We start from the raw sequence: 56,678 nt of genomic DNA, 5'->3' as shown, positions 1-56,678 counted from the left end.
GCGTGGTGCTGATCCTGTGTCACAGACATCATCTCCCCGGTGCTCGTGGTGTGGGTTGCGTTCCGCTGGCCGGTGCTGCTGGCGGCGCGCCGTTCAGGACTCCGGGCCGCCGGTGGGACGGCCCCTGGTCGGCGGGTGCCCCGGCCGGCGTTGACCCGGCGGTGTTCGTCAGCGGCCGAGCCAGCCGCCGTCGACCGGGATGGCGGCTCCGTGGACGTAGTCGGATGCGGCGCTGGCCAGGAAGACGCAGGCGCCGGCCAGGTCGTCGGGGCGCCCCCAGCGACCGGCGGGGATGCGCGCGACGATCGCGGCGTTGCGGTCCTGGTCCTCTCGCAGGGCCTGGGTGTTGTCCGTGGCGATGTAGCCGGGGACGATGGCGTTGACGTTGACGCCGTGGCTAGCCCATTCGTTGGCCAGCGCCCGGGTGAGGCCGATCAGCCCGGACTTGGCCGCGGTGTAGCCGGGCACGTTGACGCCGCCCTGGAAGCTGAGCAGGGAGGCGGTGAAGATGATCTTCCCTCGGCCGCGGGCCAGCATGCCGTTCCCGACCTGTCGGGTCAGGACGAACTGGGCGGACAGGTTCACCGCGAGGACTTCGTCCCACAGTTCGTCGTCGTGTTGCGCCGCCGGCGCGCGTCTGATGGTGCCGGCGTTGTTGACCAGGATGTCGACCGGCCGGTCGCCGTGCTCCAGCCGGCCGGCCAGGGCGGTGACGGCGGCACGGTCGGCGAAGTCGACCTGGTGTGCGGTGAAGGTGCGGCCGTGGCCGCGGACGCGCTTCTCGACCTCGCTGCCGGTGGGTTCGAGGTGGGCGCTGACCGCGACGATGTCGGCGCCGGCGGCAGCGAGGGCGTCGGCGATGGCCAGGCCGATGCCGCGCCGGGCGCCGGTGACGACGGCCAGGCGGCCGGACAGGTCGAAGGGGTTCACGCGGTGGCCTCCTGGCAGTCGATCAGGACCTTCATGACGCTGCCGCCGCCGCTGAGTGCGGCAAAGGCGGCGGCGGCGTCGGCGAGCGGCTCGACGTGGGTGATCAGTGTCCGGGCCGCGATGGTGCCGTCGGTGAGCAGGTCGATTGCCGCCGCGTAGTCGGTGCGCTCGTAGACCCGGGCGCCGACCATGGACAGCTCGCGCCAGAAGAACCGGAACACGTCCAGCTCGCGTGGCTGGTTGTGGATGCCCACCACGACCAGCCGGCCGCGCGTGGCCAGCAGGTCGACCGCGGTGGTGAGGCCGGCCGCCGAGCCGGACACCTCGAAGGCGACGGCTGGGCCGGCACCGGCGGTCCAAGCGGCGACCTCGGCGGCCACGCCGCCGAGCGCGGGATCGAGCGCACGGATGCCGAGTTTCTCGGCGAGGGCCCGACGGTGCGGGTCCGGTTCCACGACGACGGCCTCGGCGCCAGCCGCGCTCGCCACCTGGGCGATCAGGACGCCGACCGGGCCGCCGCCGACCACGAGTGCCTTGTCGCCACGGTGCAGGTCGGCACGGCGTACGTCGTGTACCGCGACCGCGGTCGGTTCGACCAACGCCGCGTGGAGCAGGGGAAGGTCTTCGGGCAGGGGGATGACGAGGTCCGCCGGCACGGTCCATCGCTGCTGCATGGCGCCGGGGGAGTCGATGCCGACGAAGTCGAGCCGGTGACAGATGTGCTGGTGGCCGGCCAGGCACGCGGGGCACGAGCCGCACCACCGCAGGGGCATGACGGTGACCGGCATGCCGACCTCGAGACCGTCGACTCCCGGGCCGAGGGCGGCCACCCGGCCGGACATCTCGTGTCCGATCGTCTGTGGGAGCTGTACCCGGTGATCCATCGCCCCGTGCAGGATGTGCAGGTCGGTGCCGCAGATGCCGGTGTAGGCAACGTCGATCTGCACCTCGCCTGCGGCGGGAGGGATGGCCGGGCGGTCCTCGACCACGATCGTCGAGTTGCCCGCGTACAGAGCTGAACGCATGGTAGTCCTTCGCTGTCGTCCGGTGGATGCGCCGGCCACGCCGCCGCCGTTCACACCGGACATGGCGACGAGGATCCCGGCCGCGTTGGAGGGGGGCTTGCGCGCTGGCGCCCCTTACCGCTCTTCAGCCAGGTGAAGGCGCAGCCAGCGTTCCGTCGTCATGATGTGCATCAGGGCGGCCGCCTGCGCCTGGATCGCGTCGCCCGCGGCGAGCGCCAGGTAGATCGCTTCGTGCTCACGCAGCGTTTGGCCGGCCGCGTCGGCGTCAACGAGGCCGCGCCAGACGCGGGCCCGGACCGTCCGGCTGGAGATGCCCTCCAGGACCGTGGAGAGCGTCTCGTTTCCGGTGGCCGCGACGACCGCGCGGTGGAACGCGGCGTCGTGCTGGTTGAGCAGCTCCACATCGTCGGCGGCCGCACGCATCGCGTCCAGGTGGCCTTGGACGACGGCGAGTTGCTGGGGCGTGATGCGGGTGGCCGCCAGGCCGGTGGCGGCGGGCTCGAACAGCCGTCGCACCTCGGTCAGCTCGAGCATCGTGTCACCCTGCAACAGCTCGACCGCACCGCTGATGCTCTCCAACAGCAGCCGCGGCTCGAGGCTGGTGACGAAAGTGCCGTTGCCTCGGCGCACCTCCAGCACCCGGGCGGCAACCAGGGCCCGTACCGCCTCCCGCATGATGTTGCGTCCAACCCCGAGCTCCGTGGCCAGCTGTTGCTCCGGTGGCAGGCGGGTGCCGGGCGGCAGTTCACCGGACTGGATCAGCTCACGTAGGCGCGTCATCGCCTTGTCGGTCAGCGACATGTCGTGACCCCTTGCTCGTGTCCCCCCGCCCATGGAGAGGGCGGCGGGTGGAGTGTTCGCGGGAGATTGAACCGTAACAGGTGATCCCATGTCTGGAAACCCGCGTAACGCCGTCTCACCTCAGTGGAACCAGCGGATTAGGCGAAAAGGCAGTTAGAAGCCCATGTTTCGAAACTGTGTCTAGACGCGGCTCTCGGGGCGGGCTATAAAGACATCCCATGGCATACGGGTTGCCGGCCGATGGCACGAGACAGCGGCGGGCGGCGTGGCCGCAGCCGGCAGGTCCAGCGAGGGGAGGAGGTGGCTTGCGGTGACCGAGGTGATCAGCGGGCGCTACCTCGCGTCGCAGGCGTCGGGCATGAGCGCCCAGATGCACCCGGAGTCGGTAACCGCGTATCGCTACCCGAACGGCCCGCAACGGAAGACCGCGGGAGCACCGACCGAGCACCGCTGATCCCCATCCGAGTGCCCGCCACACAGGAGCCGTGATGAAACCTAGAAGGACCGCCTCGGCCACCCTCGTCATGTCCGTCGCACTGCTGCTGACCGCGTGCGGTGGCGACACATCGTCCAGCGGTGGCGGCGGTGGCGCCCCGATCATCGGTGTCGACTACCCGCGTTCGGACACCGACTTCTGGAACTCCTACATCAAGTACGCACCTCAGTCCGCCCAGGAGCTGGGCCTGGAGATGAAGACGACCAACTCGCAGAACGACGTGGCGAAGCTGACCTCCAACGTCCAGTCGTTGATCAGCCAGGGCGTCAAGGGCATCGCCATGGCGCCCCAGGACACCGCCGCGATCGCGCCCGCCCTGCAGACGCTTGCGAGCAAGAAGATCCCGGTCGTCACCGTCGACACCCGCCCCGACCAGGGAGACGTGTTCATGGTCGTGCGGGCCGACAACCGCGCGTACGGCGAGAAGGCGTGCCACTTCCTCGGTACCAAGCTCAAGGGCACCGGCAAGGTGGTCATGCTCCAGGGCGACCTGGCCTCCATCAACGGCCGTGACCGCACCGAGGCGTTCAACGACTGCATGAAGCAGAAGTACGCCGGCATCACCGTCTTCGGGGAGGCCACCAACTGGGACGGCGCACTCGCCTCTCAGAAGCTGCAGATCCGGTTGACCGAGCACCCGGACATCAAGGGCGTCTACATGCAGTCCAGCTTTGCCCTGGCCGGGACGCTGCAACTGCTCAAGCAGCGCAACCTGCTCACCCCGCCGGATGACGCCAAGCACATCTTCGTGGTCTCCAACGACGGCATCCCCAAGGAACTGCAGGACATCACCGCCGGGAACATCGACGCCACCGTCTCCCAGCCCGCGGACCTGTACGCCAAGTACGCCCTGTACTACCTCAAGGCCGCCATCGACGGCAAGAGCTTCCAGCCCGGCCCCACCGACCACGACAGCAACATCATCCAGGTCCGACCGGGCCTGCTGGAGGACCAGCTCTCGGCACCGCTGGTCACGCTCGACGGCGGCGCGTACGGCGGCGTGGCGAGCCTCAAACCCGACGACAAGTCCCTCTGGGGCAACAACATCGGCTGACCGCGGCCCCGAAGGAGATACGCGTACATGAACGGTAGCGGGCAACCTTCGAAACGCTCGTCACCGGCCCTGGATGGCGACGGGCGGGCCCGATCGGGCCCGCCTGTGGCGGAGGCGATCGACGTCAGCAAGCGGTACGGCCCGACGGTGGCGCTCGACCAGGCGCGGATCAGCGTTCACAGCGGCGAGACCCACGCCCTGGTCGGCCGAAACGGGGCCGGAAAGTCGACCCTCGTGTCTATCCTGACCGGTTTGCAGGCCCCGGACACGGGTCAGATCCGGTTCGCCGGAGCGGACGCACCCCGGCTGTCCGACCGCGACGCGTGGCGGCAGCGGGTCGCCTGCGTCTACCAGAAGTCCACCATTATTCCCGAGCTGACGGTGGCCGAGAACCTGCTGCTCAACCGGTACGACCGCGGCCGCGGTGGGCTGATCAACTGGCGGGCGCTGCGTCAGCGTGCCCGGGACCTGCTGGCCGTGTGGTCCGTCGACGTCGACGTCGACAGCAGAGCCGGCGACCTCAGCGTCGAGCAGCGGCAGTTCGTGGAGATCGCCCGGGCGTTGTCGTTCGGTGCCCGGTTCATCGTTCTGGACGAGCCCACCGCCCAACTCGACGCGGCCGCCATCGCCCGCCTGTTCGACCACATCCTGGACCTGCAGCAGCAGGGCGTGACGTTCCTGTTCATCAGCCACCACCTGCAGGAGATCTACGAGATCTGCGACATGGTGACGGTCTACCGCGACGCCCGGCACATCGTCACCGCTCCGGTCGCCGAGCTGCCCCGCAACGACCTGGTCGCCGCGATGACGGGCGAAGCCGCGGCTCTGCAGGCAGCACGAGCCCGCAACGGGCCGGTCGGGCCTGCCGAGGTGGTGCTCGACGTGTCCGACCTGCGCCTGGCGGGCGGCTACGAGGACGTGTCGTTCCGTGTCCGGTCGGGCGAGATCATCGGCTTGGCCGGCGCCGGCGGCAGTGGCCGGACAGCGGTCGCCGAATCCATCGTCGGACTTCGCACCCCCGACACGGGTACGGTCACCGTCGGCGGTCGCCGGCCCCGCCCCGGCGACGTCAACGCCGCTCTCGCGGCGGGCGTCGGCTTCGTGCCGCAGGACCGGCACCATCAGGGCCTGGTACCGGGCATGTCGATCGCAGACAACGCCACGCTGACCATCCCGGAGCGGCTCGGCAGGGCCGGCTTCCTGAGCACCCAGCGCCGGGACACGATCGCCGGCCGCCTGATCGACGACCTGGCGATCAAGACCCCCGGCCCGGACCTGCAGGTCTCCGGGCTGTCCGGCGGCAACCAGCAGAAGGTCGTGATGGCCCGTGCCCTGGCCAACGACCCGCACGTGCTGGTGCTCATCACGCCGACGGCGGGTGTGGACGTGCGCTCCAAAGAGTTCCTGCTCAGCAAGGTCGACGAGGTAGCTGATACCGGCACCGGTGTCCTGGTCGCCTCCGACGAGCTCGACGACCTGCGAATCTGCGACCGCGTCCTGGTGATGTTCCAGGGCCGCATCGTCGCCGAGATGCCCAGTGGCTGGCGTGACCACGACCTCGTAGCCGCCATGGAAGGACTGACCGTCGATGCCTGAGACCATGACCACCGCGAATGCGGCCACTGCCGGTGCGGCCGTCGCGGCCGGACCACCACCCGGTCGACGGGTCGGCAAGCTCGCCATCGCCCGGCTGCGGGATTTCGCACTGGTCCCCGCGATCGTGCTCATCGCGATTGTCGGCCAGATCATAAACCCGGTCTTCCTGCAGCCGGACAACCTAATCAACATCGCGCAGACCATGTCGGAGATCGCGCTGCTGGTGCTGGCCCAGACCATCGTGCTGGTGACCGGCAAGATGGACCTGTCGCTGGAGTCGACCTTCGGCTTGGCACCCGGCGTCGCAGCATGGATGACCGTCGCGGTCGGAGCCGGTCACGGCACCGGGCTGCTGTCCGGCGCCTGGGCCATCCCGATCACCCTGCTGGTGGGCGCGCTCATCGGGATCGCCAACGCCGCGCTGATCGTCCGGTTCGGACTGCACGGGTTCATCGTCACCCTGGGCATGCTCATCGTCCTACGCGGCCTGCTCACCGGGATCTCCGGCGGCCAGACCTTCTTCAACCTGCCCGAGTCGATGATGTACCTCGGTACCGCTGTCTGGTTCGGGGTTCCGGCCTCCATCTGGATCTGCGTCGCCCTCTTCGCCGCCGGGATCATCCTGCTCGGCTATACCGGCTTCGGTCGTTCGCTGTACGCGATCGGCGGCAACGCCGACGCCGCGAAGGCCGCCGGTATCCGCACCGACCGCGTGCTGTGGGCCGCGCTGATCATCGCGAGTGTCCTGGCCGCGCTGGGCGGTCTCATGCTCTCCGGCCGACTCGCCTCCGTTGCCGCGTCCCAAGGCAACGGAGCGATCTTCACCGTCTTCGCCGCCGCGGTCATCGGCGGCGTCAGCCTCAACGGTGGCAAGGGCACGATGTTCGGCGCCTTCACCGGCATTCTGCTGCTGTTCATGATCCAGAACGTGTTGACCCTCGCCGGCGTGCCCGCGCAGTGGATCGGCGCACTCAACGGCGCCATCATCCTCATCGCGCTCGTCGTTTCCCGGATAACCGGCGGCAAGGCACATGAGTAGTGCTGGGCCGTCGGCCGCGGCCCGGGCGGGTCGAGGCCGACGGCCGAGGCCGGCCGGCACGCAGGGCCCAACCGGCCGGCCCCGACCTCGATGACGACTGGAGGCGACGTGGAAACTGACATCGTCGATGCCCACCACCACCTGTGGGACCGGAGCCGCCATCCGCAACCCTGGATAGACCCGCAGTCGATGAGCGCCATCGACGCCGATTTCGGCCCGGCCGACCTCGCCGCGACCACCCGACCGGCCGGCGTCACCCAGGCGGTGGTGGTACAGGCGATCCACTCCGTGGCCGAGACGGCCGACCTGCTTGACACGGCCGCCGGCAGCGACCTCATCGCCGGTGTCGTCGGCTGGCTCGACGTCACCGCGGACGACCCGCTGCGAGCCATCGAGAAGATGAGGGCCGGCGGCAAGCTCGTCGGCGTGCGACACCTGGTCCAAGGCGAGACCGACCCAGCGTTCCTCGACCGGACCGCCGTCCGGCGAGCCGTCGCGGCGACCGCCGAGGCAGGCATCGTGTTCGACCTGGTGATCCGCCATCACCAGCTACCCGCCGCGACCCGCCTGGCCGCCGACCTGCCACAGGTGACCTTCGTTCTGGACCATCTCGGTAAACCACCCCTGGCCGACCGGGACCTGCACGACTGGGCCCGCGACCTGCGGGCGATGGCCCGGCTGCCCAACGTGACGGCCAAACTGTCCGGCCTGGTCACCGAGGCCGACTGGCGATCCTGGACCCGCCGGGACGTCGAACCCGCCGTCGCGCACGCCCTGGAGGTCTTCGGTCCCGAACGGCTGATGTTCGGCTCCGACTGGCCGGTCTGCCTGCTCGCCACCACCTACCAGCGCTGGCTCGACCTGCTCGCCGATCTGCTCACCGGATGTAGCGAGGCCGAGCGACGCGCGATCTGGCACCAGACCGCCCGCCGCACTTATCGGCTGCCACCCCCACCGACCCCATCGTGACCGTGCCACCCCCGGCCGGCCCGCGCGCCGTGCCCTCGACGTTCACGCAGGTATCGGCAGACCCACCCGGGAAAGGGCATCACATGCAACGCTACGGCTGCGTCATCCGCCTGCGCCCCGAACACCGGGACACCTACCTACGGCTACACAGCGCGGTATGGCCAGAGGTCGAGCAGATGCTGCTGGCGGCCAACATCCGCAACTACACCATCTTCCTGCACGACGATCTGCTGTTCGGCTACTACGAATACGTCGGTGACGATCACGACGCCGACCAGGCCCGCATCGCGGCCGACCCGCGCACGCAGCAATGGTGGAAACTCACCGACCCGTGCCAGCAGTCACTGGCCGAACGTCAATCCGGGCACTGGTGGGCCCCGATGCGGCAGGTGTGGCACCTCACCGAGCCGACACCGACGGCCGGACCCCCGGCGGTCGCCTCGGCCATCGGGGCAAGCCGCATCCTCCCGGTCGTCGTGCTCGACGACGCGCGCGACGCGGAGCCCCTCGCCGCCGCCGTCGTCTCGGGCGGCCTACGCACCATCGAGGTGACCTTCCGGACCGAGGCCGCCGCCGATGCCATCCGCGTCATGTCCGAGCGCCCCGAGGTGCTCGTCGGCGCCGGCACGGTGCTGACCCCGGCCCAGGTCGACCAGGCCGTCGAGGCCGGCGCACGGTTCGTCGTGAGCCCCGGCTTCGGTCCCCTCGTCGTACGGCATTGTCAGCAACTCGGTGTCCCGATCTTTCCTGGCGCGGCAACGCCCACCGAAATCCAGATGGCGCTCGACGCAGGCCTGGACACAGTCAAGTTCTTCCCGGCCGAGCAACTCGGCGGCATCGCAACGATGAAGGCGCTCGCCGCGCCATTCCGCTCGCTGCGGTTCATCCCGACCGGCGGAGTCAACCCCCGCAACCTCGCCGACTACCTTGCCCACCCCGCGGTCCTGGCGGTCGGCGGCACCTGGATGGTCGCCCCGGACCTGATCGCCGCCGCTCGCTGGGGCGAGGTCACGGCCCGCACCGCGGCGGCTGTCGCCGCCGTCCGTCCCGCCCCGGAGGCATGACCCATGCTTCAGATCCGTCCCGCCGAACAGTGCCGGTACGACCTGGTGTCGCTCGGCGAAATCATGTTGCGCCTCGACCCCGGCGAAGGTCGGGTTCGCACGACTCGAAGCTTCCGGGTGTGGGAGGGCGGCGGCGAGTACAACGTGGCCCGCGGCCTTCGCCGCTGTTTCGGCCTGCGCACCGCCGTGGTCACCGCCCTCGCCGACAACGAGGTGGGCCGCCTGCTGGAAGACCTGGTGCTGCAGGGCGGGGTGGACACGTCGCTGGTGAAGTGGGTGCCCTACGACGGGATCGGACGCACCGTCCGGAACGGGCTCAACTTCACCGAACGCGGTTTCGGCGTACGAGGTGCGGTCGGCACGTCCGACCGCGGCCACACCGCCGCCAGTCAACTTGGCCCCGACGACGTCGACTGGGACTACCTGTTCGGCACGCTCGGGGTGCGCTGGCTGCACACCGGAGGCATCTATGCCGCGCTGTCCGAGACCACCGCGAACACCATGGAGGCGGCCATGGCGGCCGCGTCCCGGCACGGCGCCGTCATCTCCTACGACCTCAACTACCGGCCCAGCCTCTGGAGCGCGGTCGGTGGGCAGGCCCGTGCGCGGGAGGTCAACCGCCGGCTGGCCCGCTACGTCGACGTGATGATCGGCAACGAGGAAGACTTCACCGCCTCGTTGGGCTTCGAGGTGCCCGACACCGACACCTCGCTGGCCCACTTGGAGGTGGACAACTTCAAGCGGATGATCGAGGCGGTGACGAAGGAGTACGACAACCTCAGCGTCGTTGCCACCACCCTGCGTACCGTCCGCAGCGCCACGGTCAACGACTGGGGCGCCATCGCTTGGTCCCTCGACACTGGCTTCGTCGAGGCGACCCACCGGCCCGGGCTGGAAATCCTCGACCGGGTCGGCGGGGGCGACAGCTTCGCCTCCGGCCTGATCTACGGGCTGATGGAGCGAGACGGCCTCGCGACCGCCGTGGAATACGGAGCGGCACACGGCGCCCTCGCGATGACCACGCCGGGTGACACCTCGATGGCCGGCGTCAACGAGGTCGACGCCCTCGTCCGTGGCGGCAGCGCGCGCGTCCAGCGCTGACTGTTGGGCAGGGCAACGCCCCAAGGACCGGGGCCTGGGACAACCCGCGCCGCGACCTGCTGGTGTGGAAGACCGCCACGACCTACCACAAGGCGACCGGCCTCCCGCCCGGGGCCACCCGCACCGTCCACCGCGTCAGCATCGCGCGCCGATGAGCGCCGCAGGCCGCCAGGGCGGGCCGACGTCCGGCACCGGAGGTGATCGACCCGTCACGGTGATCGTGGACAGCTACTCCGCCGGGAAGTTCCTGCCCGCCGCCTGCCAACGGCAGGGTTCGGACGTCCACCTGCAGTCCACCCCCGAGTTCCTCTCCTCGGTCCCGCCGCCGGACCTCAGGCCCTATCTGGCCAACGTGGTGCACACCACCAGCGACTGGCGGGAAACGGCTACCGCGGTGGCCGCGTACTCGCCCGTGGCTGTCCTGGCCGGGCAGGAGTCCGCCGTCCCCGCCGCGGACGCCGTCGCCGCGCTGCTCGGTCTGCCCGGTAATCCGCCGGGCACCTCAGCGGTACGCCGGGACAAGTTCCGCATGATCGAGGCCCTGCGCGCCGCCGGCCTCAACTGCGCCCGGCAACTCAGGTCCGCCGACCCGGACGAGATCATCTCGTGGGCCGAGCGCGAGGCCGGATATCCGGTGGTGGTGAAGCCGCTCAGTTCCGCCTCCACCGACGGCGTCTCCATCTGCCGAAACCCGCAGGAGGTCAGGGCCGCCGTGGTCGCCGTCCTGCATTCGGACGACATCTTCGGCAGTCGCAACACGGAGCTTCTCGCCCAGTCCTTCCTGGAGGGCAGCGAGTACGTCGTCGATGTGGTCCGGGGCTCCGGCGGCGACCGCCACGTCTGCGGAATCTGGCGGTACGAGAAGACGCTGATCGGCGCGAAGCGCATCTACGACAGGGACGTGCTGATCGACCCCGGCAACCCCGAGGTGGCCGAGCTGGTGCCGTATCTCGACGCGGTGCTCGACGCCCTGGACATCCGATTCGGGGCGGCGCATGCGGAGATCATGATGACGCCTACCGGGCCGGCCCTGGTCGAGGTCGGTGCCCGCCTCAACGGGCTGATAGATCCCGGCTTTCACGATCTCTGCCTCGGCGGCAACCAGGCGGACCTGCTCGCGACGGCGGCGGTACGACCGCAGGAGTTCCGGCGTCGGTACGGCGCCGAGACGATGTACCGCAAGCACCGGGAGGCGATGGTGATCCACGGCCGGACCACGCGCGAGGGAATCGTCGAGAGGATCGATGAGGACGTCCTGGCCCGCATCGCGGCCCTGGACACGGTCCGCCTCGTCGTGCCGCGGCTGGCCGTCGGGGACCGGATGCGTCCCACCACCGATCTCCTGTCCAGCCCACTGAGGGTCTTCCTGGCCGCGGACCGTCCGCACGACCTGATCGCGGACTACCGGCGGATCCAGCAACTCATGGACGACGTCTTTCAGCTCGCGCCGACACAGGTCGCCGGAGCACACGGGACGAATCTCGTGGCGGGACGGAGCAGGCCATGACCGTGCCGAGCCGGGCGGATCTCGCCGCGCTTCCCGACTACATCATTCCCCGACAGGCGCCCGAGGCCATCCTCCTCAACTCCAACGAGCTGCCGATGGCACCCCTGCCCGCGGTTGCCGAGGCGCTGAGCGTCGCCGCTCGGGAGAGTCACCGTTACCCGCAGTGGTTCTCGGAAGATCTCGTCGCCGCGCTGGCCGCCCACCTTGGCCTGCCGAGGTCCTGGCTCGCGGTCGGCTGCGGTTCGGTGAGCCTGTGTGCGCAGCTGATCCAGGCCTACTGTGGGCCGGGGGACGAGGTCCTCTGCGCCTGGCGCTCCTTCGAGGCGTATCCGGTGCTCGCCCGGATTGCCGGAGCCACGCCCCGAACTGTGGGGTTGGATTCCGCCCACGGGCACGATCTGGTGGCGATGGCGGAGGCGGTCACCCCGGCGACCAGGCTGATCTTCCTGTGCAACCCGAACAACCCCACCGGGACGGCCTTCGGCCGGCAGCAGCTGGACGCCTTCCTCGACCGGGTGCCGCCCGACGTGCTCGTGGTGCTGGACGAGGCGTACCACGAGTTCGCCGGACCAGACGTCGCCAACGGTGTCTCCGTGCTGGCGAACCGGGAGAACGTGGCGGTGCTGCGTACCTTCTCCAAGGCGTACGGACTCGCTGGTGTCAGGGTCGGTTACTGCGTGGCGCCGCCGGCGGTGATCCGTGAGGTGCAGAAGGTCGCCGTGCCGTTCGCGGTGAGCCGCCTCGCTCAGCATTCCGCGTACACCGCCTTGCAGTACACGGACGAGGTGGCTGCGCGGTGCGCCGCCGTCGTCGGGGAACGGGAGCGCCTCTTCCGGGCCCTACGACGCACGGGCTTCCCGGTGCCGCGCTCCCACGCGAACTTCCTGTGGCTTCCGCTCGGGGCGGAATCGGGGCGCTTCGCCGAGGCCTGCGCGGATCGTGGCATTCTCGTCCGGCAGTTCGGGGACGAGGGTGTGCGCGTCACGGTGGGTTTGACGGACGAGAACGAGGCATTCCTTCGAGCGGCTGAGGAATTCATCCTTCCCGTCATCGGACAAGCCGCTCGGGATCCGCGTAGCGGGGGAGCTCCCGCCCTTGCCCGGCGTCAGTGCCCGTCGACCGTGCCTCGCGGGGCCGAGGCTCTACCCCTGCCCGGTAGAAGTAGCGGAACGCCCTAGCTACTGCGTCTGCCGTCACTTGCAGCATACCCCCTACGGGTATACGTTGACGGCGGAGGTGGACCTCATGACACGTCATCACACCGGCCGCGGCGTGGTCGCGACCGGGCCCGACCATTCGCACGCCATTCACGAAGCACACGGGCTGCACGCGACGTCGCCGGACTCCGCGCAACACGGCCAGCACGGAGGGCACGCCGGCCACGGCGGCGGGCACGACAAGCACGCCGGACACGATCCGGAGCAGTTCCGGCGGAAGTTCTGGCTGAGCCTGGCGCTGAGCGTGCCGATCGTGGCGACCAGCCACATGGTCATGGACTGGTTCGGCTACACCCTCGGCTTTCCCGGCATGACCTGGGTCGGACCCGTCCTCGGGTCCCTGGTGTTCGCCTACGGCGGCTGGCCGTTCCTGGTCGGCGGCGTTCGCGAGGTCCGCGACCGGGCGCCCGGCATGATGCTGCTGATCTCGATGGCCATCACCGTCGCCTACGCTGCCTCGCTGGCGACCAGCCTGGGCGCGTTCGGCCTGGACTTCTGGTGGGAGTTGGCGGCGCTGGTGACCATCATGCTGCTGGGCCACTGGCAGGAGATGAAGGCGATCGGCCAGGCCCAGGGAGCCCTGGCGGCCCTTGCCGCGCTGCTGCCCGACGACGCCGAACGCCTCGACGACACCGGCCGGCCGCACCGGGTCTCCGTGGGTGACCTGCAGGTCGGCGACCTGGTGCTGGTCCGTTCCGGTGGCCGGGTCCCCGCCGACGGCCGCGTTGTCGACGGCGCCGCAGAACTGGACGAGTCGATGATCACGGGGGAGTCCCGGCCGGTGCACCGTGGCGTCGGGGACCGGGTGGTCGCCGGCACCGTGGCCACCGACTCCGCCCTGCGGGTACGCGTCGACGCCGTCGGCGACGACACCGCCCTGGCCGGCATCGGTCGGCTCGTCGCCCAGGCCCAGGCGTCCGCCGGCCGCGCCCAGGGGCTCGCCGACCGGTTCGCCGCCTGGCTGTTCTACCTCGCCACCGCCGCCGCCCTGATCACCTTCGGGGCCTGGTGGGCGCTCGGCGACCTCGACGAAGCCGTGGTCCGCACCGTGACCGTCCTGGTCATCGCGTGCCCGCACGCCCTCGGGCTGGCCATCCCGCTGGTGATCGCGCTGTCGACGGCGGTGTCGGCCAGGGCCGGCATCCTGGTCAAGGACCGCCTCGCCCTCGAACGTATGCGGGGCGTGGACGCGGTGCTGTTCGACAAGACCGGCACCCTGACCAAGGGCGCCCACACCCTCGCCGGCGCCGCCGCCACCGCAGGGATGACCGAGGACGAGGTGCTGCGGCTCGCCGGCGCGGTCGAGGCGGACAGCGAGCACCCACTGGCCCTGGCCCTGGTGAAGGCGGCCCAGGACCGCGGTCTGACGGCCGTGGCTCGTGACTTCCGCTCGCTGACTGGACGGGGTGTGCGGGCCGTCGTCGAGGGCATGGCCTACGCGGTCGGCGGTCCCGCCCTGCTGCGGGAACTCGGCGCCACCGTGCCCGCCGACCTCGCGGCCGCCACCGGCCGGTGGTCGGCCCGGGGCGCTGCCGTCCTGCATCTCGTGCGGCTGCCGGCCGACGGCCGACCCGAACCGATCGGCGCGTTCGCGCTCGAGGACGAGGTACGGCCGGAAGCTCGGCAGGCCATCACCGAGCTGCGCGAACAGGGTGTGCGGAAGATCGTCATGATCACGGGAGACGCCCGGCCCGTCGCCGAGGCGGTCGCCGCCGACCTGGGTTTCCGGCCGGGGGTGGACGAGGTGTTCGCCGAGGTTCTGCCCGCGGACAAGGATCGCGCGGTGGCCGCGTTGCAGGCGCGGGGTCTGACGGTGGCCATGGTCGGCGACGGGGTGAACGACGCGCCCGCGCTGGCCCGCGCCGATGTCGGCATCGCGATCGGGGCGGGCACCGACGTGGCGATCGAGTCGGCCGGCGTGGTCCTGGCGTCCTCGGACCCGCGCGGGGTCACCGGAGTGATCCGGCTGTCCCGAGCGTCGTACCGCAAGATGGTGCAGAACCTGGCCTGGGCGGCCGGCTACAACGTCGTGGCCATCCCGGTCGCGGCCGGCGCCCTGGCCTGGGCGGGGATCGCCCTCAGCCCGGCCGTCGGCGCCGTGCTGATGTCCGCCTCCACCATCGTGGTGGCGCTCAACGCGCAACTGCTCCGTCGCGTACGTCTCACCCCTGGACGCGGCTGAGCGGCCGAGACCTGGCCCGGCCGGCCCGCAGCCGGCCGGGCCAACCGCACCCCGGCGCCCGCCGGGGGCTCAGTCGTGGGAGCGAGGTCTTGGCGTGAGGACGAGGGCCAGGACAGCAGCGGCGACGGCGAGGATGGCGCCCGTGGTGAAGCCCCGGGTGAAGCCGGTCGTGCTGGCTCCCGTGATGCTCGCCGCGGCGATGCTCGACACCAACGCGGCGCCGAGTGACGCACCGAACTCGTGGAAGGTGCTGACGATTCCGGAGGCGAGTCCGGACTCCTGGGCAGTGACCTGTCCCAACGCGGTGGCGGAGGCGACGACGAAGACGGCGCCGGTCCCTGCGGCGGCGACGCTGACCCCGGCCACCATGGCCACCGTCCCACCCGACAGGGCGGGGATCGCCATGCCTGCTGCCGCAACGAGAAGGCCCAGGACGCCGAGCGCGCGCGCCCCCGTACGGCCGATCACCCGGCCTGCGGCGTTCGCCCCGACCATGGTCGCGAGCGCCACGGGCAGGAAGAGCAGGCCGGCCTGCAGCGCGCTGTACCCCCGGTGGTCCTGTAGGTAGAACGTGCCGAGGAAGAAGATGCCGATCATGAGGGCGGTCGCGACGAGAATCAGCAGCGCCCCGGTCGCCACCGGTCGGCGAAGCAGAAGCCGCACGTCCATGAGCGGACTGGCGGCGAGACGCTGACGGACGACGAACCCGCCGTAGAGGAGCACAGCGGCCGCAACGAGCGCCAGCGTCGTCGCACTGCCCCAGCCGCGGTCTCCAGCCCCGATCAGCGCGTAGAGCAGGGAGCCGGTGGCCGCTGTCACCAGCGCCGCCCCAGGCACGTCGAGTCGGGCCCGTACGCCCGTGCGCGGCTGCGCAGGAAGGTGCGTTCGTAGCGTGAGCAGGAGCACGAGACCCACGGGCACGTTGACGTAGAACACCCAGGGCCAGCCCGGTCCGGCGGTCAACAGGCCACCGAGGAGAACTCCGAGTGCGGCGCCGCTGCCGCCGAGGGCCGACCAGATCCCGAGGGCCTTGTTGCGCTCGTCGCCGTCGAAGATGGTGACGACCAGTGACAGCGCGGCGGGGGACAGGATCGCGGCGGCGAGACCCTGCGCGACGCGACCGCCCAACAGCAGGGGCCCAGTGGTCGCGAGCCCTGCGGTCAGGGACGCGGCGGCGAACAGCAGCAGCCCGGTGAGCAGGAGGCGCCGGGCCCCGAACAGGTCGGCGGCGCGGCCTCCGAGTAGGAGGAGGCCTCCGAAGGTGAGGGTGTATCCGCTCACCACCCACGTGAGGGCTTCCCGCTGCAGTCCGAGGTCCGCACCTATGTGCGGCAGGGCGATCGCGACAACGGTGACGTCCAGGATCAGCATCAGCTGTGCGACACCGACGAGTCCCAGGATCTTCCAGCGCTGCGGGTGGGGTCTGCGGGGCGGGCTGGCTGCGGTCACGGACTCGACCACGACGATCAGCTCCTTCAGTAAGTCGAACAGGGGTGTTCAAGTTGTTCCGGCTACGATAACTCGTACATCGCTGTTTGACTTGAAGGGGTTGCATGCCTCGCCCAGCGGCCGGGTCGGCTCGCAGAGCCGACGCCCGGCAGAACGTGGACAAGATCCTTGCGGCAGCCGTGACCTGCCTGAGCCGCAACGCCGATGCCAGCGTGAGCGAAATCGCTCAGGCGGCCGGGGTGGGCCGGGTGACCCTGTACGGGCACTTCCCGTCGCGAGAGGCCTTGGTCGAGGCCGCGCTCATCCGGGTTCTGTCTGAAGGGGAGAAGGTCCTCGAAGGTCTGGATCTCACGGGCGACCCCCGGGCAGCGCTCACCGTCCTGATCACATCAAGCTGGCTGCTCATCGCGCAGGCCAGCGCTGTCCTCGAAGCAGCTCAGGCCGCGTTGCCGCCCGGACGGGTGCAGGAACTGCACGCCAAACCCGCACAGCGTGTCGACGACCTGATCCGACGTGGCCAGGCCGTCGGGGCCTTCCGCACCGATCTCCCCGCCGACTGGCTGGTCAGCGTCCTGCACCACGTCCTGCACGGCGCAGCCCTCGATGTGGCCGCCGGCCGGCTGGACCGGGCAGACGCTCCACACTTCATCTCCGCGACGATCCTGGCCGCCTACCTAGGTAGCCGCACATAGCAGCCGCCGAGGTTCTGTCCGACGGTCGACCAGTTCACCGGCCTGCCGGCAGCCCGGTGAACTGGGCTGGCAACAGGCGGGGCGTTATGCCACGGTGAGGCGGGTTAGCCTGCTGGAGTGGCCGGAGTCGAACTGGAAGAGTTGATCGTCGCAGACGCCGAGGCGCTGCGCGCGTGGTTGTTGAGTAACCACGCCACGTCGACAGGCGTTTGGCTCGCCCTGGCCAAGAAGGGTGGCACAGTCACCACGCTGACCTGGCAGCAGGCGGTTGACGAGGCCCTGTGTTTCGGGTGGATCGACGGGCAGGCCCGTAAGCGGGACCAGGAGACCTCGTGGATCCGGTTCACCCCGCGCAGGGCCCGGAGTTCCTGGTCACAGCGGAACGTCGCCCACGTGGCCCGACTGGAGGCGCAGGGGCGGATGCTGCCCGCGGGCCGCGCCGCGGTGGAAGCTGCGAAGGCGGATGGGCGCTGGGCGGCTGCCTATGCCCCGCCCTCGGAAGCCGAGGTGCCAGCCGACCTCATGGCGGCGATTGCCGCCGACCCCGCCGCCCAGGCCATGTTCGACGTACTCACCAAGACCAACCGCTTCGCTCTCATATATCGCGTCAATTCGGTCAAGCGGGCGCAGACGCGCGAGCGAAAGATCGGCGAGTTCGTCGCGATGCTGGCCCGTCACGAGACGATTCACCCGCAGAAGGCCAAGCCTCCAAACACGCCGCAATCCGCACCGTCATGATCAAGTGCCGCGGGGGCTGCGGGCAGGAAGCGACGGCTCCCGCGAGCCGTACCCCGGTCAGGAGAAGTCGCGGCGCGGGTCGAAGAGGCCGACAGGGTGCCCGGTCGAGCCGCCCGTCGCCAGGTCGGCGAGGATCTCGCCGACGACCGGGACGAACTTGAAGCCGTGGCCGGAGAAACCGCAGGCGACGGTGACCTGCGGGTGCTCCGGGTGCGTCGCGATGACGAAGTGCTGGTCCGGGGTGTTGGTGTACATGCACGTGGCGGCCCGGACGAACCGGCCCGCGAGCGTGGGCAGAATCGTCCCCAGGCGCTCGGCCATGTCCCGGACCTCCTCCGGGTGCACCCGCCGGTCGATGGTCGCCGGCGTGCAGACCTGGCCGTGGCGGAAGAAGGCCACCTTGGCGCCGCCCACCGGACCGTCGATGGCCGGGAAGCCGTAGACCTGGGTGCCGGCGGCGTCCTCGTGGATGTAGATCGGATGCCGCTGCGGCGCGAAGGGGCCCACTCCGGTCCCGGGCTGGAACCAGAACATCACCTGCCGCTCGACGGTGAACGGCACACCGAGGTCGGCGAGCAGGTCCGGTGCCCAGGCCCCGGGACAGACGACGAGGCGGGCCGCCCGGTAGGAGGCCTGCCCGGTGGTGACCTGGACGCCACCGTCGGGCAGCACCTGCCAATTGCGTACCGGCTCGCCGTAGTGCAGGTCGGCGCCGTGCCGGGCGGCGAGGTCGAGGTGCGCGGCGACGGTCGCCTCGGGGCGTACGAAACCGGCTCTGGCCTCGTAGAGCGCGACCTCGTCGTCCGCCGGCGTGAACGTCGGGAAGCGGCGGCGCAGCTCGCCCGCGTCGAGGATCTCGTGGGGCAGGTCCCATTCCCGGGCGGCGCGCAGGCTGCCGGCCACCGCCGCACTCTCCGGCCGGCCCACGAACACCCCGCCGGTGAGCGAGATGATCTCCCGCCCGGCGTCGCGTTCCAGCCGCTCCCACAGCTCGTACGCCCGCAGCAGCAACGGCACGTAGGCCGGATCCTCGAAGTAGGCCTGCCGGGTGATGCGCGAGCCGCCGTGGCTGGACCCCCGGTCATGGGCCGGCCCGAACCTCTCCAGACCGAGCACCCGCTGGCCGCGGGCCGCGAGATGGTAGGCGGCGCTGCTCCCCATCCCGCCGAGCCCGACCACGATGACGTCATGGACGGTCATGTCCGGGCACCTCCAGCCTGGGTCACTGTGTCGAGTGTCCCCCGAGGTAGGCGAGCACCGCGCGGCCGGGCCGTTCTTGCGGGCCGGCGCGGAAGGAGATCGCCGTTCGCCGGGTCCCGGTGGATCCGTTCGACGGCGGCCTGGCCGTCCGGGCCCGAGCCGGTCGACGAAGTGGTGAAGGCCCGAGCGGGTGGGCCGGCTGGGCCCGGGCGTGTTCTAAGCGGGCCTGTTCTGCCTATACCACTCTGTGGCCGCAGCGGCAGCCCTCGTACCGCTTCGGTGCCGGCCGGGACGGTCGGGTTCCACCTGGGCGACCGGCAGCCGGGGGTGGGTGGCCGCGGCGAACCTCGCGCCGGCTGGCGCTCAGGGCTGTCCCGTGCGCAGCGTGACGAAGAGCGCCTCGCCCTCGGCGCACACCGTGTCCCCGTCCCGGAGTTCGGCGCGCAGGAACCGCTTGCGGCCCTCGACCCGGTCGGTCCACGCGGTGAAGGTCAGCGGTCGGCCGACGCGGACGATCGAACGGTAGTTCGTCGTGAGGTACGCCGTGCGCGACGGTGGCATGCCCGCGGAGTTGGCCAGCCAACCGAACAGCTCGTCGAAGAGCAGCGGGATCGTGCCCCCGTGGGCGGCGCCGCGGCCGCCGAGGAAGAAGTTGCTGAAGGACGTCCGGCCAGCGATCCGCTGCGGGGGCGTCGCCTCGTCGACCACGTACCACGGTGTGGTCGCCTGACCCGCCGCAGCGAGCGCGGGGGACCGGCCGTAGCGGCGACGGCTCTCCGCCACCGCGTCCTGCCGCAGGGTCTCGGTCCAGCGGGTGAGGTCGTGGCGCAGGCGCTCGCTGGACCGCTCGTCCGGCGCCGCGCTCGCGAGCGCGTCCAGGAAGTCCCGGAGTTGGCTGACCACGGCGTCGTGGTGGGCCAGTGATGCCTCGGCGGGCACGGTCACGATGTCTCCTCGAAGTCTCTGCCGACAGACTATCAAGCGTTTGCTTGACGCGGCCGGCGCCGGCGACCTAGGGTCCAGCGATCGAGACGGACCAGCGCCGCAGGCGGTCATCCGGGCCGCCCGTGCCGGCCGGGAGACGAGGCAGCGATGATCGATCCAGGTCTGACCGGCGTCGGCGCGGTCGTCACGGGCGCGGGTGCGGGGATCGGACGGGCCGTAGCCGAGGACCTCGCCCGCCAGGGCGCCCGGCTGCTGCTGGTGGCGCGGCGTACCGGCCCGCTGGAGGAGACCGCCGAGCGCATCGTGGCGGCGGGCGGGCTGCGCCCGGTCGTGCTGGCCGGCGACCTCGCCGAACCCGGGGCGGCGCGCCGCATCGCCAACGCCGCCCGCTCCGAGCTGGGCGGTGTCGGGGTCCTGGTGAACAACGCCGGTCAGGCCGACCCGCCCGGCGGCGCGCTCGACGAGGCGGGCTGGCAGCGGTCCTTCGAGTTGAACTTCCACGTCAAGCGGCGCCTCGCCCAGGAGCTGCGGCCCGACCTCGAGGCCAGCCGCCGTGGGCGCGTGGTGAACCTCGTCGGCCTGCTCGAACCCACGGTCGTCTCCGCCGCGCAGGCCGCGATCGCCGCCTGCCGGCTGTGGTCCAAGGCGTTCTCGCGGGAGGTGGCGGCGGCCGGAGTGACCGTCAACTGCGTGGCACCGGGCCGCATCGACAGCGAGCAGGTGCGCCGTCACTTCCCCACGCCGGACTCCCGCGCGCGGTACGCCGCCGCCCACGTCCCGGCAGGGCGGTTCGGTGCGCCGGCCGAGGCGGCGGCCCTGGTCACCTTCCTCTGCTCGGCGCGGGCCGCCTACCTCACCGGCCAGACCGTCGCGGTCGACGGCGGGTTGCAGCGCCACGCCTGATCGCACACCGCAGGGAGCGCGTCGTCACGCCGGCTCAGCCGCGGGCGTACCGCTCGAACCGGTCCGGGACCTGCTCGGCGGCGACGGTCTTCACACCGGCGACCCGGACGCGTCGCGCGCGGATGCGCCAGCGGTCTCCCTCGTCCACGAGACAGTCCTCGTAGTTGCCCCACACGTGCAGCTGGAGGTCCGAGTCGGTGTTCTGGTGGAACGCGTACACGTAGGTGATGGTCTGTGCGCGACCCTCGCCGAGTTCGAGGTAGCTGATGGTGGAGCAGTGGTGGTTGGTCGCGGTGTAGCGGCCGGTGGCCGCCCGGAACAGCCCGGCGAGCGCGGCGCGGCCGCGGGTGACGTTGCCGTGCCCGTAGTCGAAGGTGGCATCCTCGGTGAACAGGTCCAGCAGCAGGTCGATGTCGACGCGGTCCACCCCGCGGCTGTAGGCGTGCAGCGTGTCGGCGATCCGCGCGCGGTCGCGAAGCTCGGCGAGTACGGCGTCGGTCAAGGGTCCTCCTCGGGGCGTTGCTCAGGGCTGGGGTGACGCGGGCCGCTCGGCGAAGCCGGCGAGGATCTCCCGGACCCGGTCGGGGTCGCCGCTCGGCCAGCCGAAGTACGACGAGACGCGGTCGAGGCGCCCGGCGTACCGCTCGCGGCACAGCCGGGGCATTTCCTCCGGCCTGCCGACGAGGGCGATGTGCGCGAGCAGCGTGTCGTCGACCAGGTCGCCCATCTCGGTCCAGCGCCCCTCGCGCGACATCTTCTGCAGTTCGCCCTGGAGCTCGCCGTACCCGACGCTGTCGAGCACCGCCCGGTAGGCGGGAGTGGAGGCGTAGAACGCGATCTGCTCGCGGGTCTTGCGGGTGCTCTCGGCGACCTCCTCCTCGGTGTCGCCCATGACCATGAACAGCGGCGCGTACAGCTCCACGTCCGAGCGGGACCGGCCGGCGGTCGCCAGCCCCTGGTGCAGGGCGGGCAGGGTCACCCCGTCGAGGTAGGCGACGGTGGTCATGCCGTGCAGGAGCAGACCGTCGCACAGTTCGCCACCGAGCTCGGTCATCCTCGCCCCGACCGCGGCGATCATCTTCGGGATGCGGTACTCGTGGTGGTGCGGCGTGAAGACGGGCGTCATCAGCGTGTGCTGGTAGTGCGGTCCCTGGTAGTCGAGCCGGGAACCGTTCCGCCAGGCGGCCAGGATCGCGTCGAGCGCCTGCAGGAAGTCGCGCATGCGGGCCACCGGGGCGCTCCACGGCATCGAGAACCGCCGCTCGATGTGCGGCTGCACCTGGCTGCCGAGCCCGAGGATGAACCGGCCCCGCGACATGGCGGCCAGATCCCAGGCGAGGTACGCGGTGGACATCGGGTTGCGGGCGAAGGCGACCGCGATCGCGGTCCCGACGCTCACCTCACGGGTCGACAGCAGCGCCGCCTGGGCCTGCAGGAAGGCGTCGGTGACGCTCTCGCTGGCCCACACCCCGTCGAAGCCCTGGGCCTCCGCCTCGGCGGCCACCGGTGCGCAGGCGGCGGCCGAGGACCCGATCAGCCCCATGTCGATCTTCATCGCGCGTCCTTCGGTAGGTGGAGAACCCGTTCGCCGACGGTGTTCTTGAGGATCTCGTCGGTGCCGCCGCCGACCCGCAGGCCGGGAAGGCCCAGGGTCAGCTCGGACCAGGCGTAGGTGCCCCACTCGCCGGGGTCGGCGACGTGCGCGGCGCCGAGCAGGTCGGCGGCCACGTCGCTCATCGTGCGCAGCAGGTCGGTGGCGAGCAGCTTGCTCAGCGCCAGCTCCGGGCCCGGCGGGCCGCCGCCCTGCAGGAACCGCGCCGTCGTCAGCCGCGCCGCCCAGGCGCGTACGACGACCTGCGCGACGGCGTCCCGGGTCCGCTCGTCGCTCGGGTCGCCGACGTGGCGGGCGAGGTCGGTCAGCCGATCCACCAGGGCCTCGTCCACGCCGACCTCGGTGCCGATCGCGGACCGCTCGTTGAGCAGCGAGGTCACCACGACCGACCAGCCCTCGTCGACACCGCCGATCCGCCGCTCATCGGGGACGAAGACGTCGGTCAGGAACACCTCGTCGAAGGAGGCGCCGCCGGTGAGCTGGCGGATGGGCCGGATCTCGACGCCGGGCGCGTCGAGGTCGATCAGGAAGGTGGTCAGGCCCGCGTGCTTGGGCTTGTCGGGGGAGGTGCGGGCGATGCACAGCCCGACGTCGCTGTAGTGCGCCCCGGAGCTCCAGACCTTCTGCCCGGTGATGCGCCAACCGTCGCCGTCGCGCACCGCCCGGGTGGACAGGCCGGCCAGGTCGGAGCCGGCGCCCGGCTCGGAGTAGAGCTGGCAGGCGACCACCTCGGCCGACCGTAGCCGGGTGAGCCACGTCCGCTGGTGTTCGGGGGTGCCGTGGGCGAGCAGCGTGGGGGTGAGGGTGGAGACGCTGAACCGGACGTAGGCGTCGTCGGGGAGGTCGAACTCCGACTCGATCTCCCGCAGCGCCGCGGCGTACCCGGTCGGCAGTCCACGCCCGCCGAACTCGGGGGGTCCGTCGACCCAGCCCAGGCCGTGCGCGACGAGGTGGGCCCGGTAGCGGCGCAGTGCCGCCAACTCCTCCGCCTCGCCCTCGGCGCGCTCGGCGACGACCGAGACCCGGTCCTCGCCGACTCCCCACTGCGCGCCGTGGCCGCTGCGGCGGCGCGCGAACGCGCTCAGCACGTCGACGACCTCGGCGCGGAACTGTGCGATGTCGGGAGTAGCTCCCTGCTCGGCCATGACCCTCCTCAGGCGTGCCACTGCCGGAGCGCGGCGGTCTTGTCGGTGCGTGCCCTGTCGGCGGCTCGCGGGCAGTTGCAGCGCTGGCTGGGCCGTCCTACAGTAGCAAAGCAAGTGCTTGATTTAAACAGCTCGCGGCTGCCGCGGGGACAACGGAGGGAGTCGCGTGGTCGGCATCGAGTCCTACGCCGTCTACATCCCGGTCGGCCGCCTGCCGCGCGCCGCGATCGCCGCCACGTTGGGCGCCGGTCGCGGCCGTGGTTCCCGGCCCGTCGCCTCGTACGACGAGGACAGCACCACGCTCGCCGTCGCGGCCGCCCGACGCGCCCTGCGGCGGCGTCAGGTCTCCGGATCCCTGTGGTTCGCCACCTCGCGACCGGCGTACCAGGAGAAGTCGAACGCCGTCACGGTCGCCGTGGCGGCCGGACTGGACGAGCAGAGCCCGGCGTACGACGTCGGGGCCGCGCTGCGCGGCGGCGCCGGCGCCCTGCGCGCCGGGCTCGCCGAGGGCAACGCGCTGGTGGTCGCCGCGGACCTGCGGTACGCCCTGCCCGGCTCGGCCGACGAGGCCGAGGGCGCCGACGCGGCGGCCGCGTTCGTCATCGGTCCCGAACCGGTCGCCGAGCTGGTCGGCACGGCGTCGGTGACGCGCGAGTTCCTGGACCGGTGGCGTGAGCCCGGTGCGGTACGCACCCGGACCTGGGAGGAGCGGTTCGGCGTCGAGGAGTACGTCCCGCTCGCGCGGCGCGCGGTCGACGACGTCCTGCGCCGCTGCGACGTCAAGCGCGAGGAACTGGCCCGCGTCGTCGTCAGCACCCCGCACGCGCGCGCCCGCGCCACGGTGGTCCGCGCGTTCCCCGCCGAGGTGACCGATCGGGGCGCGGTGGGCGAGCTGGGGTACGCCGGCGCCGCGGACCTCGGCCTGGGGCTGGTCGCGGCCTTCGAGCAGGCGCGTCCCGGTGACCTCGTCCTGGCCGTCGGCGTCGCCGACGGCGCCGACGCCTTCCTGTTCCGCATGACCGAGCGGCACCGGCCCGGGGAAAGCGGCCTGGACGCCCTCGCCGGCGCGACCGCGGAGGTGCCCTACGCCGACTTCCTGACCTGGCGGGGCCTGCTGCCGCGGGAGCCCGCCCGCCGTCCGGACGTCAAGCCGCCCGTGCCGCCGGCGTCCCGGCGCACCGCGGGATGGAAGTTCGGCTTCGTCGCGGGCAGGTGCCGCGAGTGCGGGTACCGCAACCTCCCGCCGCGTCGGGTCTGCCTGCGCTGCCGGGCCCGGGACGCGTTCGATCCCGAGCCGATGGTCGACGTCCCGGCGCGGGTGGCCACCTTCACCGACGACTGGCTCTCGGAGTCGGTGCAGCTACCGGCCAAGGTCGTCGCGGTGGACTTCGAAGGCGGCGGCCGCTTCGAGTTCGAGATGGCCGACGCGGTCGGATTCACGCCGAGCATCGGCGACCGGGTGGTGCCCACGTTCCGGGTCGCCAGCGTCGCGGCCAACGGCGTACGCAACTACATCTGGAAGGTGCGACCGCACCGGGAGGAGGACCACTGATGGGCGTGCACGCGCTGAGGAACCCGGTCGCCATCGTCGGCATGGCCTGTACGACCTTCGGCGAACACTGGGACCGCTCGGTGGACGACCTTCTGGTCGAGGCGACCCACGGCGCCGTCGACAGCGTGCCCGGTCTGGAGCTGGAGCAGGTCGACGCGTTCTGGCTCGGATCGATGATCTCCGGCGTCTCCGGGCTGACCCTGACGCGACCGCTCGGCCTGGCCCACAAGCCGGTCACCCGGGTGGAGAACATGTGCGCCACCGGCTCGGAGGCCTTCCGCAACGCCTGCTACGCCGTCTCCTCCGGGGCCTACGACGTGGTGATGGCCGTGGGCGGGGAGAAGCTCAAGGACGCCGGCTACTCCGGCCTGGAGATGCCGAGCGTGCCCAACGACGGTACGCCGCCGGTGCTCAGCGCGCCGGCCATGTACTCGATGATCGTGCCGGCCTACGCGCGCCGGTACGGCGTGAGTACGGCGCAGATCAAGGAGGCGATGACCCACATCGCCTGGAAGAACCACGCCAACGGCGCGATGAACCCCCGCGCGCAGTTCCGCAAGGCCCTGCCCAAGGAGACGATCGCCGCGGCCCCCGCGCTGGCCGGCAACCTCAGCGTCTTCGACTGCTCGGGGGTCGCCGACGGCGGCGCGGCCGCGGTGATCGTGCGCGCCGAGGACGCCCTGAGGTACACCGACCGTCCGTTGTACGTACACGCGCTGGCGCTGGACGCGGGCGCCGGCGCCGGCCGTAACGACAGCGACTACGACTACTCCGACCTGGCGGAGTCGCGCGCCTCGGCGCGCGCGGCGTACGCGCAGGCCGGCATCACCGACCCGGCCAAGGAGATATCCCTGGCCGAGGTGCACGACTGCTTCACCCCGACCGAGCTGGTGCTGATGGAGGAGCTCGGCTTCTCCGCTCCCGGAACGGCCTGGCGCGACGTGCTCGAGGGGCGGTACGACCGTGGCGGGGCGCTGCCGGTCAACGTCGACGGCGGACTGAAGAGCTTCGGCCACCCGATCGGTGCCAGCGGCCTGCGGATGCTGTTCGAGATGTGGCTGCAGTTCCGCGGGGAGGCCGGTGACCGCCAGGTGCCCACTCCCGGCTTCGGACTGGTGCAGAACCAGGGCGGCAGCCCCGGCGACCTGGTGTCCGCCGTCACGATCGTCTCGTCGCGCCGGCCGGCGGCATGAGTACGGGCGGGTCGGGGCGGCGGCCACGCCGGCTCACGGTCACTCCAGCAAGCGCTTGAGATGTGGAATCATGTCGGACCATGTCAGGAAGTGGGAAGCAAGTGAGCACCAGGCGGCGGCGTTCGACCGGTTCGCCGACGGGGGTGGCCCGCAAGGAGCTGATCGTCCGCGCCGCGGCGAAAGTCTTCGCGGAGAAGGGATTCGCCAACGCCACCGTCCGCGACATCGCGGACGAAGCCGACATGCTCTCCGGCAGCCTCTACTACTACTTCGACTCCAAAGAGGCGATGGTCGAGGAGGTCCTCGCGGCCTACCTCGACCTCACGGTGACGGGTTACCAGCGCGCCGCCGAGGAGCTGGCGGACCCGGTCGCGGCGCTGCACCAGCTGATCTCGCTGGCGCTGCACGGCCTGGTGCAGTACCGGGCGGAGGTCACGATCCTGCAGAACGACTGGCACAGTGTCCGTCCGATCGAGAGCGTCGCCCGGCGCCAGCGCGAGGTCGAGAAGATCTGGCTGGACACCATCGAGCGCGGGGTGGCGGCCGGCGTCTTCCGCTCCGATCTGGACGTCCGCATGGTGTACCGGACGCTCATGGGTGCCATCCAGGCCGTGATCCGTTGGTTCGACCCGCGCGGCAAGGTAAGCGTGGACGACGTCATCGAGGTGCAGAGCTCGATCCTGCTCGACGGCATCCGCAGCAGCCGCTGAGGATCCTCGGACCGGTCGCCCGCCGCCCTCTGCTTAGCAAGCACTTGCTCTATTCGAGGAGGCAGGGTGTCTGATCGGTTCGTCCTGAGCGCCGAGTTCGATCCGGTGATCGCCCGGTATCTGCGGCAGCAGGCGTCGGTGGAGCGCAACCGCGCCCAGGGCGCCGACCTGCCCGAGCTGTGGCCCGGCCTGGCCCACGAGGTCGGCGTCGCCGGCCTGCTGGTGCCGGAGCACCTGAGCGGGCAGGGCGCCGGCCTGATGGAACTCGGCAGCGCGCTGCGCGAAGCCGGCCGTCAGGGCTGGTCCGGGCCGCTGGCGGCCACCGCCGGGGTGGCCGTCCACCTGCTGGCCGCCGTCGACCCCGACGACGACGGCGGCCTGCGCTCCGCGATCGCGCAGGGACGCGTCGTCGTGCCCGCCCTCACCGAGGACCGGCGCGGGGAGAGCCTGCAGACCACGGTGCGGTACGACGACGAGGCAGTCCGGGGGCGCCGCACCTTCGTCGACAGCGGCACCCACGCCACCGACTTCCTCCTGCCGGTCCGCACCGGCGACGGGACGGCGCTGGTCGTGGTGGAGCGCGCGAGCGCAGGGATGGCGGTGCGGCCACAGCAGGCCGTGGATCCGGGGCGGGGCCTGGCGACGATCGAGCTGGCCGGCGTCCCCGCGCGGGTGCTCGCGCGCGGTCCCCAGGTCGACGACGCCGTCGCGGAGGCCTGGAGCCTCGGCGCCCTGCTGGTCGCCGCCGACGCGGTCGGCGCCGCGGAGCGCGCCTTCGAACTGGCCCGGGCGTACGCCGACACCCGCCGGCAATTCGGCCGCCCGATCGGGAGCTTCCAGGTCGTCAAGCACAAGCTCGTCGACATGTACGTCGAGCTGGAACTCTCCCGCAGCGCCCTGCGGGAGGCGCTGCGACTGGCCGACGCCCGGCTCCCCGGTTGGCCGGAGGCCGCCGCCGCGGCGAAGTCCGTGGTGGGCGACGGCTCGACGCACGTCCTTCGCGAGGCGATCCAGGTGCACGGCGGCATCGGGTTCACCTGGGAACACGAGCTGACCCACCACTTCCGGCGGGTGATGGCCTGCCGTGCCCTCTACGGCACGCCGGTCTCGCACCGGCGCCGCGTCGCCACCGCGAGGGGGCTCGCATGAGTGACCTCCCGGCGCGCGTGGCGCTGCGCGACGGGCTGCAGAAGCGCCTGCTCGAGGCCGCCGAGCTCGCCCAGCGGATCGTCGGCCACGAGCTGCCGTCCCGGCTGCTGAAGGCCGGTCCGCGTACCCGCCTCGCGGTTTGAGCCACGGCGCCGGGCCGGCGCCGATCCAGGACAACCCACCACTCGCGGCCGTGCCGCACGTTCAAGGAGGTCAGTCATGCCTGTGGATCCCTCACGCGTCGGGACGACGGTCGGGCCCCGGACCGTCGACTGGACCGAGCGCGACTGCCTGCTCTACGCCCTCGCCGTCGGCGCCGGCCAGCGGGACCCGCTCGCCGAGCTCGCGTTCACCACGGAGAACTCCGAGCAGGTGACCCAGCAGGTCGTCCCGAGCTTCGCCGTGGTGCTCGGGTTCGGGGAGGGCATCCCGGAGGTCGGTGAGTACGACCCGACCCGCGCGGTGCACGCGGAGCAGGAACTGCTCCTGACCGGCCCGCTCCCGGTGCGGGGGCGCGCCCGGGCGACCACCACGGTCACCGACATCTGGGACAAGGGCCGGGACGCGATCGTGTGGACCGAGACCACGCTGGTCGAGGCCGAGACCGACCTTCTGCTGGCGCGGTGCCGTACCGGTGCGTTCCTCGGCGGGGCCGGTGGCTTCGGCGGCGAACGCGGCAGCAGCCCGTCGTGGGAGCTGCCCGACCGGGCGCCCGACCTGGAGGTGACGGTGTCGACCCGACCCGAGCAGGCGCTGCTCTACCGGTTGACCGGTGACCGCAACCCGCTGCACTCCGACCCGGCGTTCGCGGCGCGTGGCGGCTTCGCCCGGCCGATCCTGCACGGCCTCTGCACCTACGGCTACACGACCCGGATCCTCGTCAACGAACTCGCCGACGGCGACGCGGGTCGGCTGGCGTCCGTGCGGGGCCGGTTCACCCGTCCGGTCTTTCCCGGCGACGACCTGGTGATCCGTGCCTGGCGGACGGGGGACGACGCGGAAGTGCTCTTCCGGACCACGAACTCCGCCGGCGAGCCGGTGCTCGACCGCGGCGTCGTCGGCCTGCGGCCCGGCGCCCCCGGCGGCGGCCGGTAGCGCCCCTGCGCGCGGGCCGCGGGGCCCCTCCGCGGAGCGTCCCGGCGAACGCCGCCGCGGATGCCAAGAAGAGACCTGAACTGCCGTTGACGTGCCAGGTGACCCACGTCATACTCACTAATCAATCGCTTGCTTTACATCCGAGGTGAGGTTCCCATGCAGGTGACGTCTCGACGCTCCCACGCTGCTGGCCTGGCCGCCGCGACGGCCCCGCTGCCGTCGTCAAGAACACGCAGCGCGGGCGCGGACGCGTCCTGAGCCGAGCCAGCCGGATCCCAGTGAACGAGCCCCGACCAGCGAGCGGAGGAACCGTGACCAGCACCGACGAAGCCGCGTTGTCGCCGCGGGAGACCACGATGCTGCGCACCCTGCTCGCCGAGCACGAGATCACGGCGGTGATCTACCGGCTGGCCCGGGCATCGGACCGCGGCGACGTCGAGCTGGCGGCCAGCTGCTACCACGCCGGGGCGACCGAGGACCACGGCGGATTCGTCGGCCCGGCCGAGGAGTTCCGCACCCGCCAGGGTCAGATCCAGTTCGCCGAGACCCCGGCCATCCCGCTGATGTGGCACTCGGTCACCAACATCCGCGTCGAGCTGGACGGTGACCGGGCCTTCGTCGAATCGCTGGTGCTGGTGTGGCAGCGGCTGGTCAAGGACGGGGTCGAGTTCGACATCCCCGTCGCCGGCCGGTACCTCGACACCTTCGCCCGGCTCCACGGCGAGTGGCGGATCGCCGCCCGGACCCTCGTCTTCGACGCGTCGCGGGTCGAGCTGCCCACCCCCAGCTACTGGGACGTGTTCGACAAGCCACGCGAGACGCTCCGGCTGGGATCACGCAGCGATCGCGACATCTCGTACGACCTTTTGCGCACGTTCCGTGCCGGTGGTGCCGGTGAACAGTGATGCGCGACCCGGTTCGGCGGCTCGTCCACCGCGATTCCCGGGCGCAACACCCCACCCCAGACGCCGGTCCGACATGCCACACCACCCACTGCGTCAAGAAGGGACAGCCATGTTCACCAATCGTCGAGGGGGGATGCCGCGTCGCATCCTCGTCGCCGGCGTCGCGTTGCTCACCGCACTCACGACAGCAGCCTGCAGCAGCGCCGAGGGCTCTGGCGACGATTCCACCTACCTGATCGGCTTCCCCGCGCTGGCCTCGGGCCCGGCCGCCTTCGCCGGCGTGCCGATCGTCGACGGCGCGAAGCTCGCGGTCAAGGAGATCAACGAGTCCGGGTTCCTGGGCGAGGGCGTCAAGATCGAGCTCAAGTCCGGAGACATCAAGAGCGACCCGGCCCAGGCCATCGCGCAGTACCGGCAGTACGTCGCCGACGGCGCCAGCGCCGTGCTGTGCTGCGGCCTCTCCTCGGAGGCCGGCGCCCTGGCTCCGGTGATCAAGCAGTCCAAGGTGCCGGGCATCGTGACCTCGGCAATCCTGCCGGGCCTCGCCGAGCCGCCGTACGTCTTCCGTCCGGTGATCATCCCGTCCGAGCCCGGCGGGCTGTACGACCAGTTCATCGACGACGTCGTTCCGGCCGCCGGCGTCAAGAGCGCGGTCCTCCTGGTCACCGCGGACAACGACGGAATGGTCGCGGACGCCAAGATCTGGGAGGCGGCACTGCAGCGCAACGGCGTCACCGTGGCGAAGCGGATCAACACCCAGTCCGCCGACACCAACTACACCCAGGCCGCCACCGAGATCCAGTCGCTGAACCCGGACGTGGTGGTCAGCTCCATGCTGGGCACACCGTCGGCGCTGGTGGCACGGGCGCTGCGGGAGCGCGGCTACGAGAAGCCGATCCTGGCCAACTACGGCGTCGACAGCATCAAGCTGTTCGAGACCTCGGGCGGCGGGCTGCGGAACACCGTCTTCTTCGCGCCGTTCCACGCCGAGCAGACCGACAACCCGGCCGCCCGCAAGTTCGTCGAGCGCTACCAGAAGGAGTACGGGGCGCTCCCCGACATGTACGGCGCGCAGGGCTACACCGCGATGTGGCTGGTCGCCGAGGCCCTCAAGGCGGCCGGTGACGGCGCCCCGGAGGCGGTGTCCAAGGCGCTTGCCGGGATCACGCAGCTCGACACCGTCTACGGCCCGGTGAGCTATGCGGGCGGTCAGGCGCGGATGACGTCGAAGGCGACCTACCTGCAGTGGACCAAGGACGGGAAGATCGCCGGCTGGAAGGGCTGACGGCAGATCACGCGGCGGTGGGGTCCGACCGCGCCGGCCGGACCCACCCCCACCACGACGCACCCCCAGATCGCGGATGTCCGCCCCGCGGTCGGCCGACGAAGGAGACCAGATGGACATCGGCATAGCCTGCGCTTTCGAGTCGAGACAGGCCGGCTCGTTGCGGGAGGCGATCCGGGCGGCGGCGGTCGCCGCCGAGGACGAGGGCTTCGCCTCCTGGTGGGGCCTGGGTGACCGGGAGGTCGCGCGGACCTCCTCGCACGACGCGACGCTGGGCCTGTACTGCGTCGCTCGGGCCACGCGACGGATCCGACTCGGCCTGGCCGGAGACGTGCTCGCCGTGCGGGCCGCGGCCGTGCGCGCCAAGCAACTGGCCACCCTCGACTGGTTCGCCGGCGGCCGGCTGGAACTCGGCATCGACCTCGATGACCCCGGCGCCGACCTGCTCGAACCCGGCGCCGACGTGGCCGACCCGGTCGGACGGTCGCTGGACCGGCTGACCGCGATGGAGGCGCTGTGGACCCAGCGCCGAGCGGAGGTCAGCTCACCGACCGTCAGCTTCGCGGGCGCCATCGCCAACCCGAAGCCGGTGGGCGACCGCAGGCTCACGGTGCACCTGCGCAACCCGGGCACCCCGGCCCTGCGTCGGGTCCTCGAAACCCGCGGCCGCATCGAGGCGTGGACGGCGTGGCGGCTGGACCCGGCGGCGCTCGACGCGGCGTTGTCCGCGCTGCGCGACGCGCTGGGGGCGGATCCCGGAACGGTCCGGCGCACCTGGTTCGTCGATGCCCACCTGATGCCGACGAGCCGTGCGGTGGCGGCGGACGCCGGCATCGACGAGCTGGTGGCCGTGTTCGATCGGGTTCCCGAGCCCGCCGAGTTGCGGGAGGTGGCCGCATGAGCGACAGCAGCACCCGTGGCGGCGTCATCGGAGCGCGGGGGCGGGTCGAGATCGGGTTGGTCGACCTCTTCGACGGCAGCCCCGAGCGTGACCTCGACTTCATGGCGGAGTTCGCCCGCGCGACGGAGAACGCCGGCTTCGACGGCATCTGGATGCCGGAGCACATCCTCTTCTTCGAGCGGTACGACTCCGTCTACCCGTACCCCGAGGCGCCGCTGGCGGCCAACCCGGACGTCAAGGAGCGGCACAACAAGGTCGTCGAGGGAAAGGCGCAGGTGGAGTCGGCGCCCGACCAGGGCTTGCTGGATCTCTTCCAGACCGCGGTCGAGGTGTGCGCGGCCACCACGAGGTTGCGCTTCGGAAGCTCGGTGCTGCTTCTTCCGCTGCGCAACCCGCGCATCCTCGCCCGCGAAGCGCTCACCGTCGCCGAGCTGACCGGCGGCCGGTTCGACCTCGGCGTCGGGGTGGGCTGGTCGGCCGAGGAGTTCGCGGCCTGCGAGTCCGACTTCAGGACTCGCGGGAGGCGCTGCGAACAGCTGGTGCATGCCGTGACCGGTGCCTGGCGCGGCGGCCTCGACGAGGGGCGCGCACTGCCCGTCGGCTGCCGGGCGCCCAGGGTCCTCGTCGGTGGGCATTCCCCGGCGGCGATCCGTCGAGCGGGCACGGCGGCGGACGGCTGGTACCCCTGGAACCTGACGCCCGCCGAGCTGGCCGACGGGCTGCGGACGCTCGAGGAGCACGTCGAGGCGTCCGGTCGCAGCCGTGACGACCTGCACGTGATCGCCGGTTTCCGTGGTGTCGGCGAGCTGTCCGACCTGCCCGAGATCGTCCGCCGCTACGCCGAACTCGGCGTCGACGGCATCAACATCTCGCTGCGGATGACGGCGGACAACTACGACGAGGTGATGGCAGAGGTGGCGCAAACGCTCGGCCTTGACGGGGGAGAGGCGCGATGACGGTGAAGACGGTGGTCGAGCAGGCCGGTGCGGTCGACGAGTTCCGGGCCGAGGTCCGGCAGTGGCTCGCCGAGAACGTACCCGCGGAGCCGCTGCGGCCGTGGACGACCCGCGTGGGCTTCGACCAGCACCGGCAGTGGGAGCGCACCCTGTTCGAGGGCGGCTACGCCGCCGTCGACTGGCCGGTCGAGTACGGCGGGCGCGGCGCCGGCCTGCGGCACACCATCGCGTTCGCGGAGGAGTACTACCGGGCGAGGGCCCCGGAGCGGGTCAACATGGGCGGCCTCTACCTGCTGGGGCCGGTGCTGATGCAGTACGGAACCGCGGAGCAGCGGCGTCGTTGGATCCCCGACCTGCTCTCCTGCCGGACCATCTGGTGCCAGGGCTTCTCCGAGCCGGGCTCCGGCTCGGACCTGGCCTCGCTGCGCACCCGAGCGGTCCGCGACGGCGACCACTTCTTGGTCAACGGCCAGAAGATCTGGACCTCCATGGGCGGCTCCGCAGACTGGATCTTCGCGCTCGTGCGGACCGACCCGGAGGCCGCCAAGCGGCGCAAGCACGCCGGCATCACCTTCCTCTGCATCGACCTGCGCACGCCCGGCGTGGAGGTGCGTCCGCTGACCATGGTCGACGGGACGAAGGGCTTCGCCGAGGTGTTCTTCACCGACGTGCGGGTGCCGGTCGAGAACGTCGTCGGCGACCTCGACCAGGGCTGGAAGGTGGCGATGTCCACCCTCGGGTTCGAACGCGGAGCGGTCTTCGGCGACCACGCGAAGTTCTCCAACGACATCGCGGCCCTGGCCGGCCTGGTCCGTCACCGGGGGCTGGCGCAGGACTCGCTGGCGCTCGACGAACTCGGCCGGGTGCTGGTGGAGACCGAGGTCTACCGGGCCAACGTCTACCGGCTCGCCGCGCTCGCCGAGAGCGGCGGCGACCTCGACCGGACGGCCAGCATCAACAAGCTGTACTGGACGGAGATGCAGCACGACATCTTCGCGACCGGGCTGCGCCTGATGGCCGAGGACGGTGCGATCGTCGCCGACCCGTCGGCCGTCGCCGGCGTCGACCCGGTGACCGCCGACGCCTGGCGGGACTGGCACCACCGGTACTGGTACGCCCGGGCCGCCATGATCTTCGGCGGCACCTCGGAGATTCAGCGCAACATCATCAGCGAGCGTGTGCTCGGACTGCCCCTGGAGCCCCGACCGTCATGACCGATACGTTGGACCTGGACCGTCGTCAGCTCGACGAGGTCACCACCGCGCTCCTGGAACGCCACTGCGGCCTCGACCACCTGCGCGGACGCCTCGATGCCGGCGCCGCCCACGACGCGCCGCTCTGGGCCCGTCTGGCCGAGACCGGACTCGTCTCGGCGCTGGTTCCCGGCGAGTTCGGTGGGGCGGACCTGACCCCCCGGCACCTGCCGGGCGTCCTGCACGCGACCGGGTACCACGCGCTGCCCGAGCCCTATCTCGAAACCTCGGTGCTCGCGGCCACCGTCCTGACCGCCTTCGCCGACGTCCCGGGCGTGGCCCGGCGGCTCGCCTCGCTCGCCGAGGGCTCGCTGCTGGTCGCCGTGCGGATCAGCGACCTGGACCCGTACGTGGCCTTCGCCGCCGAGGCGGACGTGCTCCTCGACGTCGCCGGGGACGGCACCGTCACCCTGCACCGGAGCGAGGAGGTCGAGGTCGAGTCCCTCGAGGCCGTCGACCCGCTCCGTCCGGTGGCCCGGGTGCGAACCCGTGGCCCGGGCACCGTCCTGGGCGTCGCGCCGGAGCTCGCGGCGCGGGTGCGCACGCTGGCCGTTGCCGGAGCGGCCTGCCAGCTGGCGGGAGCCGCCCGACGGCTGCTGGACCTGACCGTCGAGTACGTCAGCGTGCGCCAGCAGTTCGGTCGACCGGTCGGCTCGTTCCAGGCGGTGAAGCACAAGATCGCCGACGTCGCCGTCGGCGTCGACATGGCCGAGGCCGCCGCGCTGAGCGCGTTGGACGCCATCGACAACCCCGATGCGGCGCACCGCGCGGCCGCGGCCAAGGCTTACGCTGGTCAGGCCGCTGATCGCGCCAACGTCGAGGCGCTCCAGCTGCACGGGGGGATCGGTTTCACCTGGGAGTACCACCTGCACTTCTGGCTCAAGCGGGTGATGAGCCTCACGGCGGCGTACGGGACGACCACGGCGCACCGCCGGAGCCTCGCCACCGACCTGCTGGCCCGAGTCCCGGACGGAGGGCCTGAACGATGACGGAGCAGCTCGGCTTCTGGAGGCTGGCCGCGGCCCGCCCCGAGGAGTGCGCGGTCGTCGAGGCCGACGGCCGTCGGATCAGTCGCGGGGCCCTGCTCGGCCGGGCGAACGCGATCGCCCGGCTCCTGCGCGGGCAGGGACTGCAACGCGGCGACCGGGTCGTCGGCGTGGTGGCGAACGAGGGCGCCGCGCTGGCCGTGGTGCTCGCCTGCCAGCAGGTCGGCGCCTACTACGTCCCCATCAACACCGCCCTCACCACGAGCGAGGTCGCCTACGTCCTGGGCGACGCGGCCCCGGTCGTCGGCATCACGTCGGTCAGGTCCGCCGAGATGCTCACCGCCGCGGCGGACCAGGTGGGACTGCCGGCGGAGCGTCGATTCGCGTTGGGGGAGGCGCCCGGCCTGCGCAACCTCCTGGCCGAGAGCGCCGACCACCCGGACGGCCCGCTCCAGGACCGCAGTCCCGGGTCCTACCTCGGGTACACCTCGGGGACCACCGGCCGTCCCAAGGGGGTCCTACGCAAGCTCCCGGAGGGCAACCCCGACGACGTCTTCGCCGCGGGCGCGCAGTGGCAGCTGGGGATGTTCGAGGTCGAGCCGCTCGGCGGGGGTGTCCATCTGGTGACCTCGCCGCTGAGTCACACCGCCGTGAGCGGTCTGGCGGTCACCTCGCTGCACTTCGGTCACATGATCGTGTTGATGGAGCGCTTCGACGCCGAGACGGCCCTGCGGCTGATCGAGGCCGAGCGGGTCACCACCTCGCACCTGGTGCCGACGCAGCTGCATCGATTGCTGCGCCTTCCCCGGGAGGTCCGCGAGAAGTACGACGTCAGCAGCATGCGCAACCTCATCCACGGCGCGGGCCCCTGCAGCGAGGACGTCAAGCGGGCAGTCATCGACTGGTTCGGTGAGGTGGTGTGGGAGTACTACGGCGCCACCGAGGCGGCCGGCACCGTCATCTCGGCGCGTGAGTGGCTGGAGCGGCCCGGCAGCGTGGGTCGCCCACAGCCGGGGGCGCAGGTCAAGATCGTCGGCGCGAACGGCGAGGACGTCCCGACCGGTGAGTCCGGGGCGGTCTACCTGCGGATGGGGGCGCACGCCTTCGAGTACCGCGGCGACGAGGAGAAGACCCTCGCCGGCCGGCTCGGTGACTTCGTCACGGTCGGCGACCTCGGCTGGCTCGACGAGGACGGTTACCTGTACCTCCTCGGCCGGTCGGCGGAGATGATCGTCTCGGGCGGGGTGAACGTCTACCCGGCCGAGGTGGAGGCCGCGATCCTGACCCACCCCGACGTCGAGGACGTCGGCGTGATCGGCGTGCCCGACCCGGAGTGGGGGGAGCGCGTCGCGGCGGTCGTCCAGGCCCGAGCCGACTCGGGCCTGGCCTGCGACGTGCGTGGCCCGACGGCGACCCTGCAGGCATACCTCGCCGACCGGCTGGCCCGCTACAAGGTGCCACGCCTGGTCACGGTCGTGCCGGAGCTGCCCCGGTCGGCGAACGGGAAGCTGCGCAAGCACCTGCTGCCCGCACTCACCCGACGCTGACCCCCACCGGCCGGCCGGCGCCGGCCGGCCCGCCCGGACGCCCGACGCCCCGCGGCCCGGACGCCTGCCGGCACGGCGGTACCGCACGCCCGTCGGCCGGTTCTCGCCACCCATCGAGAGGAACCTCGTGAAACCCATCGCCCACCCGACACCGGACACCCAGGCGTGGTTCGACCTCATCGACCAGGGCCGGTTGACCGTGCCGCGCTGCCTCGACTGCGGGGACGCCTTCCTCTACCCGCGGATGTGCTGTCCCGCGTGCGGATCGCGCTCGGTGGAGCTCGCCCCCGCGAGCGGACGCGGCGTCGTCGACTCGTTCGTCGTCAACCACCGAGGGCCGGCCGCCTTCGCCGGGGAGGTGCCGTACGTGCTGGCCCTGGTGCGGCTCGAGGAGGGCCCGCGGATGACGGCGAACGTGATCGTCGACGACCCCGCACGCGTGCGGGTCGACCTGCCGGTGGCGGTGACCTTCGAGCAGCGCGGGGCGCGCCGGGTCGTGCAGTTCGTGCCGGCGGAGGTGGCGTGATGGGTCTGCGTGGCGCGATCGCCATCGTCGGGGCCGCCGAGAGCACCGACCTCGGCAGGATCCCGGACAAGTCGGCCCTCCAGCTGCACGTCGATGCCGCCCTCAACGCGCTGGCCGACGCGGGGCTCAAGCCCTCGGACGTCGACGGGGTGGCGTCGGCTGGTGAGCTGCCCAACGACGTCGCCGACTACCTCGGCATCGTCCCGGACTATCTCGACGCCACCAACGTCGGCGGGTGCTCGTACATGCTCCACGTGCGCCACGCGATGGCGGCGATCTCCGCTGGCCTGTGCCAGACCGTGCTGGTGACCCACGGGGAGTCCGGCCGGTCCCGCGTCGGGATGCAGCCCTGGGCGCCGGCCGCCCAGTCGATGATGGGTCAGCTCGAAGTTCCCTACGGGCCGGTGGGCGCACCGTCGCTGTTCCCCATCGGGGTACGCCGCTACATGGCCGAGTACGGCATGACCGAGGAGCAGTTCGCGATGGTCCCGGTCGTCCAGCGGGAGTGGGCCGCGCGCAACCCGAGGGCGAAGCTGCAGGCTCCCATCACCGTCGACGATGTGCTGGCCTCGCCGGTCATCGCCGACCCGGTCCATCTGCTGCACTGCTGCCTGGTCACCGACGGCGGCGGCGCCCTGGTGCTGACGTCGGCGCAGCGGGCGCGGGAGCTGCACCCCCGGTTGCCGGCGGTGTACGTCCTGGGCGCCGGCGAGTCGAGCGAGTCCTCGGTCGTGTCGGGGCTGCGGAGCCTGACCTCGTCGCGTGCCATCGAGCGCGGTGGCCGGGCAGCCATGCGCCAGGCCGGGATCGGCCACGCCGACGTCGACCACCTGATGATCTATGACGCCTTCGCCCACGTCCCGCTCTACGGCCTCGAGGACCTGGGTTTCGTCGGTCGTGGCGAGGCGCCCGCGTTCGTCGCGGACCGCAACACCGCCCCCGGTGGCCGGCTGCCGCTGAACACCAACGGTGGCGGGCTGGCCTACACGCACACCGGGATGTACGGGATGTTCGCCATCCAGGAGTCGGTCCGGCAGGTGCGCGGCACGGCAGCGGCGCAGGTCGACGGCGTCGACGTCAGCGTTTGCACCGGGGTCGGCGGCATGTTCATGACCTCCGGGACCCTCGTCCTGGGAAGTGAGTCCGCCCTCTAATTCCATAGGTTCAGAGTTCGCCGGGCGTGCGGGATCGTGATGCGCCGGACCCCGGCCGGGTCGCGGTCAGTGCGCCTCCGGCGGGGGCGCAACGACAGGCGGCGCAGGATTCCCTAGTCGGTCAGCCGGCGGATGGCCAACAAAGCGATGTCGTCATCCGGGTGCTCGGCGTCGAGGGTCGCCATGACGGCCTGACACACGGTCTCGACGGGAGCCAGCGGAACGGCGGCCATCAGACGGGCGATTCCGGCATCGAGCAGCTCGCCGCGGCGTTCGACGAGCCCGTCGGTGTAGGAGACAAGGACCGCACCGGGTGGAAAATCGACGGCGGTCGTGTGCCGCTGCGGCTGCCGGGGGCCGGTGCCGAGCGGGGGGTCGACGTGTGCGGGAAGCATGATGGTCGGCTGGCCGGGAACGGCCAGGACCGGCCGAGGGTGTCCGGCGACGGAGACGTGCATGGTGGAGGCGTCCGGAGAGATCATCGCGTACAACGCGGTGGTGAGATTGCCGGCCTCGAAATGAACCACCTTCCGGTCGAGGAGGGTCAGTGCCTCCGCCGGGTCGTCGCAGACCAGGGCGTACGCGCGAAGCGCACTGCGGACCCGTCCCATCACCACCGCGGACGGCAGTCCGTGACCCGACACATCACCGATGACCACGCCCAGCCAACCGGAGGGGAGGCTGAACACGTCGTACCAGTCACCGCCGACGCCGGAGGCGTGACCCGGCACGTACCGGCCGGCCAGCTCAAGGCCGGGCGCCTCGGGCAGTTCGGTGGGGATCAGGCTACGTTGCAGAGCCAGGGCGGCGGCCTGGTCCAGCGTGTTCGCGCGGGCCCGACTGGCCAGGCTGATCCGGTCGGCGACCAGTTCCAGCAGGCGGACGTCGTCGGGGGTGAACCGGCGCGGCGTGAGGGTGCCGACGTGCAGGACGCCGACAAGTTCGGCGCGCGCGATGATCGGTACGCCCAGCAGGGACTGGACACCGGTTTGCAGCAGGATCGGGTTGACCACCTTGTCCGAGGTGACCTGCTCGATGGTCACCGGCTGCTGGGTCAGGGCGATTCGGCCGGCGAATCCCCGACCGACCGAGACGCGGAAGCCCTGCCGAACCTCCTCCTCCAGCCCCTTGGATGCGGTGGCCACCAACTGCCGGGCGCGTACATCGAGCAGCAGGATGGCGGCCGTGTCAACCTGCATCAGGTCGCGGACCCGGTCGAGTAGCTCGTCGAACAGGTCGGCGGCATCGAGTCGAGACAGGGCGGCATCGGTCACCGCCTCAATGCGGCGCAACCGCTGCTCGCCTCCCAGGCTCTCCGCGCGAACCATCCCCGAATCGTAGTTGCACCTCCGCCACTTCTGACGCCGCGGGGGGCGGGATTAACCAGGCCAAAAGGCCCGGCGGACGCAGATCCGAGGCGCATCGGCCGGTCCAGCCACTCGGACGGTGGTAGAGGGTCACGGCTCTGCGGCGTCAGGTCGTGAGCGCGCCCGCCAGCTCACGCCACGCGTCGAGCGGGATCGCGTGGTCCGACCAACTGCCCGCCGGATCGAGCAACTGGATGCAGACGTGATCGGCGCCGGCGTCGAGATGCGCTCCGGCGCGCCGGACGACCTGGGCGGGATCACCCCAGGCGACCAGGGCGTCGACGAGCCGATCCGAGCCGCCGTCGGCCAGGTCCCCGGCCGTGAAGCCCTCACGCAGCCAACTGTTGCGGTAGTTCGGCTGGGAGAGGTACGGCGCCAGGTAGCGGCGTGCCGCCTGCCGAGCCCGGTCCGGGTCGGAGAGCAGGAGAGCCATCTGGGTGGGCGCCAGGAAGGCGTCGCCGAGGCGGCCGCGCGCGGTGCGGGTGTGCGCTGGCGTGGTCAGGTACGGGTGCGCTCCGGCCGCACGTTCCGCCGCCAGGTCGAGCATCTGCGGCCCGAGCGCGGCGAGCACCCGTTCCGGGCGGCGTGCGCCGGGGGCCTGGGTCCGGTCGAGCCCGTCGAGGAACTCCCGCATCCGGGTCAACGGTTTGTCGTACCGTCCCGCGGTCCGGCGCTCGACCAGTTGCTGGTGGCTGACCCCGAGGCCCAGCAGGAACCGGGCCCGGCCTTCCGCCGGCAGCCCGGCCAGCCGGGCAGCCAGCTGGGCCGGCGTCATCTCCCAGATGCTGAGGATCCCGGTGGCCACGGTGACGGTGCTGGTCGCGTCCAGCAGGGCGGTGATCCGGTCGAAGGGGTCGCCGGTGCCGCCGGTCATCCACACCGCAGAGACGCCCATCTCCTCAAGCGCCGCGACGGCGTCCCGTGCCTCGCCGCTGGGCCGCAACCGCAGTCCGGTCGCCCAGGCTCCCCAGGGACCTGCCGGCAGGCTCACCGGGACGCCTCGTGCTCGGCGCTCAGCACGGAGCCGTGGGCGAGGTCGGCGGTCCAGGAGACGAAGCGCCAGCCCTGCGGGGTGCGCCGGAACCGACCGGAGTAGGTGCCGACGACGATGTGCCCACCGCCGCCACGGCGGTAGTACGCGATGCCCTTGAACGTCCCGGATGCCTCGTCGTCGTGCAGGCTCAGGTCGCTGTTGGTGAAGGTGTGGAAGATCCACGGCATGGAGGTCCGGAGGCGCTGGAACTGCTCGCGGATCTCCGCGTGCCCCCGGCAGGGTGGACGGCGCGCGTTGATGCTGTAGACGCCGTCCGGGACCCAGAGCGCGACCAGTGCGTCGAGGTCCTCGTGGCTCTGGCCGTTCCACCCGCCGTCGCAGAGGCGGTGGTAGCGGGCCGCGAGGCCCTCGATCGCGCGAAGGTCCTCGAGCCGGCGTACTCGCTCGGCGAGCTGCTGGTGGGCGGGGTCCGCGGTCATGCCGACTTCTCGTCCGCGGGCAGGAAGCGGACCAGGGCGCTGCGGACGGCCCGGCACACCAGGACACCGTGCTGGTTCAGGCCACGGTGCTCGAGGGTCACGATGCCCTGGCCGGGGCGGCTCGCCGAGGGACGCTTGGGCCCGATCTCGGTCTCGCAGTACACCGTGTCGCCGATGAAGACCGGTGCGGGGAAGGTGATCTCCCCGAACCCGAGGTTGGCGATGGTGGTCTTCTGGGTCAGGTCCGGCACGCCGACGCTGCACACGATGCTCAGGGTGAGGAGGCTGTTGACCAGCCGCTGCCCGAACTCCGTCTCGGCGGACTTCGCCGCGTCGAGGTGCAACGTCTGGGTGTTGAGGGTCATGCCGCAGAAGAGCACGTTGTCGGCCTCGGTGATCGTCCGGCCGGGCTCGTGCCGGTAGACGTCCCCGGGGATCATCTCCTCGTAGTAGCGGCCGCGGCGGGTATGGATGGTCACGGGATCTCCTCCTGGGAGGTTTCGGTGGTCGCGGCGACGAGTCGCGACCGGTGGTCCGGGTGGGCCACCGCGGCGAGAGCCGCGGCTCGCTCCGCGACCGTGCGTCCGCGGAGCCAGGCGACGCCGTACTCGGTCACGACGGCGTCCGGCGTGTGGCGGGCCAGGGAGATCAGGCCCGAGCCCAGCCGGTTGACGATCCGGCCGCGCCGGCCGTCGGGGGTGGTGGACGGCAGCGCGATGATCGACAGACCGCCGTCGGATCCGAAGCCCGCCTCCACGAAGTCCGCGCTCCCACCGATGCCGGACACCTGGCGGTCCCCGACCATCTCGGCGCTCACCTGACCGGCGAGGTCGACCTCGATCGCCGAGTTGACCACGACGAGGCGCGGGATGCGCGCCAGCACGTGTGGGGCGTGCGAGACCCGGCTGTTCCGCAGCACGATCGCCGGGTTGTGGTCGGCGAAGGCCATGAGCGAGGCGGTGCCCATGAGCTCGGCGGCGAGCACCCCGGGCCTCGGATCCGTGCTCCATGGCACGACGCCGGCGGAGAACAGCGGCACCATCGCGTCGTTGGCCATCCCCACGAACCGCACCCCGCGGAGGTCGCCGTCGGCGAGGAACGCCGTGAGCGCCTCGGGGACCGCCCCGATCCCCAGCTGCAGGGTCGGCTCCGCCGGGAGCAGTTCGAGTACGTGCGCGGCGATCCGGTCGCTCACCTCGTCGCGGGCGGCGGCCGGAAACACGCACATCGGGTGCTCGGCCTCCACCAGCCGGTCGATGCGGTCGACGTGCACCATGGTGTCGCCGTGCGTACGCGGGACGTCGCGGCTGACCTCGGCGAGCACCAGTCGAGCGCGCGCGACGGCGTGGTGGACGTAGCTCGACGAAGGGCCGAGGCTGCACCAGCCGTTGCGGTCCGGCGGCGAGACGCGGATCAGGGCGACCGAGCTGTCCCAATCGTCCAGCAGGCCGGGCACCGCCGACGCCCGGGCGGGTACGTAGTCCACGTGCCCGGGGCGCAGCGCGGCGCGGGCCGGACCGTAGGGGTGCCAGGTGCGGTAGGGCAGGTGGCCCGCCGTGGAGGCGTCGAGGAAGGGGTAGGACCCGAGCTGCAGGCCCGAGCACAGGCGGGGGGAGTCGAGGAGGTCGGCGAGCCGGCCGAGGGCCGAGAGCAGCGTCTCGGGCGTGCCGCAGCCGGGCGCCGCGACGATCGTGCTCCCGGACGGGATCGTCCGGATGGCCGCGTCGGGCACCACCGTCCTCGGGAGCTTCATCGCACCTCCGAAAGACATCGAGGGAACGCGCGGCCACACAGGCCGTGCGGGCGAGGTCACCGAGACTAGTGCGCGGAACGAAGTTAAGCAAATGCTTGATTGAGTGTTGACAGATGGAGTGTGACGGAGCTTACGATGCCGTAAAGCGAACGCTTGATTCGAGCGCCGCGAACGCCCACTTCCTCTGGAGGGGAGTGCCCCTGTGCAACTCCTGGCACAACAGCTCGTCAACGGGATCGCGCTGGGATGCGTGTACGCGCTGTTCGCGATCGGATTTGCCCTCATCCTCGCGCGGATGGGCATCCTCAACGTGGCCCACGGGACCTTCGCCACCTGGGGTGCGTTGTCGTCGTACTGGCTGGTCGCCGAGCAGGGCGTCAACTTCTGGGTGGCCGCCGCGGCGGGGATCCTCTTCGCCGGCGCCCTCGGGGTCCTCGCCGACACGCTGGCCTTCGCGCCGCTGCGCCGGCGCAACGCCGGCGCGTTCGCCCCGATCATCGCCAGCATCGGCGTCTGGATCGTGCTGCTGACGGTCGCCGAGGCCTTCGCGGGGCCGACCACGACGAGCTACCCGGCCGACGCGGTGCCGACCACCCCGATCCGCGTCGCGGGGCTGGTCGTGCTCCCCGCGCACCTGCTGAGCATCGCGGCCCTGGTGGTCACGGTCACCGCCGTCCACCTCCTGCTCAACCGCTCGCGCTTCGGCGCAGCCGTACGGGCCGTCTCGGTGGATCCGCGCTCCGCCACGATCGTCGGTGTCGACGCCCGCCGCACGCTGGTCGCCGTGGCGTTCATGGCGGCCGGGGTCGCCGGCCTGGCAGGCGTGCTGGCCGCCCTGTCCGACAACAACGTGTCCTTCGGCGTCGGCGAGGCCCTGCTGCTCAAGGGGTTCGCGGCCGTCGTCGTCGGCGGTTACGGCGACATCCGCGGCGCCGCGGCGGTCGGCGTCGCGATCGGTGTACTCGAGGTCCTCAGCTCGCAGTACATCTCCTCCGGCTTCCGGGACGCGATCACCTTCGGCGTGCTGCTGCTCGTGCTCGTCGTCCGGCCCCAGGGCATCTTCGGCGAGCGCCAACTCGTCCGCGCCTGACCGCAACCAGCAAAGGGTCCTCCATGAGCACAACCGCTTGGCTCACCACACTCCAGTTCGCGGGCGTGAACGCGCTGTTCGCACTCAGCATCTACGTCAGCCTCTGGACCGGCGTCCTCAGCCTCGCGCCGATCTTCTTCGGGTCGGTGAGTGCCTTCACCTTCGGCTATCTCGCCGGAGCGGTCGGCCTGTCGCCCCTGCTCGGCCTGGTGTTGGGTGTCGTCTTCGGTGCGGGCCTGGGCGCCGTCACCGCCGCGCTGGTCGTCCGCCTGCACAGCCACTACCTCGCCATGGCCACCATCGCGATGGTCCTCATCGGTCGGGTCCTGATCGTCAATCTCTCCGACCTCACCGGCGGAGCGGCCGGCACCCTCGTACCGGGCGAGCTGGGCACCTGGGCGTGGCTGATCGGCTGCCTGGTCGTCGCGGGCTTCGTGCTGGCCCGCCTGGCCAAGTCGCGCTTCGGTTTCGCCGCGGCGGCGGTCCGGGAGGACCCGGCGGTCGCGCAGACCCTGGGCGTCGCACCGCGCCGGATCCAACTGGTCGGCTTCGTCATCTCCGGCGCCCTCGGCGGCACCGCGGGCGTGATGCAGTCCAGCTTCCTGCAGTACATCGGGCCCGACACCTTCTACACCCACCTGGGCTTCGTCACGCTCGCCGCGGTGGTGCTCGGCGGAGCGTTCCACTGGGCCGGGCCGATCGTCGGCGCCGTCGCGTTCACGATCCTGCCCGAACTCCTACGGGACGTCCTGGGCGAGTACGACCGGGTGGTCACCGGCGTCCTGCTCGTCGTCATCATCATCTACCTGCCGCGTGGCCTCGTGGACCTGCGCCGGCTGCGCCTGTTGCGCGCGCGGTCACGGGCCGACTCGCCGACCGGCGTCAGCCGCCCGCGCGGCACCGTCGCACAGAAGGTGGCGTCATGAGCCTGCGTACCCCGTCCCCCGAGGCCGCTCGCGGGACACCGGCCGCCGAGGAGACGCCGGCTGTCGACATCGTCGGTCTGACCAAGGCGTTCGGCGGGTTGACCGCGGTCTCCGACATCACCATCCGGGTGCCGCACCGGCGCATCCACGGCATCCTCGGCCCCAACGGCGCCGGCAAGACGACCGTGCTCAACCTGGTCACCGGGTTCATCCACCCCGACGACGGCGCCATCTCCGTGTTCGGCGACGAGGTGACCCACCTGCCGCCGTACCAGATCGCCCGGCGCGGGGTGGCGCGGACGTACCAGAACATCCGGCTGTTCGCCGGGATGACCGTCCTCGAGACCGTTGTCGCGGGCGCGTACCTGCGCAGGTCGTCCACGCTCGCCGGTGCCATCTTCCTCAGCCCCGGCGAGCGCCGGGAGCGGCGCGAGGTCCGGGCGCGCGCCCGCGAGCTGCTCGACCGGGTGGGGGTCCGCGCCGACCACGACGCCCTGGCCGAGACGCTGTCCTACGGCGACCAGCGGCGGGTGGAGATCGCGCGCGCCCTGGCCACCGAGCCCCGCGTCCTCCTCCTCGACGAGCCGACCGCGGGCATGAACGACGCCGAGTCGCAGGAGGTCGGCGAGCTTCTGGTGGAGCTGCGGGACAGCGGGCTGACGCTCATCCTCATCGAGCACAACATGCGGCTCGTGGAGGACTTCTGCGAGTCCGTCTCGGTGATGAACTCCGGCGCGATGCTCTCGCAGGGTGCGCCCAGGTGGTGCCTGGAACAAGACGACGTGAAGGAGGCCTACTTTGGAAAGCGCTCCGATGCTGCGCGTATCGCTACTCTCCGCCGCGCACGGCGCGGTCCAGGCGGTTCGTGAGGTCGACCTCGCCGTCGACCAGGGATCACTGGTCGCCCTGATCGGCTCCAACGGCGCCGGGAAGACCACCACGTTGCACAGCATCGCCGGTCTGCACCGCCCGTCCGCGGGCACGGTCACCGTCGGCGGGCGGGACATCACCGGGTGGAACTGCCACAAGGTGGTCCGCGCCGGAGTGGCGCTGGTCGCCGAGGGCAGACGGATCGCTCCGCCGCTCACCGTCGAGGAGAACCTCGACCTCGCGGCGTACAGCGGGCGCAGCGACAAGGCGAAACTCCGTGAGCGGCGCGACGAGGTGTTCGAGCTGTTCCCGCGCCTGGCCGAGCGACGCCAGCAGCTCGCCGCGCTGATGAGCGGTGGCGAGCAGCAGATGCTCGCGTTCGGCCGGGCGCTGATGACCGGCCCAGACGTCCTGCTCCTCGACGAGCCCTCGATGGGCCTGGCGCCGTCGATCGTCGACGTGATGTTCGAAACCATCGCGCGGCTGCACTCCTCGGGCGCGACCATCCTGCTCGTCGAGCAGAACGCCGAGCTCGCGCTCGCGGTCAGCGACCACGTCTACGTGATGCAGCGCGGTCAGATCGTCGCCTCGGGCCCGCCCGACGAGGTGCGCGACCGAGGCGAGGTCATGTCAGCGCTGTTCGGCTGACGTTCCGATGAACCGGCCGGCGTCGCCGGCCCCGACTGACAGGAAGGTCCATGAGCGAAATCAGGCTCGACGGGCGGGTCGCGATCGTGACCGGTGCCGGGCGCGGCCTCGGGCGGGAGCACGCGCTGCTCCTCGCGTCCCGCGGCGCCCAGGTGGTGGTCAACGACGTCGGTGGCGCGGACGCCGCCGAGGCCCCGCCCGCCCAGCAGGTCGTCGACCAGATCCGGGCGGCCGGCGGCGCGGCGGTCATCGACGCCACCGACGTCGGCACCCCGGAGGGCGCCGCGCGGGTGGTCGACCTCGCCACCTCGACGTACGGCCGGCTGGACATCCTGGTCAACAACGCGGGCATCCTGCGCGACCGGTCCTTCGCCAAGATGTCGGCCGAGGAGTACGAGGCCGTCATGCGGGTGCACGTGGGTGGAACCTTCTGGATGTCCAAGGCCGCCTGGCCGGTGATGGCCGCTCAGGGGTACGGGCGGATCGTCAACACCACGTCTGCCGCGGGACTGTTCGGCAACTTCGGTCAGGCCAACTACGCCGGCGCGAAGGCCGGGATCATCGGCGTCACGAAGACCCTCGCGATCGAGGGCGCCCGCAGCGGCATCCGGGTGAACGCGATCGAGCCCGGTGCCCGCACCCGGATGACCGAGAACCTGCTCGGGGACCTGGCCGACAGCCTCGACCCGTCGCTGGTCGCGCCGCTGGTGCTGTGGCTCAGCGCGCCGGAGTGCGAGTCGACCGGCGAGGTGTACAACGTCGGCGGTGGGCGGGTCGCCCGGGTAGTGGTGGCCCAGACCCGGGGACTGTTCGCGCGTGACCTAACCGGGGAACAGGTGCGCGACGCCTGGCCGGAGATCAACGACGAGTCCACCGCGACCGTGGTCACCGACTTCCGGCAGGAGTTGGAGATCCTCACCGACCTGCTGGGTCGCTGAGGCGGCGGAGCGGGTGGCCGCGGGCGCTGGAAAAAAGCAAGCACTTGCTCAACAATCGAGCAGTTGCTTTACTGACGCCGGTGCCCGCGCCCCCGTGGACCGCCAGCAGAGCGAGCAAGTCTCCCGCGGGTGGGCCGCGGGCGTGCCGAGGAGGAGCCGTGCCCGAGCTACGAGACCCCGACCACGAGCTGATCGCCCGGGCGATCAGGGACCGGCTGGCGGACTTCGACGACGACTACTGGCTGGCCTGCGACCGTGCCCACCGGTTCCCGTGGGAGTTCTTCTCGGCCATGGCCAAGGACGGCTGGGTGGGCATCGCGGTGCCCGAGCAGTACGGCGGCGGCGGCCGGGGGGTGACCGAAGCGGCGATCCTGCTGCGTGAGGTGGCCGCCTCGGGCGCCGCGATGAACGGCTGCACCGCGCTGCACATGAACGTCTTCGGTCTCCAACCGGTGATCAAGTACGGCAACGAGCGGCTCAAGGAGACCTTCCTGCCCAGGGCCGCCACCGGCGACCTGCACGTCGCCTTCGCCGTCACCGAGCCCGACGCCGGGACCGACACCTCCCAGATCAAGACCCGGGCGGTACGCGACGGCGAGAACTGGCGCATCAGCGGCCAGAAGATCTGGACCAGCAAGGCGCTGGAGTCGTCGGTGGCGCTGCTGCTGGCGCGGACCTCGCCCGCACCCCCGGAGCCGGAGCGGCGTTTCGAGGGCCTGAGCCTGTTCCTCGTCGACCTCGACCCCGACCACGTGCACATCCGTCCCATCCCGAAGGCCGGACGCAACGCCGTGGCCAGCTGCGAGACCTTCTACGACGACCTGCCGGTCGAGGGCTGGCGACTGGTCGGCGAGGAGGGCAAGGGCTTCAAGCACATCCTCGCCGGCCTGAACCCCGAGCGGGTGCTCATCGCCGCGGAGGCCGTCGGCATCGGCCAGGCCGCCGTCCGTCTCGCCACCGAGTACGCCAAGGTCCGGCGGGTCTTCGACCGGCCGATCGGCAGCAACCAGGCGCTGAGCCACCCGTTGGCGGACGCCTACGCCCGGCTCGAGGCGGCGTGGGAGATGACCCTCGTCGCCGCGGCCAGGTACGACGCCGGACTCTCCTGCGGAGCGGAGGCCAACATCGCGAAGTACCTCGCCGCCGACGCCGGGTACCAGGCCGCCGACCGGGCGGTGCAGACCCACGGGGGCCTCGGGTACGCGCAGGAGTACCACGTGGAGCGCTACTGGCGGGAAGCACGGATCATGCGGCTGGCGCCGGTGAGCCAGGAGATGTCGCTGAACTTCATCGCCCAGCAGGTGCTGGGCCTGCCCCGGAGCTACTGAGATGCGCCGCTTCGAGGGTCAGGTCGCCTACGTGCTGGGTGGCGGCAGCGACGGCCCGACGCGCCCCGGCGAGACCCTGCCGATGGGCAACGGCCGGGCGATCGCGCTCCGGCTCGCGCAGGAGGGCGCCCGCGTCGTCGTCGGCGACAAGAACCTCGACCGTGCGCGGCTGACGGTGGAGCACCTGGCCACCCCCGGCCTCGCGGTCCGGGTCGACGCCGGGGACCCGGGCGACTGCGCGGCAGCCGTGGCCCGAGCGGTCGAGTTCGGCGACGGGCGCCTCGACGTCGTGGTGTGCAACGTCGGCATCTCGGGGCGCGAGCCGATAAAGGTGCAGAGCCTGCCGGACTGGGACCTCGCCACCGAGGTGAACGTCCGCTCGCACTGGCTCACCGCCCAGGCCGCGCTCGGCGGCATGCTGGACCGCCGGCGGGGCGTGTTCGTCTTCGTCGGCTCCACCGCCGGTGTGCTCAGCAGCCGCCGGTCCCTGTCCTACGAGGCCACGAAGGCGGCCCAGCTCGGCGTGATGCGGCACGTGGCGGTCCGGTACGCCGACCGCGGCATCCGCGCCAACGCGGTGGTGCTCGGCAACATCGACTCCGCCCTGGTCCGGCGGGAGTTCGGCGACGCCGGGACGGCACGCGGAAGCGTCGTGCCGATGCGCCGGGAGGGGCGGCCCGAGGAGGTGGCGGGAGCGGTGGCGTTCCTCGCCAGCGCGGATGCCGGCTACGTGACCGGCCAGAGCTTGCTGGTCGACGGCGGGGTGAGCGCGGCGTGGCCGGTGCCACCCGCGTCGCCGGTCGAAAAGGAGGAGCAGCGATGAACGGGTCCGTGGTGGTCAGCGGCGTCGGGATGAGTCCCTTCGGCAAGTTCCTGGACAGGTCGATGAAGGAGCTGGCCCGCATCGCCGTCGACGCCGCGCTCGCCGACGCGGGAATCGGCGTCGGCGACGTCCAGGCGATGTTCTTCTCCAACGCGTTGGCCGGCCTCATCACCGGGCAGGAGTGCATCCGAGGCGAGGTGGTCGGCTATCCGCTCGGTCTCGCGGGCATCCCGATTCACAACGTCGAGAACGCCTGCGCCTCGGGCGGCAACGCCCTGCACCTGGCCTGGCTGGCGGTCGCCTCCGGCATGCACGACACGGTGCTCGCCCTCGGCGTGGAGAAGGCCAACCACGCCGACCGGCAGCGGATGTTCAGCGCGTACTCCGCCGGCGCCGACGTGGAGGAGGTGTTCAGGACCGGCGACGGTGCCGGAGTCGACCGCAGCCCCTTCGTCGACCGCCAGGCCGCGCTCGCCTCGGCGCTCTTCGACGAACGTGGCGTCACCACGCAGGGCCTCGCCCGGATCGCCTCCCGTTCCCTGCAGAGCGCCCGGCTCAACCCGTACGCCCACCGCCGGTTCGGTGCGGCACCGCAGGAGGTGCTCGCCGCCCGTACCGTGGTCGCGCCGCTGACGGTGCTGATGAGCTCGCCGGTCAGCGACGGCGCCGCGGCGGTCGTGGTGACCAGCCGGCCGGCGGCGGTGGCCTCGGGCCGGTCGGTCCGGATCCTCGCCTCCCAGCTGCGCACCCGGCCGCCGAAGGACCGCCCCGACGCGCCCAACGCCGTCGAGGCGGCCTCGCGGGCGGCGTTCGAGCAGGCCGGCCTCGGGCCGCAGGACATGGACTTCGCCGAGGTCCACGACGCCTCGGTCGCCTACGAGCTGATGGCCTGGACCGACGTGGGCCTGTGCCCGCACGGCGCGGAGCAGCGCTGGATCGACGACGGCGTCACCGAGGCCGGCGGGCGGATGCCGGTCAACCGCTCGGGTGGGCTGGTGGGACGCGGGCACGCGCTCGGCGCCAGCGGTCTGGCGCAGGTCCACGACGTGGTGGGCCAGCTCCGGGGTGAGGCCGGGCCGCTGCAACTGCCCGGGCCGACCCGGCGCGCGGTCGTCCAGATCGGCGGTGGCGTCGTCGACTGGCTGACCGCCGCCTCCACCGTGCACGTGCTGGGACGTGACTGAGATGGCCGTCCCCGTCATCGACGCGCACATGCACGTCTGGGACGCGTCCTGGTTGCCGGAGGGACTGCGCCGGGCCTGGGCCCGCCAGGGCGCGGGACGCCGGCTGCCCGAGCGCGACCCCGAGGACCTGCTCGGGCACGTCGCCGTCGGCCAGAGCGACCCGGACGCCACGCTCACCATGGCCGCCTTCGACCGGGCCGGGGTGGCGGCCGGACTGGTTCCGGTCGTCGACTGGACGATCGTCGGTGCGCCCGCCGGAGCGCACCTGCCGATCGCGGCGCTCAACGCCCGGTACGAGCGGCTGTCCCAGGCCCATCAGGGCCGGCTGTACTTCTGCGCCGGTCTGGACCCGCGGCACCCGGACGCCCGGGAGCTGTTCTCGGCGGCGCTCACCCACGAGCACTGCACGGGCTTCAAGCTCTATCCGGCGGCGGGCTGGGACCTTCAGGACCCCGCGTACGGGTGGCTGTTCGCCGAGCTGCAGGAGCGCCGACTGCCGGTGGTGATGCACTCCAGCCCGCTCGGCGGTGACCCGTTGCAGGTCGACCGCTGCCGGCCGGCGCGGATCGCGGCGCTGCTCGCGAGCTATCCCGGCCTGCGCCTGGTCTTCGCCCACGCCGGGCTGGAGGCGTGGTGGGCCGAGGCGCTCGACTGCGCGACGGGTTGGCAGCACGCCTACCTCGAGCTGTCGCTGTGGCAGCGGTGCGCGGCGGAGGACTACCCGGAGTTCCGTCGCCGGGTGCGCCGGATGCGCGCGCAGCTGGGCGCTCACCGGCTCATCTTCGGTTCGGACATCATCCGTGGTCCACGCGAGGACCCCGACGGTGCGCACCTCGCGCGTTGGGTCGGCATGGTGCGTGACCTGGCCGCGCCGTACGCCGGGGCCCCGGCCGTCCTCAGCGTGGAGGAGCTCGATCTCTTCCTGGGAAGCAACGCAGTTCGTCTTTACGGCCTGAAGGAGTACGCATGACCGAGGAGACACTCGGAGAGGTCTTCCGCCGGGCGGGCAGGCGGTTCGCCGGCAACGTCGCGGTCACCGCGATGGGGGAGCGGCGCACGTTCGCCGAGGTGATCGAGAACGGCTGGCGGCTCGCCCACGTGCTTCGGGACCGCGGGCTCGAGCCCGGCGCCGCGGTCGCCGCCATGCTGGGCACCCGCATCGAGTCCATGGAGGTCTACGTCGGTCTCGCCCTGGGCGGCTACACCGCCGTGCACGTCAACGACCGGCTGACGGCCGCCGAGGTCGACTACATCCTGCGCGACTCCGGGGCCGTGGCCCTCGTGCACACCGACGGGGTCAGCCCGGTCGCCGCCGAGCTGACCGCGACCGAGGGGATGGCCGCCTGGATCGCGATCGGCGGCCAGCCGCCGGCCGGGGCGACGGGGTTCGCCGCCGCGCTCGCCGCGGCCGACGCCACCCCGCTGCCGATCGACCGTACGCTCGACGACATCGCGCTGGTGGGCTACACCAGCGGCACGACCGGGTTTCCCAAGGGGGTCCAGGTCAGCCACCGGGCGGTGGTCAACTGCATCAAGCTCGTGCCGGCCGCCTACCGGCTTCCCCTGCAGGGGCACGCCGCCTTCCCGGGTGGGTGGTCGTTCGTGTCCGGTCTGTGGGGCGTGATCTTCCCGCACTTCTACACCGGGGGCACCGTCGCCTTCATCCCCGGCGCCAGCCCCCAGGAGTGGGGCCGCCACATGGCCGAGCACAGGGCGACCTTCACCCTGGGGCTCACCCCGCTGATCCCGGGCCTGCTCGGGGCGCTCGAGGCCCACCCGGAGGCGCTGTCCACCCTGCAGACGGTGCTGCACTCCGGCGGTCCGTTGCCTCCCGAGCTCGCCCGCCGCCTGGTCGACGTGATCGACGACCGGTTGGTGGAGACGTGGGGGATGACCGAGGTGGTCGGTCCCATCACGATCACCAACCGCAGCGACTGGACGGGGCACTCGACGGCCCGCGACATCTTCGGCTCCGTCGGGCGGCCGCTGCCCACGGCGTCGGTGCGGGTGGCCGACCCGGACGGACGCACCCTGCCCGACGGCGAGGTCGGCGAGCTGGTCATCGAGGCCGACACGATGTTCTCCGGCTATCACCACCAGCCGGAGAGGACCGCGGCGGTGCTCCGCGACGGCGAGTACTTCACCGGTGACCTCGGGTACCGCGACGAGGCCGGCTACTTCTATCTGACCGGCCGGGCCCAGGACCTGATCATCAGTGGTGGCGCGAACGTCTACCCGGCCGAGGTCGAGCGGGTGCTGCTGATGATGGACGACATCGTGGACGCGGCCGTCTTCGGCCTCGCCGACGACACGTGGGGCGAGGCCGTGTCCGCCGCGGTCGTCCGGGCGCCCGGCTCGGCGGTGACCGAGGACGACGTCCGGCGGTTCGCGCGTACGCAGCTGGCCGGCTACAAGAAGCCGGTCCACATCTTCTTCACCGACCAGCTTCCATGCAACGCGAGCATGAAGGTCATGAAGCACGTCTTGAAGGAGCGCTTCGCCGCCCAGGCGAAGACCGGAACGGAAGGAGCGCCGGCATGAGGAAGCTGGGAATCAGCGAGTTGTTCCCGGGAACGGGCCCACGCTCCGGAAGCTGGTCGAACGACGCGGCCCAGCTCATCGAGGAACTGGGGTACAACTCGGTCTGGCTGCCGGAGCACGTGGTCTTCTTCCCGTCGTACCGGTCGCGGTACCCCTACGAGTCGGGCGGCGCCACGGAGGTGCACCGCACGCTGGGTGTGCACGACCCGTTGGTGGTGGCGGCGTCGATCGCGGCGAGCACCAGCCGGCTCCGCATCGGGACGTACGTCTTCGTGGTTCCCCAGCGGAACCCGATCGTCACCGCGCGGCAGGTCGCGAGCGTGGACCAGCTCAGCGGTGGGCGTTTCGAGTTCGGCGTGGGTGTCGGGTGGTCCGAGGAGGAGTACGCGGCCCTCGACGTCCCGTTCGAGCGTCGTGGCGCCCGGATGAACGACTACCTCGCCGCGATGCGTGAGCTGTGGTCGCCGAAGGAGATCAGCGAGTACCGCGGCGAGTTCGTCGAGTTCGAGCCGCTGCACTGCTTCCCCAAGCCGGCGCAGGAGCGGCTCCCGATCATCGTCGGTGGCAACTCGGACTCCACCCTGCGGCGGATCGTGAAGTACGGCGACGGGTGGGCAGGGTACAGCCGGACCCACGAGGACATCCGGATCTTCGTCGAGCGACTCGGCGAGGCGATGGACGCGGCGGGTCGGGACATGGCTGAGCTGTCGCTCAAGGTGGGTCGACGCAGCAAGGGCTCCACGGAGAAGGACTGGGAGGACGATCGCGCCTACCTCGACGAGGCCTTCCGGCTGGGAATCGACGAGGTCGTGGTGTCCCCCCGCATCGGCGACGAGAACTACGAGCGGGACATGCGGCGGTACGCCGACATCATTGGACTCTGACGATGGTTCCGCCTCCCGGTGAGGTGCAGTAGAGTGAAGAAGTGCAGCAAGCGCTTGATTGATTGGAGTGGTCCATGACAACGAAGGTGGACGAGGCAGGGGACGCCGCCGATGTCGACTACCTGATCATCGGCGCGGGGGTGTGCGGGCTGTACCAGCTCCGCCAACTGTTGGAGATCGGCGCCGACGTCCGGGTCGTCGACGCCAACGCCGGCCTCGGGGGCACCTGGTACAAGAACCGCTACCCCGGGTGCCGCTTCGACTCGGAGTCCTACACGTACCAGTACTCCTTCTCAGAGGAACTGCTCCGCGAGTGGGACTGGACCGAGAAGTTCGCGGCCCAACCCGAGACCCTGTCGTACCTGGAGTACGTCGCCGACAAGTTCGACCTGCGCCGACACATCACCTTCAACGCGAAGGTGGTGCGCGCCGAGTGGTCCGAGGACGACTGGCGGTGGACGGTCTCGTTCGAGGGCGGGATGCAGGTCCGCGCGAGGTTCGTGCTCTACGCGATGGGTCTGCTCTCCGTCCCGACCTACCCGCGCGTGGCCGGTCGCGGCTCGTTCCGGGGATTGGAGACCCACACGTTCGACTGGCCGGAAGGCTACGACGTCACCGGCAAGGCGGTCGCCGTCATCGGAACCGGTGCCAGCGGCGTCCAGGTCATCACCGACGTCGCCGACAAGGTCGAGCGTCTCTACGTGCTCCAGCGGGACGCCAACTGGTGCGCCCCCCTCGGCAACGCGCCACTGAGCCCCGAGGACATGGCGGAACTCAGAGCCAGGTACGACGAGATCTTCGCCTGGTGCCGGGAGACGCCCGCCGGCTTCATCCATCGCCCCGACCGGACGCTGTCCACGGACGTGAGCAGGGAGGAACGCCTACGCCACTGGGAGGAGCTCTACCACGGACAGGGCGCGGGGCTCTACATGGGCAACTACCGCGACTGCATCATGGAGCCCGGTCCGAACCGCGAGCTGTCGGAGTTCGTCGCCAGCAAGATCCGCCAGCGGGTCGAGGACCCGGAGGTGGCCGAGCTGCTGATCCCCAAGGACCACGGCTTCGGGACCAAGCGGGTCGCGGGTGAGTCGGGGTTCTACGAGGTCTTCAACCAGCCGAACGTCGAACTGATCGACCTGATGACCCACCCGATCCAGGCGGTGACCGAGACCGGGATCCGCCTGGACACGGGTGCTGGCGAGGTCCGCGATCTCGAGCTGGACGTGATCGTCTACGCGACCGGCTTCGACGCCGTGACGGGACCGTTCGACCGGATCGACATCATCGGCAGCGGCGGCGTCCGGCTGAAGGAACGCTGGAAGGACGGACCGGAAACCTGCGTCGGCGTGCAGGTCTCGGGCTTCCCCAACATGTTCATCCTCGTCGGCCCCCAGTCCGGCTCGGCCACCGCCAACTTCCCCCGGGGGATCGAGGACGTGGTGAACTGGATGACCGAAACCGCACGCTACGTCCAGGAGAACCGGATCGGACGCTTCGAAGGACGCCGCGACGCTGAGCTGGACTGGGTCGAGCACGTGCGTGAGGTGAACGCCAAGCTTCTCCTGTCGCAGACCCAGTCGTGGTTCAACGGCCACAACATCAACCTGGACCGCGACGAGCGCCCACGCGTGATGGTCTATCTCGGTGGGGCGCCTCGCTACCGCCGCCGTCTGCAGGCCGAGGTGGAGGGCGGATATCCGAGCTTCCGGCTGGCGGTCGACCCCAGGATCGCCGAACCGGCGCGCGTGGGCGCGGTTTGCGCGGACGACAGGTGACCAAGCGACCGGTCGGGTGCGCGGGCATGCGGCCACCACGACCGAGAGAGAACTTCCGACAAGTGTCCGTAGTACTGGTAGCCGCCTGGGGTGCCTCAGGCGGAGAGAGGGTCGTCGAATCGCGATGAATATCGTCGTACTCGTCAAGCAGGTGCCTGATTCGGGCGCGGACCGCAGCCTGCGTGTTGACGACAACACTGT

General features: G+C 71.4%; 55 protein-coding genes and 1 pseudogene (1 of these 56 running past the window's edge). 41 read left to right on the top strand and 15 right to left on the bottom strand.

Annotation, left to right across the window (positions count from 1 at the left end; all coding sequences use genetic code 11):
- The 4 genes from AB0H57_RS08650 to AB0H57_RS08635 all read right to left on the bottom strand — a co-directional run.
- On the bottom strand, nt 1–29 hold the 5' portion of the coding sequence (locus tag AB0H57_RS08650) for an aldo/keto reductase (RefSeq protein WP_357504112.1). It extends 1,054 nt beyond the left edge of the window; only the first 29 of its 1,083 coding nucleotides appear in the window; its start codon is at nt 27–29; its stop codon lies off the left edge, out of view.
- A 139-nt stretch (nt 30–168) separates the two neighbouring features.
- Nucleotides 169–930: an SDR family oxidoreductase gene (locus AB0H57_RS08645; RefSeq protein ID WP_357504110.1), complete on the bottom strand. Its 762-nt coding sequence runs from the start codon at nt 928–930 to the stop codon at nt 169–171.
- Entirely contained in the window at nt 927–1,955 is a 1,029-nt protein-coding gene (locus AB0H57_RS08640) for an alcohol dehydrogenase catalytic domain-containing protein (RefSeq protein ID WP_357504108.1), read from the bottom strand. The genes AB0H57_RS08645 and AB0H57_RS08640 overlap by 4 nt, the downstream gene beginning before the upstream one ends.
- Before the next feature lie 114 nt (nt 1,956–2,069).
- Nucleotides 2,070–2,756, bottom strand: coding sequence for a FadR/GntR family transcriptional regulator (locus AB0H57_RS08635; RefSeq protein WP_357504106.1), 687 nt, complete (start codon nt 2,754–2,756; stop codon nt 2,070–2,072).
- Nucleotides 2,757–3,066: 310 nt separating this feature from the next.
- Between AB0H57_RS08635 and AB0H57_RS08630 the strand changes: the two genes are divergently transcribed.
- From AB0H57_RS08630 to AB0H57_RS08585, 10 genes are all read left to right on the top strand, one after another.
- Nucleotides 3,067–3,210 (top strand): hypothetical protein, encoded by a 144-nt coding sequence (locus AB0H57_RS08630; RefSeq protein WP_357504105.1) that lies wholly within the window; start codon nt 3,067–3,069, stop codon nt 3,208–3,210.
- A gap of 34 nt (nt 3,211–3,244) precedes the next feature.
- Nucleotides 3,245–4,306: a sugar ABC transporter substrate-binding protein gene (locus AB0H57_RS08625; RefSeq protein WP_357504103.1), complete on the top strand. Its 1,062-nt coding sequence runs from the start codon at nt 3,245–3,247 to the stop codon at nt 4,304–4,306.
- A 105-nt stretch (nt 4,307–4,411) separates the two neighbouring features.
- Nucleotides 4,412–5,902: a sugar ABC transporter ATP-binding protein gene (locus AB0H57_RS08620; RefSeq protein WP_357504101.1), complete on the top strand. Its 1,491-nt coding sequence runs from the start codon at nt 4,412–4,414 to the stop codon at nt 5,900–5,902.
- On the top strand, nt 5,895–6,941 hold the full coding sequence (locus AB0H57_RS08615) for an ABC transporter permease (RefSeq protein WP_357504099.1): 1,047 nt from the start codon (nt 5,895–5,897) through the stop codon (nt 6,939–6,941). The genes AB0H57_RS08620 and AB0H57_RS08615 overlap by 8 nt, the downstream gene beginning before the upstream one ends.
- A 108-nt stretch (nt 6,942–7,049) precedes the next feature.
- Complete coding sequence (locus AB0H57_RS08610) at nt 7,050–7,910, top strand: amidohydrolase family protein (protein WP_357504097.1); 861 nt, start codon at nt 7,050–7,052, stop codon at nt 7,908–7,910.
- Entirely contained in the window at nt 7,907–8,974 is a 1,068-nt protein-coding gene (eda, locus tag AB0H57_RS08605; RefSeq protein ID WP_357504095.1) for a bifunctional 4-hydroxy-2-oxoglutarate aldolase/2-dehydro-3-deoxy-phosphogluconate aldolase, read from the top strand. Before AB0H57_RS08610 ends, eda begins: the two co-directional genes overlap by 4 nt.
- Nucleotides 8,975–8,977: 3 nt before the next feature.
- Nucleotides 8,978–10,075 (top strand): sugar kinase, encoded by a 1,098-nt coding sequence (locus tag AB0H57_RS08600; RefSeq protein WP_357504093.1) that lies wholly within the window; start codon nt 8,978–8,980, stop codon nt 10,073–10,075.
- A 151-nt stretch (nt 10,076–10,226) separates the two neighbouring features.
- The gene (locus tag AB0H57_RS08595; RefSeq protein WP_357504091.1) at nt 10,227–11,582 is read left to right on the top strand and encodes an ATP-grasp domain-containing protein; all 1,356 of its coding nucleotides are present in this window, start codon (nt 10,227–10,229) and stop codon (nt 11,580–11,582) included.
- Nucleotides 11,579–12,760, top strand: a complete 1,182-nt coding sequence (gene hisC / locus AB0H57_RS08590) for a histidinol-phosphate transaminase (protein ID WP_357504089.1) — start codon at nt 11,579–11,581, stop codon at nt 12,758–12,760. The genes AB0H57_RS08595 and hisC overlap by 4 nt, the downstream gene beginning before the upstream one ends.
- 67 nt (nt 12,761–12,827) lie before the next feature.
- Complete coding sequence (locus AB0H57_RS08585; protein ID WP_357504087.1) at nt 12,828–14,981, top strand: heavy metal translocating P-type ATPase; 2,154 nt, start codon at nt 12,828–12,830, stop codon at nt 14,979–14,981.
- A 69-nt stretch (nt 14,982–15,050) separates the two neighbouring features.
- On the opposite strand, the gene AB0H57_RS08580 is transcribed toward AB0H57_RS08585, so the two are convergent.
- Complete coding sequence (locus AB0H57_RS08580; RefSeq protein WP_357504086.1) at nt 15,051–16,442, bottom strand: MFS transporter; 1,392 nt, start codon at nt 16,440–16,442, stop codon at nt 15,051–15,053.
- Nucleotides 16,443–16,585: 143 nt separating this feature from the next.
- On the opposite strand from AB0H57_RS08580, the gene AB0H57_RS08575 reads away from it, so the two are divergent.
- Both AB0H57_RS08575 and AB0H57_RS08570 read left to right on the top strand, forming a co-directional pair.
- Nucleotides 16,586–17,122, top strand: coding sequence for a helix-turn-helix domain-containing protein (locus AB0H57_RS08575; protein ID WP_357504084.1), 537 nt, complete (start codon nt 16,586–16,588; stop codon nt 17,120–17,122).
- 117 nt (nt 17,123–17,239) lie between these two features.
- Entirely contained in the window at nt 17,240–17,860 is a 621-nt protein-coding gene (locus AB0H57_RS08570) for a YdeI/OmpD-associated family protein (RefSeq protein WP_357504082.1), read from the top strand.
- A 57-nt stretch (nt 17,861–17,917) separates the two neighbouring features.
- Here AB0H57_RS08570 and solA read toward each other — a convergent pair whose 3' ends face one another.
- Together solA and AB0H57_RS08560 are read right to left on the bottom strand one after the other, a co-directional pair.
- Nucleotides 17,918–19,060, bottom strand: a complete 1,143-nt coding sequence (gene solA / locus AB0H57_RS08565) for an N-methyl-L-tryptophan oxidase (protein ID WP_357504080.1) — start codon at nt 19,058–19,060, stop codon at nt 17,918–17,920.
- A gap of 363 nt (nt 19,061–19,423) precedes the next feature.
- A complete protein-coding gene (locus AB0H57_RS08560; protein ID WP_357504078.1) occupies nt 19,424–20,005 on the bottom strand; it encodes a PaaI family thioesterase in 582 nt (193 codons plus the stop codon).
- A gap of 147 nt (nt 20,006–20,152) precedes the next feature.
- Here AB0H57_RS08560 and AB0H57_RS08555 point away from each other — a divergent pair, with 147 nt between their 5' ends.
- Nucleotides 20,153–20,908, top strand: coding sequence for an SDR family oxidoreductase (locus tag AB0H57_RS08555; RefSeq protein WP_357504076.1), 756 nt, complete (start codon nt 20,153–20,155; stop codon nt 20,906–20,908).
- 34 nt (nt 20,909–20,942) lie between these two features.
- Here AB0H57_RS08555 and AB0H57_RS08550 read toward each other — a convergent pair whose 3' ends face one another.
- The 3 genes from AB0H57_RS08550 to AB0H57_RS08540 are packed head-to-tail and all read right to left on the bottom strand — an operon-like array spanning nt 20,943 to nt 23,665.
- Complete coding sequence (locus tag AB0H57_RS08550) at nt 20,943–21,410, bottom strand: nuclear transport factor 2 family protein (RefSeq protein ID WP_357504074.1); 468 nt, start codon at nt 21,408–21,410, stop codon at nt 20,943–20,945.
- Between the two features lie 21 nt (nt 21,411–21,431).
- Nucleotides 21,432–22,463: a TIGR03617 family F420-dependent LLM class oxidoreductase gene (locus AB0H57_RS08545; RefSeq protein WP_357504072.1), complete on the bottom strand. Its 1,032-nt coding sequence runs from the start codon at nt 22,461–22,463 to the stop codon at nt 21,432–21,434.
- Nucleotides 22,460–23,665, bottom strand: coding sequence for an acyl-CoA dehydrogenase family protein (locus AB0H57_RS08540; protein WP_357504070.1), 1,206 nt, complete (start codon nt 23,663–23,665; stop codon nt 22,460–22,462). The genes AB0H57_RS08545 and AB0H57_RS08540 overlap by 4 nt, the downstream gene beginning before the upstream one ends.
- A gap of 166 nt (nt 23,666–23,831) precedes the next feature.
- Here AB0H57_RS08540 and AB0H57_RS08535 point away from each other — a divergent pair, with 166 nt between their 5' ends.
- From AB0H57_RS08535 to AB0H57_RS08465, 15 genes are all read left to right on the top strand, one after another.
- Complete coding sequence (locus AB0H57_RS08535; RefSeq protein WP_357504069.1) at nt 23,832–25,217, top strand: hypothetical protein; 1,386 nt, start codon at nt 23,832–23,834, stop codon at nt 25,215–25,217.
- A complete protein-coding gene (locus AB0H57_RS08530) occupies nt 25,217–26,410 on the top strand; it encodes an acetyl-CoA acetyltransferase (protein WP_357504067.1) in 1,194 nt (397 codons plus the stop codon). Before AB0H57_RS08535 ends, AB0H57_RS08530 begins: the two co-directional genes overlap by 1 nt.
- Before the next feature lie 101 nt (nt 26,411–26,511).
- The gene (locus tag AB0H57_RS08525) at nt 26,512–27,120 is read left to right on the top strand and encodes a TetR/AcrR family transcriptional regulator (protein ID WP_357504065.1); all 609 of its coding nucleotides are present in this window, start codon (nt 26,512–26,514) and stop codon (nt 27,118–27,120) included.
- 66 nt (nt 27,121–27,186) lie between these two features.
- Complete coding sequence (locus AB0H57_RS08520) at nt 27,187–28,269, top strand: acyl-CoA dehydrogenase (RefSeq protein ID WP_357504063.1); 1,083 nt, start codon at nt 27,187–27,189, stop codon at nt 28,267–28,269.
- Nucleotides 28,266–28,412, top strand: a complete 147-nt coding sequence (locus AB0H57_RS08515; protein ID WP_357504061.1) for a hypothetical protein — start codon at nt 28,266–28,268, stop codon at nt 28,410–28,412. The genes AB0H57_RS08520 and AB0H57_RS08515 overlap by 4 nt, the downstream gene beginning before the upstream one ends.
- Nucleotides 28,413–28,488: 76 nt before the next feature.
- On the top strand, nt 28,489–29,364 hold the full coding sequence (locus AB0H57_RS08510) for a MaoC/PaaZ C-terminal domain-containing protein (RefSeq protein ID WP_357504059.1): 876 nt from the start codon (nt 28,489–28,491) through the stop codon (nt 29,362–29,364).
- 311 nt (nt 29,365–29,675) lie between these two features.
- Entirely contained in the window at nt 29,676–30,269 is a 594-nt protein-coding gene (locus tag AB0H57_RS08505; protein WP_357504057.1) for a nuclear transport factor 2 family protein, read from the top strand.
- A 133-nt stretch (nt 30,270–30,402) separates the two neighbouring features.
- Complete coding sequence (locus AB0H57_RS08500; protein WP_357504055.1) at nt 30,403–31,554, top strand: ABC transporter substrate-binding protein; 1,152 nt, start codon at nt 30,403–30,405, stop codon at nt 31,552–31,554.
- Between the two features lie 112 nt (nt 31,555–31,666).
- The gene (locus tag AB0H57_RS08495) at nt 31,667–32,455 is read left to right on the top strand and encodes an LLM class flavin-dependent oxidoreductase (RefSeq protein ID WP_357504053.1); all 789 of its coding nucleotides are present in this window, start codon (nt 31,667–31,669) and stop codon (nt 32,453–32,455) included.
- Nucleotides 32,452–33,411: an LLM class flavin-dependent oxidoreductase gene (locus AB0H57_RS08490; RefSeq protein ID WP_357504052.1), complete on the top strand. Its 960-nt coding sequence runs from the start codon at nt 32,452–32,454 to the stop codon at nt 33,409–33,411. Before AB0H57_RS08495 ends, AB0H57_RS08490 begins: the two co-directional genes overlap by 4 nt.
- Complete coding sequence (locus AB0H57_RS08485; RefSeq protein WP_357504050.1) at nt 33,408–34,625, top strand: acyl-CoA dehydrogenase family protein; 1,218 nt, start codon at nt 33,408–33,410, stop codon at nt 34,623–34,625. The genes AB0H57_RS08490 and AB0H57_RS08485 overlap by 4 nt, the downstream gene beginning before the upstream one ends.
- Nucleotides 34,622–35,653, top strand: a complete 1,032-nt coding sequence (locus tag AB0H57_RS08480; RefSeq protein ID WP_357504048.1) for an acyl-CoA dehydrogenase — start codon at nt 34,622–34,624, stop codon at nt 35,651–35,653. Before AB0H57_RS08485 ends, AB0H57_RS08480 begins: the two co-directional genes overlap by 4 nt.
- Nucleotides 35,650–37,197 carry an AMP-binding protein gene (locus AB0H57_RS08475; RefSeq protein WP_357504046.1) on the top strand — a complete coding sequence of 516 codons (1,548 nt, stop codon included), beginning with the start codon at nt 35,650–35,652 and terminating at the stop codon, nt 37,195–37,197. The genes AB0H57_RS08480 and AB0H57_RS08475 overlap by 4 nt, the downstream gene beginning before the upstream one ends.
- A 127-nt stretch (nt 37,198–37,324) precedes the next feature.
- Nucleotides 37,325–37,723, top strand: coding sequence for a Zn-ribbon domain-containing OB-fold protein (locus tag AB0H57_RS08470; protein ID WP_357504044.1), 399 nt, complete (start codon nt 37,325–37,327; stop codon nt 37,721–37,723).
- Nucleotides 37,723–38,877 (top strand): thiolase, encoded by a 1,155-nt coding sequence (locus AB0H57_RS08465; RefSeq protein WP_357504042.1) that lies wholly within the window; start codon nt 37,723–37,725, stop codon nt 38,875–38,877. Before AB0H57_RS08470 ends, AB0H57_RS08465 begins: the two co-directional genes overlap by 1 nt.
- 113 nt (nt 38,878–38,990) lie before the next feature.
- Here the strand turns inward: AB0H57_RS08465 and AB0H57_RS08460 are convergent, their stop codons facing one another.
- From AB0H57_RS08460 to AB0H57_RS08440, 5 genes are all read right to left on the bottom strand, one after another.
- Nucleotides 38,991–40,205, bottom strand: a complete 1,215-nt coding sequence (locus AB0H57_RS08460; RefSeq protein ID WP_357504040.1) for a GAF domain-containing SpoIIE family protein phosphatase — start codon at nt 40,203–40,205, stop codon at nt 38,991–38,993.
- 145 nt (nt 40,206–40,350) lie between these two features.
- Nucleotides 40,351–41,235: a TIGR03620 family F420-dependent LLM class oxidoreductase gene (locus AB0H57_RS08455; RefSeq protein ID WP_357504038.1), complete on the bottom strand. Its 885-nt coding sequence runs from the start codon at nt 41,233–41,235 to the stop codon at nt 40,351–40,353.
- Nucleotides 41,232–41,717 (bottom strand): nuclear transport factor 2 family protein, encoded by a 486-nt coding sequence (locus tag AB0H57_RS08450; RefSeq protein WP_357504036.1) that lies wholly within the window; start codon nt 41,715–41,717, stop codon nt 41,232–41,234. The genes AB0H57_RS08455 and AB0H57_RS08450 overlap by 4 nt, the downstream gene beginning before the upstream one ends.
- Nucleotides 41,714–42,196: a MaoC family dehydratase gene (locus AB0H57_RS08445; RefSeq protein WP_357504034.1), complete on the bottom strand. Its 483-nt coding sequence runs from the start codon at nt 42,194–42,196 to the stop codon at nt 41,714–41,716. Before AB0H57_RS08445 ends, AB0H57_RS08450 begins: the two co-directional genes overlap by 4 nt.
- Nucleotides 42,193–43,470, bottom strand: coding sequence for an acetyl-CoA hydrolase/transferase C-terminal domain-containing protein (locus AB0H57_RS08440; RefSeq protein ID WP_357504032.1), 1,278 nt, complete (start codon nt 43,468–43,470; stop codon nt 42,193–42,195). The genes AB0H57_RS08445 and AB0H57_RS08440 overlap by 4 nt, the downstream gene beginning before the upstream one ends.
- A 202-nt stretch (nt 43,471–43,672) precedes the next feature.
- Here AB0H57_RS08440 and AB0H57_RS08435 point away from each other — a divergent pair, with 202 nt between their 5' ends.
- From AB0H57_RS08435 to AB0H57_RS08375, 13 genes and pseudogenes are all read left to right on the top strand, one after another.
- Nucleotides 43,673–44,560, top strand: a complete 888-nt coding sequence (locus AB0H57_RS08435; protein WP_357504030.1) for a branched-chain amino acid ABC transporter permease — start codon at nt 43,673–43,675, stop codon at nt 44,558–44,560.
- A gap of 23 nt (nt 44,561–44,583) precedes the next feature.
- Entirely contained in the window at nt 44,584–45,486 is a 903-nt protein-coding gene (locus tag AB0H57_RS08430) for a branched-chain amino acid ABC transporter permease (protein ID WP_357504028.1), read from the top strand.
- Nucleotides 45,483–46,355, top strand: coding sequence for an ABC transporter ATP-binding protein (locus AB0H57_RS08425; RefSeq protein WP_357504026.1), 873 nt, complete (start codon nt 45,483–45,485; stop codon nt 46,353–46,355). Before AB0H57_RS08430 ends, AB0H57_RS08425 begins: the two co-directional genes overlap by 4 nt.
- On the top strand, nt 46,300–47,004 hold the full coding sequence (locus AB0H57_RS08420; protein ID WP_357504024.1) for an ABC transporter ATP-binding protein: 705 nt from the start codon (nt 46,300–46,302) through the stop codon (nt 47,002–47,004). The genes AB0H57_RS08425 and AB0H57_RS08420 overlap by 56 nt, the downstream gene beginning before the upstream one ends.
- Nucleotides 47,005–47,054: 50 nt before the next feature.
- Nucleotides 47,055–47,942: an SDR family NAD(P)-dependent oxidoreductase gene (locus AB0H57_RS08415; protein ID WP_357504022.1), complete on the top strand. Its 888-nt coding sequence runs from the start codon at nt 47,055–47,057 to the stop codon at nt 47,940–47,942.
- Between the two features lie 158 nt (nt 47,943–48,100).
- Nucleotides 48,101–49,270: an acyl-CoA dehydrogenase family protein gene (locus AB0H57_RS08410; protein ID WP_357504020.1), complete on the top strand. Its 1,170-nt coding sequence runs from the start codon at nt 48,101–48,103 to the stop codon at nt 49,268–49,270.
- Nucleotide 49,271: 1 nt separating this feature from the next.
- A complete protein-coding gene (locus tag AB0H57_RS08405; RefSeq protein WP_357504018.1) occupies nt 49,272–50,093 on the top strand; it encodes an SDR family NAD(P)-dependent oxidoreductase in 822 nt (273 codons plus the stop codon).
- Nucleotides 50,090–51,277 (top strand): thiolase family protein, encoded by a 1,188-nt coding sequence (locus tag AB0H57_RS08400; RefSeq protein ID WP_357504017.1) that lies wholly within the window; start codon nt 50,090–50,092, stop codon nt 51,275–51,277. Before AB0H57_RS08405 ends, AB0H57_RS08400 begins: the two co-directional genes overlap by 4 nt.
- Before the next feature lies 1 nt (nt 51,278).
- The gene (locus AB0H57_RS08395; RefSeq protein WP_357504015.1) at nt 51,279–52,247 is read left to right on the top strand and encodes an amidohydrolase family protein; all 969 of its coding nucleotides are present in this window, start codon (nt 51,279–51,281) and stop codon (nt 52,245–52,247) included.
- A complete protein-coding gene (locus AB0H57_RS08390; RefSeq protein ID WP_357504013.1) occupies nt 52,244–53,818 on the top strand; it encodes an AMP-binding protein in 1,575 nt (524 codons plus the stop codon). The genes AB0H57_RS08395 and AB0H57_RS08390 overlap by 4 nt, the downstream gene beginning before the upstream one ends.
- The gene (locus AB0H57_RS08385; RefSeq protein WP_357504011.1) at nt 53,815–54,702 is read left to right on the top strand and encodes an LLM class F420-dependent oxidoreductase; all 888 of its coding nucleotides are present in this window, start codon (nt 53,815–53,817) and stop codon (nt 54,700–54,702) included. Before AB0H57_RS08390 ends, AB0H57_RS08385 begins: the two co-directional genes overlap by 4 nt.
- A gap of 74 nt (nt 54,703–54,776) precedes the next feature.
- Nucleotides 54,777–56,477 carry an NAD(P)/FAD-dependent oxidoreductase gene (locus AB0H57_RS08380; protein ID WP_357504009.1) on the top strand — a complete coding sequence of 567 codons (1,701 nt, stop codon included), beginning with the start codon at nt 54,777–54,779 and terminating at the stop codon, nt 56,475–56,477.
- A 124-nt stretch (nt 56,478–56,601) separates the two neighbouring features.
- A pseudogene (locus AB0H57_RS08375) lies at nt 56,602–56,678 on the top strand (electron transfer flavoprotein subunit beta); the annotation flags it as partial.

The sequence above is a fragment of the Micromonospora sp. NPDC050686 genome (assembly GCF_040654475.1).
In the GTDB taxonomy this organism is placed as follows: domain Bacteria; phylum Actinomycetota; class Actinomycetes; order Mycobacteriales; family Micromonosporaceae; genus Micromonospora.
This window is presented reverse-complemented; position numbering and strand designations above follow the sequence as displayed.

Coding starts and splice junctions, on each gene's coding strand:
- AB0H57_RS08640 (WP_357504108.1), bottom strand. CDS start 1,955: ATGCGTTCAGCTCTGTACGCGGGCAACTCGACGATCGTGGTCGAGGAC.
- AB0H57_RS08635 (WP_357504106.1), bottom strand. CDS start 2,756: ATGTCGCTGACCGACAAGGCGATGACGCGCCTACGTGAGCTGATCCAG.
- AB0H57_RS08625 (WP_357504103.1), top strand. CDS start 3,245: ATGAAACCTAGAAGGACCGCCTCGGCCACCCTCGTCATGTCCGTCGCA.
- AB0H57_RS08615 (WP_357504099.1), top strand. CDS start 5,895: ATGCCTGAGACCATGACCACCGCGAATGCGGCCACTGCCGGTGCGGCC.
- AB0H57_RS08600 (WP_357504093.1), top strand. CDS start 8,978: ATGCTTCAGATCCGTCCCGCCGAACAGTGCCGGTACGACCTGGTGTCG.
- AB0H57_RS08595 (WP_357504091.1), top strand. CDS start 10,227: ATGAGCGCCGCAGGCCGCCAGGGCGGGCCGACGTCCGGCACCGGAGGT.
- hisC (WP_357504089.1), top strand. CDS start 11,579: ATGACCGTGCCGAGCCGGGCGGATCTCGCCGCGCTTCCCGACTACATC.
- AB0H57_RS08585 (WP_357504087.1), top strand. CDS start 12,828: ATGACACGTCATCACACCGGCCGCGGCGTGGTCGCGACCGGGCCCGAC.
- solA (WP_357504080.1), bottom strand. CDS start 19,060: ATGACCGTCCATGACGTCATCGTGGTCGGGCTCGGCGGGATGGGGAGC.
- AB0H57_RS08555 (WP_357504076.1), top strand. CDS start 20,153: ATGATCGATCCAGGTCTGACCGGCGTCGGCGCGGTCGTCACGGGCGCG.
- AB0H57_RS08545 (WP_357504072.1), bottom strand. CDS start 22,463: ATGAAGATCGACATGGGGCTGATCGGGTCCTCGGCCGCCGCCTGCGCA.
- AB0H57_RS08540 (WP_357504070.1), bottom strand. CDS start 23,665: ATGGCCGAGCAGGGAGCTACTCCCGACATCGCACAGTTCCGCGCCGAG.
- AB0H57_RS08530 (WP_357504067.1), top strand. CDS start 25,217: ATGGGCGTGCACGCGCTGAGGAACCCGGTCGCCATCGTCGGCATGGCC.
- AB0H57_RS08515 (WP_357504061.1), top strand. CDS start 28,266: ATGAGTGACCTCCCGGCGCGCGTGGCGCTGCGCGACGGGCTGCAGAAG.
- AB0H57_RS08510 (WP_357504059.1), top strand. CDS start 28,489: ATGCCTGTGGATCCCTCACGCGTCGGGACGACGGTCGGGCCCCGGACC.
- AB0H57_RS08500 (WP_357504055.1), top strand. CDS start 30,403: ATGCCGCGTCGCATCCTCGTCGCCGGCGTCGCGTTGCTCACCGCACTC.
- AB0H57_RS08495 (WP_357504053.1), top strand. CDS start 31,667: ATGGACATCGGCATAGCCTGCGCTTTCGAGTCGAGACAGGCCGGCTCG.
- AB0H57_RS08490 (WP_357504052.1), top strand. CDS start 32,452: ATGAGCGACAGCAGCACCCGTGGCGGCGTCATCGGAGCGCGGGGGCGG.
- AB0H57_RS08485 (WP_357504050.1), top strand. CDS start 33,408: ATGACGGTGAAGACGGTGGTCGAGCAGGCCGGTGCGGTCGACGAGTTC.
- AB0H57_RS08480 (WP_357504048.1), top strand. CDS start 34,622: ATGACCGATACGTTGGACCTGGACCGTCGTCAGCTCGACGAGGTCACC.
- AB0H57_RS08475 (WP_357504046.1), top strand. CDS start 35,650: ATGACGGAGCAGCTCGGCTTCTGGAGGCTGGCCGCGGCCCGCCCCGAG.
- AB0H57_RS08465 (WP_357504042.1), top strand. CDS start 37,723: ATGGGTCTGCGTGGCGCGATCGCCATCGTCGGGGCCGCCGAGAGCACC.
- AB0H57_RS08460 (WP_357504040.1), bottom strand. CDS start 40,205: ATGGTTCGCGCGGAGAGCCTGGGAGGCGAGCAGCGGTTGCGCCGCATT.
- AB0H57_RS08450 (WP_357504036.1), bottom strand. CDS start 41,717: ATGACCGCGGACCCCGCCCACCAGCAGCTCGCCGAGCGAGTACGCCGG.
- AB0H57_RS08440 (WP_357504032.1), bottom strand. CDS start 43,470: ATGAAGCTCCCGAGGACGGTGGTGCCCGACGCGGCCATCCGGACGATC.
- AB0H57_RS08430 (WP_357504028.1), top strand. CDS start 44,584: ATGAGCACAACCGCTTGGCTCACCACACTCCAGTTCGCGGGCGTGAAC.
- AB0H57_RS08425 (WP_357504026.1), top strand. CDS start 45,483: ATGAGCCTGCGTACCCCGTCCCCCGAGGCCGCTCGCGGGACACCGGCC.
- AB0H57_RS08420 (WP_357504024.1), top strand. CDS start 46,300: ATGCTGCGCGTATCGCTACTCTCCGCCGCGCACGGCGCGGTCCAGGCG.
- AB0H57_RS08415 (WP_357504022.1), top strand. CDS start 47,055: ATGAGCGAAATCAGGCTCGACGGGCGGGTCGCGATCGTGACCGGTGCC.
- AB0H57_RS08405 (WP_357504018.1), top strand. CDS start 49,272: ATGCGCCGCTTCGAGGGTCAGGTCGCCTACGTGCTGGGTGGCGGCAGC.
- AB0H57_RS08400 (WP_357504017.1), top strand. CDS start 50,090: ATGAACGGGTCCGTGGTGGTCAGCGGCGTCGGGATGAGTCCCTTCGGC.
- AB0H57_RS08395 (WP_357504015.1), top strand. CDS start 51,279: ATGGCCGTCCCCGTCATCGACGCGCACATGCACGTCTGGGACGCGTCC.
- AB0H57_RS08390 (WP_357504013.1), top strand. CDS start 52,244: ATGACCGAGGAGACACTCGGAGAGGTCTTCCGCCGGGCGGGCAGGCGG.
- AB0H57_RS08385 (WP_357504011.1), top strand. CDS start 53,815: ATGAGGAAGCTGGGAATCAGCGAGTTGTTCCCGGGAACGGGCCCACGC.
- AB0H57_RS08380 (WP_357504009.1), top strand. CDS start 54,777: ATGACAACGAAGGTGGACGAGGCAGGGGACGCCGCCGATGTCGACTAC.